Below are 54,295 nucleotides of genomic sequence, written 5' to 3'. Positions count from 1 at the left end.
GCGCCGCCGAAACGATGACTGCCCCGCTCATAGTGCCTCCTGACCTCGATTTGTGCGGCGGAAAGCTCGCAAGCGCATGCTCACGGCCTTGCCCGGCCCGCGAAGGATAAACAATCTCAAAGACTTACTGCTGCGAAAACTTGAGGTTAACGCGTATGCAAACCTTATTTTCATGGTATAGCAGGATTAGCAAGCGCACAAAATCATCGCGCTGCAGCGCCGCAACTCTTCGGCGGCGCCGCAAGGCATCGGGAGGGTTAGGGCTATGACAGAAAAAACCAAAGGTCGGGGCAGAACGGAAGGCGATGCGGTCGTCATCAAGAAATATGCGAACCGGCGTCTCTACAACACTGCGACCTCGTCTTATGTGACGCTCGATTTCCTCGCCGAGATGGTGAAGGAAGGCGAGGACTTTGTGGTTTTTGATGCGAAGTCCGGCGACGACATTACGCGCTCGGTGCTGACGCAAATTATCTTCGAGGAAGAAAGCAAGGGCCAGAACCTCTTGCCGATCCAGTTCCTGCGCCAGTTGATCAAATTCTATGGCGACAGCCTGCAAAGCTTCGTGCCGTCCTATCTGGAAATGAGCATGGACGCGTTTTCGCGCAATCAGGAAGAAATGCGCGGCCGCATGCGCGACGCCTTTGGCGGCGCCCCGGGCTATGCGATGTTTGAAGAAAGCGTCCGCAAGAATATGGAGCTTTACGAGCAGGCGATGAAAATGTTCTCGCCGCTTGGCCCATCCTATTCGCCGCAACGCACGACGCCCGCGCCCAAGCCGGGCGACGAAAATGAAGCCGATATCAATGCATTGAAATCGCAGGTCGAAGCCTTGCAGCGCAAGCTCGACAATCTCGAAGGCGGCGACGAATAACGCTTACGACTGGCGACGCTCGACCCGCTGCGGCGGATCATTCGGCGCGCCGTCCGGCAGCCAGTCCGGATTGGTTTCCGGCTTGCCGAGCAGGAAGCCCTGCAGATAATCGACGCCGAGCCCTTTGAGCAGCATGGCGTCCGCTTCATTGTCGACCCATTCCGCAACAGTCTGCATCCCGAAATTACGGGCCAGATCGAGCAGCGTGCGGACAAAGAGCTGGTTCTCGCGCGAGGAAGACACGCCGGTCACGAAGGAGCCGTCGATCTTCAAAATATCAATGTCCATCGCTTTCAGATTGCGGAAGGACGTGTAGCCGGCGCCGAAATCATCAATCCCGAACGAACAGCCGAGGCGCTTGATCTCGGAGACGAATTCAATCGATGCGTCGATGGCGTCGATCACCTGGGTTTCGGTCAGCTCGACGGTGATGCGCCGCGCAAGCTCCTGATTGGCGCGCAGCAGCGCGATATAACCCTCGGCCCAGACGAAATCCTTCACCGTCTCCATGGAGATGTTCACATTGAGATGGATATTCGGGCAGATGGCCAGCGTGTTGAGCGCCAGCTCCAGAACGCGCCGGTCGAGCAGATGCACCAGCCCGAGACGCTCCGCAGCCGGAATAAATTCCGGCGCGGGGATATTCTGTCCGTCATCGCCGCGCATGCGGATCAGGCATTCGAATTTCTTCGGCGCCTCATCGAGATCGGCGACGATCGGCTGAAAGGCGAGACGCACGCGGCGCTCGTTCAACGCGGTCAGAATGACGTCCGACATATGGGTGTTGCGCCGGCGCTGGGAAACGACGTCGGTCTTGTCGGAGAAAGCCGCCCAGCTTGATTTGCCGATGCGCTTGGCCGCGTCGAGCGCGGCTTCGGCGCGTGTCATCGCGACGTTGGACGCATCCGCCTGTTCCGGCAGGGCGACCGCGCCAAGACAGATCGACGCCGCAACCGCGCCGCCTTTGGTCTCGATAATGTTTTCACGCACCACATTGAGCAGCCGGACACAGGTCTGGCGCATATGGTCGGGATCGCTTTCAGCGAGGATGATGCCGAATTTGGTGCCGGCGACACGCCCGATTTGATCATTCGGCCCCAGCACGCCGCCAAGACGGATCGCCACTTCGGCGATCACCTTGTCCGCCGCTTCGAAACCGAAATCGGAATTCACGGCGCCGAGATCGTCAATGCCCACCATCAGATAGGCGCCTGACTGGCCGGACGCGGTCAGGCCGGCGATCTTTTCTTCAAGCGCCTTGCGCAAATGCGAGCGATTGAGATGACCGGTCAGCTCGTCATTGACCGCGAGCCAGGACAATTGCTCGTCATGGCGTTTGCGGCTTTCAATCGAGCGAATGACGCTGATCAGGCGGCGATTGGCGCCGGCCCCGATCCATCCGCCGCGCTCTTCCACCCAATGCCCCGCGCCGTCAGCGCGTTTCAATTGATATTCACAAGCATAGCTCGCGCGGGCGCCGGCAAAGGCTGCGGCGCGCGCTTCATCTTCCGCATCCTTGATGCAGGCCGAAAAGGCTTCGCTGGTGGTCGCCACCTGACCGCTTGCAACGCCGAAAATCCGCGCAGCCGCGTCTTCGTCGGACCATTTGAGGTCGCCGGCCTGTGGATCGAATTCAAACATGGTCTGCAGGCCGCGATCCGCGTTTTCAGCAGAATCGCTATCTGCCCCCGAAACGCTGCGCGCTGCAGGCGTCGCCGCGCCCTTTGGGGCGGCTTCGGTCTGTGCGGTTTCTTGCTGTTGTTTCAAGAGGAACGCCTTCGCGTTATCTGCCATTAAACCCACTCACATCATTAGGGCGCGACCTTACCCGCAAAGCCGTAAATAAAATTTGAAACGAGCGTGCGGCGACCGCCCGGAACTTTGGCGCAATTCTTGTGTTTCCATAAATGTGAAACGAGATCTTAACCTTCCGGTCCTGTGGAAAGCCGCCCCCGCGCGGTCGAAAGCGCCTGCGCCTGCCGCGCAACCCCGCGCCACGCTTAAGCTTGAGCCAATTCCAGCCCCCAGTCAGGCCAGCCTTAACGCCGCCATGGCCTATGCGCAGACGCAAACGCTTGCGTCCCATAATGGGCCACAAGCGCTCGATATTTATCTTTAAATTTTTTTCGTCCGACCGGTCAGACCACCGACATTCTGATCAGTCGAGGCGTGACATCAGCTAACTGGACAGGCCGCCGCCAACTGCGAGGTCGCGCCGCGCCGTCACCGTGGTGACGATGAAGCCTGCCATGAAGTCGAGAAACGTCATCGACATGAACAGGAAAAACACCGAATTGCCGAAGCCCTTAACGATGATGAACAGCAGCAGCGACACGACAAACACGACCACGGACAGCGCGTGGTTCATGATCGATTCCGATCCGGTTTTGGTCGAGCGCAAAAGTTCAATGAAGAGCAGCCCCATGCTCGCCAGCAGGAAAACATCGCCCCAGGTGACTTTCCACAGATCCGTCGACACCATCGGCAATTGCACGAAAGTGATTTCGTACCATTCCGCCCCCGCGGCCCCGGTCAGCGTCAGCACCGCAAAAACGACGAGGCTGATCGCCAATAATGGAAACATTTGATACATGGCTCGTATTTTCCTTCCTCACGCCGCTCCCCAGCGGCTGAACAGCCCGGCGGCCCCAATTCCGGTAAGCTTAACACGGGCGAGCCCGGGCGCCAAAACCGAAATCCCGCTTTTATTTCAGGCGCATCGATTACGCCTCTTCGTGAATTTCCCCGGGATGGCGCGCCCGCGCCTTTAACCAGATCACCCCCATCAAATCGCGAATTGCGACCAGCGCCCGCCCGATATTGGTGTATTTCGACACCCCATGCGCGCGGGCGCGGTGCGAGACCGGCGCAAACGCCACCTCATAGCCCTCGCGCGCAATCAGCGCCGGCAGATAGCGATGCATGTGGTCGAAATAGGGAAGCCGCAAAAACGCATCCCGGCGAAACACTTTGAGCCCGCAGCCGGTATCGGCGGCGCCGTCATTCAGCAATTTGCTCCGGATCGCATTGGCGGCCCGCGAGGCGGCCTTCTTGGCCGGACTGTCCTGACGGCCCTGACGTTCGCCGGCGACCATGGCGAAGCGTCCGCCTGACGCCGCCAATTGCTGATAGAGCGCCGGAATATCCGCCGGATCATTCTGCCCGTCGCCATCCAGCATGACGATGACCGGCGCCCGCGCCGCGAGGACGCCGGTGCGCAGGGCGCGGCTTTGCCCGGCGTTTTGCGCGTGACGAAGAAGGCGCAATTGCGGGATGTCCGCGCGCGCCGCTTTTAGCACTGACGCAGTGTCGTCGGTCGATGCGTCGTCGACAATGATGATTTCGTGATCGAACGCCGCCATCGCCGCGGCGATTTCCGCAACCAGCGCGACCGCCCCGCCCGCCTCATTATGCATGGGCGCGATGATGCTGATCATCGGAGAAATCATCGGCGATGGCGATGCGTCGGTCATGAGGCATGGTCATAAACGATCCGTTTGAATCGGTCACCTGCCTCTTGCGCCGCCTGATCGGCGCCCGCAACGGCGCTTGCCGTCATTGCCGGGCTCAATTACTCCAATCACATGCAAGGGCCGCGAATAAGATAAGGTCCGCGCCAGATGTTCATATGCGAGAGCAATGCAGCCTGACACCGACAACCAATCGACGACCCCGCTCTGGCGCAATTTCTGGGCGATCGCCGCGGCGCTGACGCTGGCGCGCATTGCAACATTGATCGCCACGCCGCTCGGGCTCGGGCCGGACGAAGCGCAATATTGGTTTTGGTCGCGCGATCTCGCTTTCGGATATTTCTCCAAGCCGCCGCTTATCGCCTGGGCGATCGCCGCGACCACCAGCCTGTTCGGCGATGGCGCCTGGGCAATCCGTCTGTCGGCGCCGTTGTTTCATCTGGGCGCGGCGGCGTTTTTATATGTCACCGCGAAATCGCTTTTCGGCGCGCGCGCTGCATTCTGGACCGGCCTTGGCTGGCTGGTGATGCCGGGCGTCATGCTGTCATCCTTCATCATGGCGACTGATGCGCCGCTCCTGTTTTTCTGGGCGGCGGCGATTTTCTTCCTGATGCGGATTATCCACGCAGACAAAACCGCGCCCGCATATTTCGCCGCACTTGGCGGCGCCATCGGCCTCGGTCTGATGGCGAAATATGCGATGATCTATTTCCCGGTCGCCATGGCGCTCATGATTGTCGCCGCGCCCGGCGCCCGGCGCGCCTTGTTTAAACCGGCGCTGCTGCTCACCGCCCTCATCGCGGTCGCCATCATGGCGCCCAATATGGCGTGGAATGCGGCGCATGATTTCCAGACCCTGTCGCACACCGCCGCCAACGCCCATTGGGGCGCCGGGCTGTTCAAGCCGTTGAACCTCCTTGTCTTCACTGCTGGTCAGTTCGCCGTGTTCGGCCTCATCCCGTTTGCGGCGCTGGTTTATATCTGCATGCGCTGGCGCCGCCTTCGCCTCAATGAAACACATCTGCTGTTGCTCATCCTCGCGCTGACGCCGCTGATTATCGTTGCGGGACAGGCGTTTCTTTCCCGCGCCCACGCCAACTGGGCGGCGGCGGCCTATCCCGCCTCAATGCTGCTCGTCACCGGATTTTTGCTCGAACGAAAACAGGCGCGATGGGTGAAAGCGAACGCCGCCTTGCACGGCGCCGCATTTTTTTGTTTCACTCTCGCCATGGTGCAACCGGGCCTTGCCGAGCGCGCCGGGCTTGCGGGCGCGGTGAAAGATCTGCGCGGCTGGCGGGAACAGACCAACGCCATCATGGCCTATGCGCCGGGTTATGACGCAGTGCTGATCGATGACCGTTATCTGATCGGCGAGATGTTCTATCACCAGCAAAACAGCCCGGTCGAAATCGCCGCCATCGACCCCAACGCCGCCATCGACAATCATTTTGAAGCCTTTCGCCATTTCGACCCAGCGCGCATGAAGCGCGTGCTGTTCGTCACCACCCGCGATGATGCGGCGCATGTGGATTATCGCTTTCACGACATCCGCCGCCTGGGCGTTGTCGAAGCAAGTCCCGGCGGCGAGACGCGCCGCTATGCGCTGTATGAATTATCCGGCTATTTCGGCCCGCCCGACGGGATCTATCACCGGCCGGACTGACGGCGCGCCAGCGCCAGCGCCCGCCGTGCGCCGCGAAGTCCGACCCGAAGGGAAAACCCCAGTAATCGCAAGGCCTTGGCGATGGCTCGCTTGACAAACAAGACGCCGAACATCGCCCAGAGCGCGCCATCCGCCAGCCACAAAAAGGGGCGCGGATAGGCGTCAGCGAAATGCGTGTGGAAATAGCGGATGACGCCCGCCGTTTTACGCGCCTCGATTTTCACCGGATTGGCGCGGCTTGAACTTTTGAAATGCGTCACCGCCACATGCGGATTGAACCAGACCTTGCCGCCCGCCTTGGCGAAACGCAGACAGAAATCCACATCCTCCACATGCATGAAATAGCGCTCATCCATGCCGCCGATTGCGTCATAGTCTTCGCGCGGCATGAACATCACCGCGCCGGAAATCGTCGGCGTTTCGGCGATCTGATCCGGACAGTCATCCGTATGCAGATTGAAGCGCCGGAAATAGGGATGCTGGGGCGCCAGCCGGTAGAGCTTGGTCGCCTCGACAAAGGCGCTCCATGGCGTCAGCACCCGCCGGCGCGAGCCTTGTTGTTCCGCGCCATCAGGGTCCACAAGCTTCGCGCCCATCAGCCAGGGCCGCGCAAGCTGCGCGCTGTCGGCGAGCATTCGCGCCAACCCGCCTGCAGGCATCAGCGCATCAGGATTGATGATCAGAATATACTCGCCCTGCGCCGATCGCGCGCCGAGATTGCATCCGGCGGCGAAACCGATATTGCCCTGGCCCGACAGGATGCGAACCGGCGCGCCCGCCTGATTGCCCGCTTGATCGCGTGCCGCCGCCTGCTCAATTTCGCCGGGGAAGTTGCCATTGTCGACCAGCACGATCTCGGCGATTTCCCGCTGCGCCCGCAGCGCCGCCAAGGCGCGCGACAATAACGGCCCGGTGTAATAGCTGACGACAATCGCCGAGACGCATGGCCGTGTTTCCGGCCCGCTCATCGTTTTTCCAGCGTGTGCGCCAGCGCAACGCCCGATGCGGCGAGCGCCATCGCCGCCAGGCGCCAGACCTGCCACAGGCTGCCCTCAACCAGAATGGAGACAATGACGGCGACAAAGGCGCCGGACGCCGCCGCGCTCACGGCGATGGAAAGGCGCGCCCGGAGCAGCGTGGTCAGACAGAAATACAGAAACAGCGCCGTCGCAATCACGCCGGGAAGTCCGAGTTCAAGCCAGATCTGCAAAAACACATTATGGGGATGCACCGGAATGACGGAAAGCGGCGCGACCACCCCCGGCACCGTCACCATCGGCGCCGCATCATTCCACATTCGCGCATAATCGGCGCCGCAGCCCGCCGGCAAACAGGCGAGCGCCTCATGCGCGGTCGCGCGCCAGATCGCCAGCCGGTGCAGCGACGATGACGCGGCCGCCAGCGTTTCCGGCGCCATGCCCGCCTCCGCCTGACGGTAAATCGCTTCAACCGGAATCAGCGCGGCGATGAACGGGGCGAGCAGCAGTAATGCAATCGCGGTCAATCCGGCGGTCCGCATGGTGGTGCGCGGCGCGATAAGCGCGGCGAGCACGGCGAGGAACCCCGCGCCAAGCGCCACCACATTGGCGAGCACGTCATTGCTCACCGCCGCCGCAACACCAAGGGCGATGACGCATAGTGCCGCGGTCCGCGACCATTGCCGCACAGCGATGGCGGCGGCGGGAAACAGGGCCGGCGCCAGCGCCGTAACGCCGCGCCCCAGCGCGATGATGTCCCGCGCGCCGGAACTTTCCTGCGGCGGCAACAAGCGGCGCAGGATGCCTTCGGTCACGCCTTCAAAAGCGAGAATGATCATGCCGCCGCATATGGCCAGCAGGAAGGCGCGGCCGAGCCGCCAGGCCCACAGGCGCGACACATTGAGCGAAAACCAGACGACGCTGCCGCCGACCAAAGCGGGCGCCAGCACATAAAGAAACAAATTATATTGATGCTTGGGCGACCAGAAGCCGGAGAGGAAAATCCACAGCGCCAGAAACAGGAGCGACACAAAACCGGCGAAGCGCGGATCGCGCAATGACGGATTGTCGAACAATTTGCCGAACGCCGCCTGCCAGAAATCGCCGCGCGCGAAAGCGGGAAGGCTCGCCAGCAACAGCCACGGGGCAACGCCGCGATGGCCGAACACTGCGGTCAGCGGCAGCAGAAAAAACAGCGCATAAAACCAGCGCCGGCTCGCCTTGTCCCGTTTTTCACGCCAGTGTGCCGCCATGAATGAGGCCTATGCGCGTTTCAGGTCCGGCGCCAGCGCTTCCTGCGCCAATGCCGCCGCCGCATCGGCGAGCGACATGGTTTCCTGATCCTTCGAACCCAGCCGGCGCAGCGACACCGCTTTTTCTTCAGCTTCCTTGGCGCCGACCACCGCGATCACCGGGATTTTCGCGTGGGAGTGCTCGCGCACCTTGTAGTTGATCTTCTCCGAACGAATGTCGAGATCAACACGCAAGCCCTTCGCGCGCAGCGCCTCAGACGTCTCGCGCGCATAATCATCCGCCGCCGAGGTGATCGTCGTCACCACGACCTGCACCGGCGCGAGCCAGAGCGGCAGGCGGCCCGCATATTGCTCGATCAGCAAGCCGATGAACCGCTCAAAGGTGCCGAACACCGCGCGATGCAACATCACCGGACGCTTGCGCCCGCCGCTTTCATCCACATAGCTCGCATCGAGCCGCTCGGGCAGCACATAATCGAGCTGATAAGTGCCCGCCTGCCAGGTCCGCCCGATGGCGTCGGTCAGGTGGAATTCAAGCTTCGGCCCGTAAAACGCGCCTTCGCCGACCGCATATTCAAATTCAAGCCCCGCAGCGGTAAGCGCATCCGCCAGCGCTTTTTCAGCGCGGTCCCAGGTCGCGTCGTCGCCCGCACGCTGCTCCGGCCTTGTCGCGAGCTTATATTTAATCTCGGTCATGCCCATATCTTCATAGACGCGGGCGAACAAAGCGAGAAAGCGGCGGGTTTCGTCCGTAATCTGATCTTCGCGACAGAAAATATGCGCGTCATCCTGGGTCATCTGACGCACCCGCATCAGCCCGTGCAGCGCGCCATGAGCTTCGTTGCGGTGACAGCAGCCAAACTCCGCCATGCGGATCGGCAGGTCGCGATAGGATTTGATCCCCTGCTTGAATATCTGCACATGCGCCGGGCAGTTCATCGGCTTCAAAGCCATCAAGTCGGCCTTGCCGGACAGCACCGGGCCTTCATCTTCCGTTGACGGAATTTCATCCGGCACGACAAACATGTTCTCGCGGAACTTGGCCCAATGGCCGGACTGCTCCCAGAACACCGAGTCCAGCAATTGCGGAGTTTTCACCTCCACATAACCATCCGCATCAAGCTGGCGGCGGATATAGGCCTCAAGCTGGCGCCAGATGAGATAACCTTTGGGGTGCCAGAAAACCGAGCCTTGCGCTTCCTGCTGGAAATGGAACAGGTCCATCTCCTTGCCGAGCTTGCGGTGATCGCGTTTTTCCGCCTCTTCAATGCGGTGCAGATAGGCCTTCAGCTCTTTTTCATGGGCCCAGGCGGTGCCGTAGATCCGCTGCAACACCGCATTGCGATGATCGCCGCGCCAATAGGCGCCCGCCAGCTTGGTCAGCTTGAAGGCCTTGCCGATATGCTTCGTAGACGGAAGATGCGGCCCCCGGCACAGATCATGCCAGTCGCCATGGAAGTAGACTTTAATGTCCTCGCCTTCCGGCAGGTCGGCGATGATCTCAGCTTTATAGTGTTCGCCGATTTCCTTGAAATGCTTGATCGCCGCATCGCGCGCCCAGACTTCCTTGCGGGTCGGGCGGTCTTCATCGACGATCTGCATCATCCGCCTTTCAATGGCGGCGAGGTCATCGCTTGAGAACGGCTCGTCGCGGGCGAAATCGTAAAAGAAGCCGTCTTCGATATTCGGGCCGATGGTGACCTGGGTGCCGGGAAACAGCTCCTGCACCGCCTGCGCCAGCAAATGCGCCGTGTCATGGCGGATAATGTCGAGCGCGTCTTCATGGTCGCGGGTGACGATCTCCACCTTCGCGTCATGCTCGATCGTCCCGAACAGATCGCTGACCTCGCCGTCGACTTTCACCGCCAGCGCCTTTTTGGCCAGCGATTTGGAGATATTCTCGGCGATCTCGGCTCCCGTCACGGCGCCGTCAAACTGGCGAACGGAACCGTCGGGAAGGGTAATGGCGACCATGGGGTGTAAACTTCGTTTCTGCTGACGTGACTAAAGGCGTTGAAGAAGGGCGTCCGCAAAGCGATCCGCCGAGCTTGGGGCATAGGTGAAAAACAGCTCAGGCTCAATGAGTTCGACTTCCATAAGCCGCATGCGCCCGTCAAGAAGCACCGCATCGACCCGGGCGTAGAGCGGATCGCCCCCGATCAGGGCGAGGATGCGCCGAGCCTCCTCCACCGCCCAGTCCGGCGGCGACGCCGCCTCGGAAAGACCGCCAAATTCCGCCTGACAGCGGATTTCCCCCGATTTCGGGCGTTTGGTCACCGCATGGGTGTAGCCGCCATCGATAAACATGAAGGAGGTCTCCCCGACGGTCGATATCTCCGGAACCAGCGCCTGAACCAGTCCCGGCATCCCCATGGCGGCGGCCGCCGCCGCGAGGCCTGTCCGCTCATCCCGGCGAACGCGCGACAGCCCGCTGGCCGTGGCGCCATATTCCGGCTTCACCACCGCTTCTGTGAGACCCAGCGCATCCATGGCGGCGGCGATGCTCGCCGCATCGGGCGCGGCAAGGCGGGTCGGCGGCAAGGGTGCGCCCCGCGCGGCGAGATCCAGCAAATAGCGTTTCGACATATTGGCGCGCATCAGCGCCGGATCGTTGAAGACGCGCCGCCCCTCCAGCGAGGCGAGCCATGCGTCAAACGCGCCGGGCATATCCTGATAGTCCCAGGTCGAACGGATGACGATCGCATCCGCATCGGCGAAAGAGTCTTGCGGGCCGTTCCACGCCGCCTCCCTCACCACGCAACCTCTCGCCTCAAAAGCGGCGACCAGCGGCGCATCGCCATGACCGGAGAACGGCTTGGCGGCGCAACTGGCGAACACAATATTTTTCATCGAACTCTGCCTTCGGGGATGACGCGGCGCGGTAGATGCAGCATTCTTACGGCGCTTCGACGGGGGAGAAACATCCATGACAAAACATCCTGGCGTGCTGGCGGCGGCGTTTGCCGCGCTCGCTTCTTTCGGCGCAGCGGCGCAAGACGCGCCAACGCTGGACGATCTCGCCTTTCTTGAAGGCGGATGGCGCGGCGGAAGCGAAGATTTCACCTTCGAAGAAACCTGGCTCCCTGCGGATGCGGGCGTGATGACAGCCATGGCCAGAGGCGTTTCCGGCGGCGAACTCGCGGTGCTTGAATATATCCTTGTCACGCAAGACGAAGACGCCGTCACCATGCGGTTCAAACATTACAATGCGGATTTTTCCACCTGGGAGAAAGACGGCCCGACCACGCTGACGCTCACAAGCGTCGCGGAAAACGATGTCACCTTCACCGCCGATCCGCCATCAGAAACAGTGAAGTCCATTCGTTACTGGATGCCCGAGGCGGATGTGATGCAGGCCGATATTGTTCTTGTCGAAGACGGCGAAGAGGGCGGTTTTTCACTGACCTTCAATCGCGCCAACAAGTAGTTACGCAAATCCCCCCTACATTCCTGCATTGACCTCTTCGCCAGTTTTACTATCGTTTCCCCCATAAAGATGGGGCTAGTAAAATGTGGATTTTGAAATACGCCGCCTTGGCGGCTGTTTTTGTTTTCGCCAGCTTTGGCGGCGCTTCAGCCGCCGCCGCACCCAGGGCGATCGATTATCTCGGTCATCCGCGCGTCCCGATGGCCGCGCTGTCGCCAAGCGGGCGCTATATCGCCGTCATTCGATATGCGGCTTCGCAAAAGGAAGACCATGTCATCCTCATTATTGACCTTGAAGACCGCAAAAATTCCAAGGTCATCCCGCTGCCCCAACGCGTCCGAGCGGTCGGACTGACCTGGGCCAATGACCAGCGCTTCATTCTGGCGGCGCGGGCGCCGGTCAAGGGCCGCGGTTTCGGATGGAGCGCGGAATTCCAGAAAGTGAATGTGTTCTCCTTCGACCGCGACGCCACAGACATGGTGCGCCTCTTTGATGACGATGATCGCAGCCTCCTATTCACGCCCAGCATCCTGCAAATAGACGGGTCAGACGAAGACAATGTGATCATGACCGGACCGGGCGGCGGCGCCTCCGGCCTCAGCGTCTACAAAGTCAATGTGACGACAGGCGCGACCGACCGTCTCGCGGTCGGCGAAAGCGACACGCTTGACTGGCGCCTGGACGGCGCCGGAAAGCCGGTTTTCAAAATACGGACAAACCGGAGAGGAACGATCCTTCGCACGTTTCTCAGCACGGACGGCGGAAAGTCGTGGGACGAGATCTTCGAGCAGGCGATCAGCAGCCTCGCCAATGAGCCCGCAAAGTTCCAGCCGATCGCGCCCATCGCACCGGGCAAATACACTGTGATTGCACAAGCGCCCGGTGAAGACCGAATGGCTATTCACGAATACGACATCAACACGCGAACTTTCACGAACACACTCTTCGAGCACCCGGAGGTTGACGTCACCGATGCGCTCGTCAATCCTTATACCGGGCTTTATGAAGGCGCGCGCTTCGCCGTCGACAAGTTCGAAATCGCCTTTGTCGACGCGGAAGAACAAGCGATTGTCAGCGGCCTGCAGGACTATTTCGGCGCCGCCACGAGCCTTAATGTTCTCGACATCAGCAAAGACCGGCAGACTTGGTTGCTGCGCGCGGACGGCCCGCAACAACCAGGTGACTTTTACACCTTCAACCGCAAATCCATGTCAGTCGATTTCCAGTTTTCCGGACGCCCCGAACTCGTCGACCATCTGAGCCCGGCGGAAATCATCCGCACGCCAATGAGTGACGGCGTCGTCATCACGTCCTATGTCACGCACCCAAAAGGGGCGGAGAACGCACCGGCGCCGCTGATTGTCATGCCGCATGGAGGGCCGCAGGCCCGCGATTATTTCGCCTATGACCGGTTCGCACAGTTTTTCGCCAGCCGGGGCTACCGCGTCATCCAGACAAACTTTCGCGGCTCTGCGGGATATGGCGAGGACTTTGTCGAGTCAGGTCACCGCCAATGGGGCAAGCGCATGCAAAAAGACGTCATCGAAAGCGCCCAAACGCTGATTGACCGGGGGCTGGCGAAAAAGAAAAACATGTGCATTTACGGGTGGAGTTATGGCGGCTATGTCGCGATGACCGCATCTTTTCTCAATACAGACTATTTCTCAGCAGCAATCAGCACCGCAGGCGTCTCCGACCTTGAGCGCTCCGTGCGTGAAGAGCATCCGACACGCGGCGGTTCGCGCGCGGGCTATGAATATTGGGAAACCGGGATCGGCAACCCGTCAGATGATCGCGACGATCTGCGCGCTCATTCCGCTTTTTACAACACCGACAAAGTCGGCATGCCCGTTCTGCTCTTTCATGGCGCGGACGACTTCGTGGTGCCTGTCGAGCAATCACGGATATTCGCCAAGGCGCTGAAAAACGCCGGCAAGACCGTGGAGTATCACGAATACCGCGATACCGCGCACGGGATCGTCACCTGGTCCGACGAAGATCTGACAGAGATGTTCAACCGCACCGATAAATTTTGCCGCTCTAACCTGCAATAGGCGCGCACATAAATGACGGAGACAGGGCGGCTTTTTCGCCGCCCTGTTTTTATGTGACGGGCGTCACAGCGTTCGTCATATCTCCCCTTCGCCGCCGCATTTGCGTCACCTTTGACGCCGACCTTCTCCCTTGCAGACGGCGATTTGAGAGAGGTCGCTGTCACGATCAACAGGGGAGAAAACCATGATCAAGCAAGCACTCGCTGCGGGCGCCGCAGCCATTGTCACCATCACATCCGCCCATGCGGGCATGCCGTTGAACCAGTGGACCGGCGCCTGGACAAAAAACGCCGGCGAACTGGAAAGCCTTTCGATTTCGCAAAGCGGCGGCGCGCTCAACGTCGCGATTAAGGGCCAATGTTCGCCAAATCCGTGCGACTGGGGCGCCGCGCCGGCTATCGCTTATTCCGACTCCGCGGCGACCGACGCCGCGTCAAACACCGAAGCGATCATCGCCACCTTCAATCAGGGCTTCGCCACCAAAACCGTGGTGCTCGACGGGCGCGCCGGCAGCACCTTGCGCGCTCATGTCTATACGCATTTCACCGATTCCAGCGGCCGCGATGACTATGTCATGCACGCCTCGCTGAAAAAGGCGCCCCTGATCGCGCGGCCCCTGCCCGGCGGTCCGGTGATCGCGGGGCCGGTGATCGCAGGACCCGTCATCGCGAAACCGATCCTTCCGTTCAAGGAGGATTGCATCGGATTTAATCCGGACGCCGTATCCGTCTCGAAAAAGAACGGTAACTGGAAACTGGTGCAAGGCTCCATGTGGATGCTCGATGCGGGCGACAACAAATCTGAAATGGATCGCGCCAAAACCATCGTCCAGCATTACGGCATGAACAAGCAGTGCTTTGTCGGCCGCCCCGACGCCTCGCTTGAATATTGGCTGAGCGACAATAGCGCGCCGGCTGGCGCCCTGTCCGGCGAAGACTGTGTCGGGATTAATCCGAACGGGTTGTCGATCAAGAATTCAGGCAGTCATTTCACCATCGTCTCCGATGAAAGCCACTACGCCTTCAAGGCCCCGACACAGGCGGAAGCCCAGGAAGTGATCAACGTGATCAAACATTACGGCTTCACCAAGTCATGCTTTGTCGGGCGGCCCGGCCCGTCCATGAGCTATCTGCGGAAATAATGGCGTTGTTATTCCGCAGGCGGAGCGGCGTTCTCGCCGCTCCGTTTTTTTGGCGCGGCCCGTTTCTTTCCGTCCAGGCCCAATCCCCAAGCTTCCAGAATTTCCAGCCGACCTGCGGCGCATCCTCCGGCACCGGATCAAATCCGTGCGACCCGAAAGGATGACAGCGCAGCACGCGCGAAAGGCTGAGCCAGAAGGCGCGGCCCGCATGATGCGTGCGAAAGGCTTCGGCCGCATATTGCGAGCAACTCGGCTCATGCCGGCACCTGACGCCAAGCGCGTAGAAGAAGGGCGACAGACTGCGCCGATACAGCCAGATCGCGCCCAGCGCCGCCCGCCCCGCCAATCCTGATCTCGCGCCGCTCATGCCTGCTCCCTAGCCGGAACACCTCGTATAGCCCGCAAGCTTTTCCTTGCAATCCGCCGCCAGCGCGTTACGCAAGCGGCTTCGATTTCAACAGCCCGAACCCCGCGCAGGCGCCCCCTTCATGTCCCGTATCAAAGCCCGTTTCGACAAGCTCAAGGCCGAGAACCGCGCCGCCTTCATTCCGTTCATCATGGCGGGCGACCCGGACGGGGCGGCAAGCCTTGATCTGCTGAAAAAGCTGCCCGCCGCCGGCGCCGATCTGATTGAGCTGGGCGTCGCCTTCACCGACCCGATGGCCGACGGCCCGGCGATCGCCGCCGCCGGCCTCAGAGCCCTCAAAGCCGGACAGACTCTCGTTAAGACCCTTGAAATGGTTCGCTCATTTCGGACCGGGGACAATGACACCCCGATCATCCTGATGGGCTATTACAACCCGTTTTACGCCTATGGGCCGGAAAAATTCGTCGCCGACGCCAGAGAGGCCGGGGTCGACGGGCTGATTATTGTCGACCTGCCGCCGGAAGAAGACGCAGAGCTTTGCCTGCCCGCCCGCGCCGCCGGCCTTGATTTCATCCGCCTGGCGACCCCCACCACCGACGATGAGCGCCTGCCCGCCGTGGTCCGCAACACTTCGGGGTTTGTTTATTACGTCTCCGTCGCCGGGATCACCGGCAAGGCGGCTGGCCAGGGCGAAGCGGTAAAAGCCGCCCTCGACCGGATTCGCGATGCGTCCGGCTTGCCCGCTGCGGTTGGTTTCGGCATCAAAACGGGTGAAAAAGCGCGGGAATTCGCGGTCTTCGCCGATGCGGTGGTCGTAGGCTCCGCTCTTGTGGACGAATTTGCTAAAGCCCTTGAAGCCAGCCCCGGCGAGTCCGATAATGCCGTTAACGCGGTTTTGAGGCTGGCGCAGGATATTTCGGGGGCGATCCGCGCCGCACGCGCATAAAGCGCAGACGGTTTCACTACACGCAGACTGTAACAGGTAACCTAGAAAGCGCTGTCGGATATGAGCTGGCTCTCCAACATCCCTCCGGGCATCAAAAACATCTTCAAGCCCAAAGAAGACAATTCGGACACCTTGTGGTCGAAATGCCCCGGTTGCGGCGAGATGATTTTCCAGCGCGATCTCGACGCCGCGCATCAGGTCTGTCCGTCCTGCGATCACCATCTCGCTATTGGCCCGACGGAACGCCTGGCGCTGCTGTTCGACAACGGCGCCTATGAAGAGATCGCCGTGCCGGAGCCAATGACGGATCCGCTCAAATTCCGCGACGAAAAGAAATACACCGACCGGCTCAAAGAGAACCGCAAGAAAACCGGCCAGCAGGACGCCATGCGCGCCGCTTACGGAACGGTTGACGGCGTCGGCGTGGTCGCCGCCGTGCAGAATTTCAAATTTATGGGCGGCTCCATGGGCATGGCCCTTGGCGAGGCGATGCTGAAAGCCGCCGAGACCGCCGTCGAACGCCGCGCTCCCCTGATCGTCTTCGCCGCTTCAGGCGGCGCGCGCATGCAGGAAGGCATTCTTTCGCTGATGCAGATGCCGCGCACCACCATCGCCGTGCAAATGGTGAAGGAAGCGGGCCTTCCCTATATCGTCGTGCTGACCAACCCGACCACCGGCGGCGTCACCGCGTCTTACGCCATGCTGGGCGACGTCAATCTCGCCGAGCCGGGCGCCCTGATCTGTTTCGCCGGGCCGCGCGTCATTGAACAAACGATCCGCGAGAAACTGCCTGAGGGATTCCAGCGCGCCGAGTTCCTGGAAGAAAAAGGCATGGTCGACATGGTCGTGCGCCGCGCCGACATGAAGTCCACGCTGTCGAAACTGATCCGCGTGCTGGTCAAGGAGCGCCGGCAGGCGCCTGTCGCCGCCACGCCCCCCGCCCTTCAGACCGCAAGCCCCGGCGGCGCCAATGAAACAGCCGGCAAAACCGTCAAGCTGACCCTGGCGAAAAAACCGGCGCCGAAGCCCAAGCCCGCGCCGAAGCTCGACAAGGCTGCGGAATAGGCCCAACACTCCCGAAGTCTTTTGCAAAGGAAAACGCGCGTGAGCGACGTTGAAACCGTGCTCGCGGAAATCGCGAACCGCCGCCCTGTGGTTATTGACCTGTCGCTGGACCGCGTGAAATCCGCGCTGGCGCTGATGGGCGATCCGCAAAAGAAATTGCCGCCGTTTTTCCATGTCGCCGGCACCAATGGCAAAGGCTCCACTGTTGCGTTTATCCGCGCGATCCTGGAGGCCGCCGGACATTCGGTGCATGTCTACACCTCGCCGCATCTGGTGCGTTTCAATGAGCGCATCGTAGTCGCCGGCAAGGAAATCTCCGACGCCTCGCTGATCGATGTGCTGGGACGCGTCGACGCCATGGTCGGCGAAGACACGCTCACCTATTTCGAAATGACGACCTGCGCCGCCTTCCTCGCCTTTGCGGAAACCAAGGCGGATTATGCGGTGATCGAAGTCGGCCTTGGCGGGCGTCTTGACGCCACCAATGTCATGGACGACCCGCTCGCCGCCGTCGTCACGCCGGTCGATCTCGATCATCAGGCGTTTTTAGGCGATACCCTACTGCAAGTCGCCGGGGAAAAGGCCGGCGTTTTTCGCCGCCGCGCGCCCGCTGTGCTGTCGCGCCAGTCGCCCGAAGCCATGGCGGCGCTGCAGGACCATGCGACGCGCAAGGGCGCGCGCATTCACGCGTTTGGCGAGCAATGGACCGTTCAATCCGAGCACGGACGATTGATCTATCAGGACGATGACGGGCTGTGCGATCTTGATCTGCCGCGCCTTCCCGGCGCCCATCAACTCGAAAACGCCGGAACCGCCATCGCCGCGATCCGCGCCGCCGGGTTGAAGTTTGATGACGCCGTCCTGTCAAAAGGCCTGACCAATGCGAGCTGGCCCGCCCGCATGCAGCGCCTGACCAAAGGTCCATTGATCGACCTCGCCCGCGAGCGGCTCGGCGAGGAGCCTGAAATCTGGCTTGATGGCGGCCATAACCCGCATGCGGGGCGCGCCATCGCCGCTTTGATGGCCGATCTCGAAGCGCGCAGCCCGAAACCGCTGGTGATGATTTCCGGCATGCAGGCGAACAAGGACGCCAGCGGCTATTTCGCGCCCTTCGCCGGACTCGCCCGCAAGGTTTATTGCGTCGCCGCCCAACAGGATGGCGTGCTTGCGCCGGCGGAAGTCGCTGCGGCGGCGGCCAAAGGCGGACTGCAAACGCAAGTCTGCGCGTCTTTGGAAGAGGCGGTCAAAGCAGCGTGTGCGGACAAAAAAACGAGCCGCTGAGAATACTCATCAGCGGCTCGCTCTATCTGGCGGGTGACGTTCTCGCAGAGAACGCTTAAGCGGCGGCTTCCTTCAGCACATCCTCGACCCATTTGGCGAGCTGGCTCTTCGGCGCAGCGCCGACGCGGGTGGCGATATGTTCGCCGCCGGAAAAAATCATCAAGGTCGGAATGCCGCGCACGCCGTAACGGCCGGGCGTTTCCGGATTTTCATCGATGTTAACCTTGGCGACCGTGAGCTTGCCTTCATAATCCGCCGCGATCTCATCAAGCGCAGGCGCGATCTGCTTACAAGGTCCGCACCATTCCGCCCAGAAATCAATCAGCACGGTATCGCCGGATTCAAGCACATCGGCGGAGAAGGTTGCGTCGGTTACGGTTTTGGCGGCCATGAAGGATACTCCTGAATTCGAAAGCATGAAGATAGCGTTCCGGCGCGTCGTTTCAACCCGCGAAACGGATGCGCGCGAAGGCGTGATCGAGCATTTCGGACGGGATGTCCATGAGCTTTGCATCATAGGTCCACAACAAGGCGCAGACGATCTCATGGGCGGGATAGATTTCCTGCAATAACGCGCGATAGGCCGCGAGCTGAGCAATATAGGCCTCATCCGCATCCTCCGCCCGGGCCGGCGGCGGGCGGTTGGTTTTGTAGTCGACAACCAGAACGCGAGCTTCGCTGACCGCCAGCCGGTCAATCTGACCATTCAGGACAAAGCCGTCCGGCGCGCCTTTGGGCCGCCCGACAATCGGGGTCTCCGCCATGGAGCCGGGCGCGAAGACGTCAGCGAATTGCGGATCGGTCATGACGCGCAGCACTTCCTCGCGCCACGCCGCCCGCTCGTCTTCGGCCACATCCGGCGCCAGCCGCGCCAGCAACCGGTCCGCCGCCGATGCGCGCGCATCGGGCGCAACATCCGGCAACAACTCAAGCAACCGGTGCAATGTCCGTCCACGGAAATATTTGTCGCCGCCCGACGCCGGAGAATAGGCCGCGCCCGATGCGTCGCCGCGCCAGTCATTGTCTTCTTCGCCAGCAAGCTTGGACGGCGACAGGCGCAAAACCGGCGGCTCAGCGGGCGCAGGCGCGAACAACCAGGGCGGCGTCGCGATCGCGACTTGGGGCCCGGCGTCATCATCGGACTTGGCTTTTTCAGTTTGCGCGCTGGTCAGCCGCCATACCGGCGTCGCGCCGCCATTCCATAAGGGCTCATCGCCGCGCTCAACCCGCTCGCCCAGCCGGTCAAACGCATCAATGGCGAGCGAATGCCAGGACTTTTCGGCGATGGGTTTGCTTTGCGGGTCTTTGCGATTGCCCTGCTCTACGCCGCAAATATAGAGCCGGTCGCGGGCGCGGGTCGCGGCGACGTAAAACAGGCGGCGATATTCCTCATATTGCAGGCGAATCTGGTCTTCGCGCGCCGCCTCCGCCATCGCCGCATCACCGGCTTTCGACCAGGAGAGCAGCGAAACCCCCGCCGGCAAACCCGCATCGCGCGGCGGCGCCAGCAACGGCCCGACAGTCTTCACATCGACTTCGCGATGCGCATCGAGGAGAAACACGACATCCGCTTCCAGGCCCTTGGCGCCATGCACCGTCATCACACGGACGGAATCATTCTCGCGCTCCATTTCACGCTTGATGTCGCCCGACGCCATGTCGAACCAGGCGACAAACTCGCGCAGGCTGCGCGGATTGCCGTTTTCAAAATCAAGCGCCTGACGCAACAATTCCGAAATCGCATCGGAGGACGCTTCACCGAGCCGTGCGAAAAACCGCTTGCGCCCGGACGGGTCCCCGGTTTCGAGAATATGCGACAGGAAGGCGTAAGGCCCCTGCCCGCGCGCGACGATGCGCGCCGCCGCGATCTCTTCCGCCGCGCGTTTCCAATGGGGCTGTTCTTCCGCGCGCCGGCGCAAGGCGGACCACAAGGACACGTTCTTTTCGCGGCCATGAGCCAATGCGAATAAATCCGCATCATCATCAAAGCCGAAAAGCGGGCTTTTCAAAATCTCCGCCAGGGACAGATCATCATCCTGCGTCAGCGCAAAGCGCGCATAGGAAATGAGATCTTCCACCGCCGGGTCTTCCGCCAGCTTCAAACGGTCCGGCCCGGCGACCGGCACGCCCGCCGCCGACAGGCGCTGAATGACATCGCGGAACAGCGCGCCGCGGGTCTGCACCAAAATCATGATGTCGCCGGCGCGCAAGGGCCGCCCGCGCGATTCCAGAATCTCGCCCTTATCGAGCCAGCCCTTGATCTGCGCCGCAACCCGGTCGCACAAAACCCGCACCGGATGATCGGCTTCGGGCGCATCCACCGGCGCATCCCATCGATTGACCTCGAGTTTTTCCGGGCGCGGCGTCAGCGGCCACAATTCCACAAGGCCCGCCGCGCCTTCACGGCAAACCCCATGCGCCGGAATGGGATAGGCGCCCAGCCCTTCGGTCGCCGCACGATCATCAAACGCCGCATCAACGAAGGACAGCACCGGCTCCACCGTGCGGAACGACATGGAAAGCGGAATGTTTTTGTAATCCGTGACCGCGCCGAGCTGCTGCCCGAGATCATGCTCCTTTTCCGTGAACAGCCGCACATCGGCGCCCTGAAAAGAATAGATCGACTGCTTCAAATCACCGACCGCGAAGAAGCTGCGCAAGGCGTCCCGCGCGCCCGCGCCGGAAAAATAATCCGCAAACAGATTTTCAACCACTGTCCACTGACCCGGCGAAGTGTCCTGCGCCTCGTCAATCAATATGTGGTCAATGCCGGTGTCGAGCTTGTACATGATCCAGGCGGCTTCGGTGCGCTGGAACAGGCGCTGGGCGCGCTCAATGAGATCATCGAAATCAAGCTGCGCGCGCGCCGCCTTCGCCGCCGCGTAATTCGCGCGCAAGCCGCTCACCAGACGCAGCAAAGCTATCGTGTCCTGATAAATGTCGAGCGCTTTAAGCGCCTGGACTTCGGCGAAAAACACCTCCTTGAGGGTCTCCAGATAGGGCTTCACCCAAGGGTCGTGCTTGTCGGTGGCGGCGGTGGCGATGGCTTTTCGGGGCGTGCCGGTTCCCGTCAGCAGAAACGACGACAACGCCGCCCATTTCAAGGCCGTGTCCTTAGCCGTGAAAAAGGGCGACAACCGCCGCGCTGCATCTTGCGGGTTTTTGCCCTCGGCGGCGAGACCGTCATGCGCGCGGCGCAATTCTTCTGTTGAGAGCTCCGCGATAAACGCCGCCATCACCTGATCCGCGCTTAACACAGGATAAATGCCGAGCGCGCGCGCCAAAGCCGCCGCTGCGGCGTCCACATCTTCCGGACCCTTGCCGGCGCCGAGCAGCAAGGCGCGCAAATCGCGCTCGCTGCGCTTTAAAGAAAGCCGGTCGAAATCAGCGCGCAAGCCCGCATCGTTCAGCGCGACGGCGGCGAGCCGGTCCAGCGCCTCATTCAGCAAAGCGCCCGCTTGCGCATCTTCCGCCACGGTAAAGCCCGGCGGCGCGCCCGCCTCAATCGGGAACCGCCGCAACACGCTTTCACAGAAGGAATGGATAGTCTGGATCTTCAACCCGCCCGGCGTTTCAAGCGCGCGCGCAAATAGCCGCCGCGCATGGGCGAGATCTTTGGCGGATTTTTCCGGCGCGCCTTTGCCTTCCAGTTCCTTCAGCGCCTCGATCAGTTCTTCATCACTGGCGAGCGCCCATTTTCCGAGTACGGAGAATAGCCGCTCGGCCATTTCCGCCGCCGCGGCTTTGGTGAAGGTGATACAGAGAATTTTTTCCGGCGGCGCGCCGGCGAGCAACAGCCGCGCCACGCGGTTGGTCAACACGCGCGTCTTGCCGGAGCCCGCATTGGCCATGACGAAAACCGAGCGCTCAGGGTCGGCCGCCAGACGCTGGTTGTTGGTGGTTTCTTCAAGCGGGGTCATTCGCCGCCTCCGCTATCGCCATCGCCAGCCTCGCCGCCTTGCGCGCTGCGTTCGCGGCGCCGGGCGAGATGGTCAAAATCGCCATATTCATTGACGAATTGCGGGCGCGGCTGCGAGGGATAGGTCTGCGCCCCATCGGCGAAATGGGCGAACAGCTTGACCAGCCCGTCGCGCGCCTCGGCGATAAAGCCCGCCGCGTCGTCGCCCTCGGCGCCGGCGAATTTCTCCCCCGGCTTGCGGGAAATCACGCGCACATATTCAAACCCAGCGACCCGCGCGGCGCCCAACGCCTCGAACCCGCCTGCTTCGATAATCAGACCGGTGAGCGGCAATTGCGGAGAGAAGGCCTGCGCCTGTTCAAGGCTCGGCGGGGCGCCGGTCTTGTAATCGACAATGAACGCCGATCCGTCACTGAGCCGGTCGATACGGTCAGCGCGCGCGGTCAATTCATATTCTTCACCGGCGACATCGATTTGCGTTGCGCCCTTGCCTTCGGTGACGGCGGGAACGCCCGCCTGCCGCCGGGCCGCGTCCCAATCTGCAAGAAATTCAAACGCGGCCTCGGCGCGCGCGCGCCAGAACGCGTGATGGGACGCATCGAGACCATGCTCTTGCGCATCGGCTGCGAAGAGTTCTTCAAGCCTTGAAATCTGGGCTTCGCGCGTCTCCGGCGGCGGTTCCTTTGCGTAATCTTCAAGCACTTTGTGGAACAGATTGCCCAGATAGCGCGGGCTGAACTCTTCGCCCAAGGGATCGAGCTTTCGAAGCCCCAGAATTTTCTGCGCGTAAATCGAATAGGGATCACGCAGGAGCTTCTCGACCTGCGTCACCGAGAGCGACTTCGGCCGCGCCGCGACGGGCGGCGCCGGATGCGGCGGGCCGATGGGCGTGATGGCCTGCGGTTCATCGAGTTTATGCGCCAGCGCCGAGAACCCGGCGGACTGGTCAACACCGTCCAGCAAACCGGCGCCGCTCAAGATGTTCCTGAGACGGACGATCCAGCGCGAGGGTTTGGTCGGCTTGCCGGCGGCCCGGCCCGCGCGGGTCAGCACCACTTCCGGCGCGGCGGCGAGCTGCGCAAAATCATGTGCGGCGAGCCCGATGCGCCGTTCCGGCGAGGGCAGCGTCAGATCCTTGCGCATGGGCCGCGACAGGAACGGATCGATAGCAGCATCGCGCGGCCAGACGCCCTCATTCAGCCCGCCGAGAATAACCAGATCGGCGCTCTGCATGCGCGCTTCCAGCGGGCCGAGTATCGACAGGCGCGGATGGGCCGGAACGCGGCGGCGCACGGCGCCGCTGGCGATCAGGCGCGCAAAAATATCGGCATATTCCGACGGCGCATCATGCACGATCCAAGGCAGGCCGACGCGCAATTGCGCCAGCAGCAATGCCCCGGCTTCGCCATCATCGCCGCGCCATAACCGCTCAGCGCCCGCCTCTTCCGCGCTGGCGCTCAACAGTTCCGCCGCCGCCAGATGCGCTTCGAAACGGGCGAGAAAACCTGCATCCTCTGGCGGCCAGAGCGCGGCGGCCTGCGCCAGCAAATCGACAATCGCAATCACGTCTTCCGACAGCGCCTTTTCCGACAGCACATTCGCGGCGGTCAGCCGCGCGCGCACGCCCGCCACCCCGTCGCGCGGACGCAAGCCGCGCAAGCCATGATCGATCTTGCGCACCGCCAGATAGCGCTTCGCTTCTTCAAGCCCGCCGCCGAAACGCGGATGATCGATCATCGCCGCAAGCCGCACCGGGTCCGCCGGATCGCACAGCCACGCCGCAACGAGCCGCAGATAAACACCGCAAGGCGTATTGGCGAAAGGCGCACCGGCGGAGTCATCCACATTGACGCCCCAGCGGCGCATCTTCATGGACACACGGCGGGCGAGATCGCGGTCCGGCGTCACCAGCATGGCGCTGCGCCCCGGCGTCTCGATCGCCTCGCGAAATTTCAGCGCGATGATCCCGGCTTCTTCATCTTCGTCGCGCGCCTCGATCAAGGATAATCCGTGCAAGGCGGAGGTGATGTCGGGACCGGCGGCCTTCGCGGCTTCAGCCCATTCGCGCCAGTCATCAGACGCATCCGCCGGGCGCAAGGCTACGGTGATCAGTCCGGCGCGATGGTTTTGGGTCTCGCTGCCCGGCCACGGGTTCACCGCGTCGCGCGCAATCTCCAGCGCATCGAGCAGCGCTTTGAGCCCGCTTTGCGGATGCGGCTCGTCAACCGCATCCCAGACATGGGCGCTCGCGGCGAGATCGAGCCCCGGCAAGACAACGCAGCCAAAGGGAAAACCCGCAACAAGCTTCATCATGCGCGCCACCGCCGGGGTGGAGCCGGTGGTGCCGGCGATAATCACCGGTTTTGACGGCGGCGTCGCCGCCCAGCGCTTTGTCTGCGCATCAATCAGCGCAATGCGCCGCGCCGCCGGATCGGCAAGCCCCTCGCTTGCGAGATGGTCCGGCCAGAGCTTGGTGACGATTTCCAGAAATTCCAGCGAGTCCTGCCAGTGTTTGGCGAGATGGTCCGGCGTCAGCGCTTTCAATGCTTCCGGATCGACCTCTTCCGTATAAAGAGAATCGAGCAAGCGGCCGAGTTCGCCCGCTGCGGAGATAGCCCCCGCCCAATGGCGCTGACCGTCGAAATAATTTTTCTCTTTTTCCGCGATCAGGCGCGCCAGCAATAAAAGCCGCTCGGCGGAAGGCACGGCGGGCGCGAAGGCCAGTTCATCTTCAACCGTGCCGGACAACTCGTCGCCGATTGCGAATTCATCTTCATCGATGTCGCCCAGCGCCTTGATATGGGGCGTCAGGGCGGCGCTTGCGCCCGAGGCCTCAAGAAACGCCGCCGCCAGGGCCCGCGCCGCCCGCCGCGTCGGCAGGTAAATCGTCGCGTCGGGCAGTTCGAAACCGGCGCCCTTTATCGAGGCGGTCAATTCCCTCGCAAGATCGGTGAGGAACGGCCGCCCGGAAGCGATGGAGTAAAACCGGGGCGCCGGCGCGGTGAAGACGCCGCCCGCCATCAGCGTCGCCCGGCCATGTCGGACAAGCGCGCTTCCGCCGCGGCGAGGCCTTCCGCATCGCCCACATGCAGCCAGTCGCCGCTATAGATAGCGCCGTGAAGGCGCCCGCGCGCGGCGGCCTTGTCCCAGAGAATGCGCGTTGAAAACGGCCCGTCGGGGCCTTCCGCGATCAATGTCGAAGAAATGATCTGCAGGCCGGTGAAGACATGAGGCGCGCTTTCGCCGGGTCGCAGCTTGATTTGTCCGTCATCGGCATGATCGAAATCGCCGCGCCCGTCATAGCCGCTGGTGCGTTCAATCGGCACGAGCAACAACAGCGCATCCATCGCCGCCGCGTCCCATTGGGCGGCGAGCATCGCGCAGGCTTCTTCCCCGCCTTCCGCATCGATCATGATCGCATCCGTATTGGTGCAGAAAACCGGCTCGTCACCGAGCGCGGCATGGGCGTGTTTCAGGCCGCCGCCGGTTTCCAGCAACACATCGCGCTCATCGGAAATGATGATTTCCGGCGCGCCACGGCGGCGCACATGATCTTCAACCTGATCGGCGAGGTAATGCACATTCACCACCGCGCGCGCAACGCCCGCCGCAGCGAAACGGTCCAGCGCGTAATCCATCAACGCCTTGCCCGCCACCTTGATCAGCGGCTTCGGCATATGCTCCGTCAACGGACGCATGCGCGTGCCAAGGCCGGCGGCAAGCACCATTGCAGTATTGGGCATCGCGGTCATGACACAAGATCCGGCAAATGTTTCGAGAAGAAGCCGCGCATCGCCGCCATGTCTTCGCGCGCCAGATCGCGGGTGAAATGCGCCTCGACCCGCGGCAGCAAATCGAGATAGCGGGGCTTCTCATCGCGCTTGGCGAGACGCGCGAAAATGCCCAGAATCTTGGCGTTCCGCTGCGCGGCGAGGATCGCGTAATCCCTTAAAAAGGCGGCCTTTTCAGCGCCCGAGACCTGCAGATAATAAGCAATCATGGCGTCAGCCAGCGACGGGGCCACATCGCGGCGCGCATCTTCCAGCAAGGAGACCAGATCATAAGCGCCGTGGCCGTAAAGCGCATCCTGAAAGTCGATGATCCCGACTTTTTCAACGCCCGCCCGGTCCGGCATCCATAAGAGGTTCTCCGCATGATAATCGCGCAGCACAAAAGCATGGGGCGCCGACAGGCCCGCAAGGGTTTCCCGCCACAAGCCCAGATATTCCGTAAGCAGAGCTTCCGGCGCAGGCGCGCCTTTCTTCAGCGGCCAATACCATTCCATCAGCAGCGCCGTCTCGGCTTCCATCGCCAGCGGATCATAATCCAGCATGACATATCCGGCGCCGGCGGGCTTTGCCGGCGCGCGCTCATGCAGCACAGCCAGCGCATCGATCGCCGCGCGATAAAGCGTTTGCTCATCGACGCGGGCGACGACCCGCGCAAACAGATCGTCACCAAGATCTTCCAGCAGCGCAAAGCCCGCACCAGCATCCGACGCATAGACTTCCGGCGCCGAAAGGCCCGCTTCGCGCAGCGCCTGCGACAAGGCGACAAAGGCGTTGAGATTAGGTCCGGCGAGGCGGGCCATGGCGTTATAGCCAAGCGCCCGGCGCGCGCCCTCATCCGCGTCTGGGGGACAGGCCGGCGCCTCGGCGCCCGGGGGCGCGATCATCAGCACCGCCGGCCGGCCCGACAATTTCAGCCGCTGATAGCTGCGCGTTGAAGCATCGCCCGCCAGCGGCGCCGCTTCCGCCGCGTCCCAGCCAGCGGCCTTGAGGAAACCCATGCGGGCTTCGTTTCTGTCGTCATTGCTTGCCATAGATGTCATTCTTTACGCGATTCCCGCCGCTTCCAGGCGCTGGCGCCAGTCTTCATTTCCCGCAATCGCCGCACAGCGCGCCGCGCCCGCCATTTCCAGTTTCACGGTCAGCGCGCCGTCCGGCAACAATCCCGCCGCCTGTTGCGGCCATTCGATCAGCGACGCGCCGCCATCCAGCGCATCCTCAAGCCCCAGCTCCCACACATCTTCCGGCCGCTCCAGCCGGTAAAGGTCAAAATGCCAGAGCGGAAAATCCGGCCCTTCATAGGTCTCGACAAGGGTGAAAGTGGGGCTCGGCGCATTCGTCACGCCGGTCAGCGCGGCGATCAGCGCCCGGGCGATCGTCGATTTCCCGGCCCCGAGATCGCCTTCCAGCCGGATGAGGTCGCCAGCCTTCAACACCAGCGCAAGCGCCGTCCCCAGCGCCATTGTCGCCGTTTCATCGGGCAGATCTATTCTCTTCACCCACATTCCAGCCGGAGCCTTATCCTTCATTCTGGCAAAAAAGGCTTGCCCTCACGCCCTGATCGCTTACATCCACGGCTTCAATTTGCAATCCAGCCACTGTCGCGAGTCTCATGCCCAAAATTACTTTTGTCGAAAAGAACGGAACCGAACATGTCGTCGACGCCGAGACCGGGGTGTCGGTGATGGAGGCCGCTGTCAAGAACATGGTGCCCGGCATTGATGCGGATTGCGGCGGGGCCTGCGCCTGCGCCACCTGTCATGTCTATGTGGACGCGGCATGGGTGGAAAAGACCGGCAAAGCGGAATCCATGGAAGAGTCGATGCTCGACTTCGCCTATGAGCCGAAAGAAAACTCGCGCCTGTCCTGCCAGATCAAGGTCAGCGACGCGCTGGACGGTCTTGTGGTGCAATTGCCGGAATTCCAGGGCTAGATTTCCCGTTAACGCATTTGGCCTTGACGCTCGCCGCCTCGGCGCGCTTGAATGAACAAATGCAGAACACCTTTCCGCTTCCCGATCAAGTCCCCGACCAGCGGCATGACCAGCCCGCCGGACAGCACACAGGGCAGCCCACAGGACAGCCGGGCGAGCTTGCGCGTCCGGACCGCACCATCGCGCTGACCCGCGGCGTCTCGCGGCTTTTCATCGATCTCGGCCTGTCGCCCTTATGGGAATTTCGCCTTGCCAATGGCCGGCGCGCCGACATTGCCGGGCTCGACCGACGCGGCAAGCTGATCATTGCTGAGGTGAAATCCTGCCGGGCCGATTTCGATGTGGACCAGAAATGGCCGGACTATCTCGATTTTTGCGACCAGTTCTATTTCGCCGTCGACCAGGATTTTCCGCGCGAGCTGTTGCCCGGCACGGAAGGGCTGATCATCGCCGACGAGTTCGGCGCCGCCATTGCGCGCGCCTCGGAAGACCGCCCGTTAAACGCCGCAAGACGCAAGGCGGTGACCTTGCGCTTTGCGCGTCAGGCGGCGGCGCGGGCCATCGCCGCGCCGATTATTCCGTAGACGGTCGAACCGCCCTGCTTATTGCGGGGTGAGGCGCAACACCTTGCCCGCATTCGCATCTTCATGGCGCTCGGTTGCGACATAGATCGCGCCATCCGGCCCGACCCGCACATCGCGCACGCGCTCGCCGCGATCCAGCAGATAGCGTTCTTCGCCGGATGGTTTGTCGCCATCCATCACGACCCGATGCAAGGCGGCGCCGGACATGGCGCCCGCGAGCAGATCGCCGTCCCAGCCTGCAAACAGATCGCCGCGATAGACCGCCAGACCGGACGGTCCGATGGAGGGCGTCCAGTATTTCACCGGCTGCGTCGTGCCTTCATATTCCGTGAACGGCGTAATCCGCGCGCCATTATAATCAATGCCGTAAGACGCCAGCGGCCAGCCGTAATTATTGCCCGCTTCGATGATGTTGATTTCATCGCCGCCGCGCGGACCATGCTCTTGTTCCCATAAAATGCCGCGTTCTGCGTCATAGGCGAGGCCTTGCGGATTGCGGTGCCCCTTGGTGAACAGTTCCGGCCGCTCGCCATCGCCGAAGGTCGGATTGTCCTCCGGAATCGAGCCGTCTTCGTTAAGCCGCAGGACCGCGCCGAAACTGGTCGCCATGTCCTGCGCTTTTTCCTTGTATTTCGATCCTTCGCCGATGGTGACATAGAGCTTGCCGTCGCCGCCCCAGACCATGCGCGCGCCATAATGGTGACCGGTGTCCTTGGTCGGCTTGGCGTCATACAGCACTTCAAGATCGCTCAGCGACGCGCCGTCGAAAACCGCGCGCGCAACGCGGGTCGCATTTTCCTGCTGCGTGCCATGGGCGTAGCTCAGATAGAGGACGCCATTCTCGGCGAAATCGGGATGCAGCAAAATGTCGAACAGGCCCGCCTGATTCCAGACCAGCACTTCCGGCACGCCCGACACCGGCTCAGGAACCAGCACGCCGTCGCGAATGACGCGCAAGCGGCCTTCGCGCTCGCTCACCAGGATCGCGCCGTCGGGCAGGAATGCGATTGACCATGGATTGACCAGGCCGTCCGCCAGAATCTCGACATTGAGGGCGGTTTCGCCATCCGGCGCCGGATCGGCCAGCGTTTCCTGCAGCGCGGAATCGCCGCCGCCCTTGGGCGCAGCGCCAGCGGAAGAGGCGTCATTAGCGCCGGAACAGGCAGTCAGCAGCGCCGCGCAGCTGCAGATGGTCAGAAAACGGGACATTGTCGCCATGGTCACGCCCTTTCAATTGGAATATGACATCGACCCCATAGACAGGCGGGGGCCCCATGGGTAGGCGGGCCATGCCCGCGCCGTCAATATTGCGGGGGCAGGAATATCGGCGCCGCGACGGTGGGCGCCCTGCTAGTGGGAAGCCGGTTCTGGAGAGGTCAAATGAGAGTCGTCAATACAATCTTCGCCTATGTGCTCGCGGTCGCCGTGACCTTTTCCCTCTCCGTCGCCTTCTACACCCAGCAAGTGATCGCAAAGATGGAGGAGATCGGTGCGGTCTATTCCCGGCAGGACATGATCGACACCTTCACCGAGAATTTCATCGGGCTGGCGCAAAGAAATTATGATCAACCTTCCTTTCTGGAGGTTTTTGCAGCAGCGCTCGCCCTCGGTTTCGCCGTTGCATTCGTCGTGAAACGCATCTTGAAGCCGCTGGCGCCGGTCGCCTATCCGGTCGCGGGCGCGGCGGCGATTGTAACCCTCATTGTGTTGGTCGAAGGCTCCGCCGCAGGCGGCGGCGCCGGCGCGATCGGCGGCGCGCGCGATGCGATGGGCCTCGCCCTGCAAGGTCTGGCCGGATTTCTCGGCGGCGCGGCTTTCGCTTTCAAACGCCCGCGGTAAAACCTGTCCCAATGCAAGATGATCTCGCCAGCCTGATCCGAAACACCGCCGCGCGCGTGCGCGCCCGCGACTTCATGTGGGCGGCGGGCATCAGCGCCGGCGTCGGCGCAACGCTTGTCGCGGTCGGCATCTCGGACTGGCGCATTGCGCTGCTCGCCTGGATCGCCTTCATGGCGGCGCTCGCCGTGCGCTACCGATTTTCATCGGGCCGGGTCTGGGCCGCGCCGGTGCAACGCATCGTCGAAACCGAACTGAACGCGCAGGAAGCGGAGATGGCGCGGCTGCGCATGGCGCAAGGCGTCGCCCGCGCTTTGCCCGAACCGCTGTTTATTCTGGATGCGGAAGGCATTGTCGAACACGCCAACCCCGCCGCGCTTGAACTGGTCGGCTTGCCGGATGTCACCGGCCGCCATTTCGCCTCGGTGCTGCGCGCGCCGGATGTGTTTGAAGCAGCGGAAACCGTGCTGACGAACCACGAACCGGTCAGTGTTGAATTCACCACCACCAGCGGCGTTGAGCGCACCTGCCGGGCCCATATCACGCCGGTCGATATTGGCGCCGGCCTGGAATCCAGCCCGCGCGCGCTGGTGTTCATTCGCGATCTGACCAGCGAACGCCGCGTCGAACAAATGCGCGCCGACTTCATCGCCAGCGCCAGTCACGAATTGCGCACCCCGCTCGCCTCGATGCTCGGCTTCATTGAAACCCTGCGCGGACACGCCAAGAATGACCCGGAAGCGCGCGAGAAATTTCTCGGCACCATGCAGGCGCAAGCCGAACGCATGCAGCGCCTGGTCGCCGATCTGATGTCCTTGTCGCGCATCGAACTGAACGAACATGTGCCGCCGCGCCAGCGCGTCGATCTCGCTGAAATCGCCGAAGACGTGATTGACAGTCTCGCGCCGCTTTTCGATGCGGGCGGCGCCATTGTCGACTTTACGAAGGACACGGATGAAGAAGCGACCATCCGCGCCGAACGCGACGAGATCTTTCAGGCGATCCAAAATCTGATCGACAATGGCGTGAAATATGGCGGCGAACCGGCCATGGTGAAAATTCGCGTCGGCCGCGGCGCGGCGCCGACGCCGTTCACTGAAGGTCCGCCTGCGCATCGTTCCGGCGACAGCGCCGAACAGGTCGCCGCCCGGCTCGGCGTCGGCATTGACGATCTCGTCTATGTGCAGGTGCGCGATTTCGGCCCCGGCATTGAGCGCGCCGACCTGCCGCGCCTGACCGAACGCTTTTACCGGGTCAATATCGAGCGCAGCCGCAAAAGCGGCGGCACCGGCCTCGGGCTGGCCATCGTCAAGCACATCATGAACCGTCATAAGGGCGGTTTTCAGATTGAAAGCCGGCTCGCCGGCGGCGCTGCATTCACCTGCTATTTTCAACGCGCATCTTGACTTCCGCACCGGTGGAAAAATATTACTTGCCGCTTGGCGCAAATATTGCGCCTCAATTTTGTGCCTGACACGGTTTTGTCATAAAAAATGGGCATGTAAGCGGTCCCTCGATCCGCACAACTGGAGACTTTGCGCGTCATGGCGGCAGTAGCGCCACAATCGTCCTATCAAGCCCGGCTCGATCTCGAGACGGCGCTGTCGCGTATGGCCGGACAGGTGGAAAACCAGTTGGCCAATGCAGTGCTTGCATTTGAACGGCGCGATCTGGCCGCGGCGGAAAAGGTCATCGCCGGCGATGAGCGGATCGATACGCTGGACCACGAGATTGAAGGCAAGGTCATGGAGCTGCTGCTCAAGGGGCCATTGCCGGAAGACGCGCTGCGTGAAGTCATGACCGTTTCAAAGCTCGCCGGCGAATTAGAGCGTGTGGGCGATCTTGCAAAGAACGTTTCCAAACGCACGCTTGTGGTCAGCCGCGAGGCCCCGGCCCGGCCGACCTCGGGCGTGGCGCGCATGGGCCGGGCGAGCCTTCGCCAGTTTTCAGATATTCTGAACGCCTATTCCGCGCGCAATCTCACCGCCGCGCTCGCCGTCTGGGGCGGCGATGACGATCTCGATGAGCTTTACAATTCTGTCTTCGAAGAGATCCTGGTGGCGATGATGCGCGAGCCCGCCAGCGTCAACGCCTGCACCCATCTCGTCTTCACCGCCAAGAATTTCGAGCGCGTCGGCGACCACGCCACCAATATCGCCGAAGCGCTGCATTTTCTCATTACCGGCACGCGCATGATCGAGCGCCGTCCAAAGGGCGACAAGACCTCGACAACGGTGGTTTCGCCGCCTAAGCAGTCCGGGTCGGCGGCAAGCTGACAGCCACAAGCGGACGCCTGATCGAAAGACCGGGCGCGAACGCCAAAGCAAACGGACGAACAGTATGCCGGAAACCAAGGTTCTGATCGTTGAGGACGAAGACGCGCTGTCGACGATCCTTGAATACAACCTCGCCAAAGAGAAGTTCGAAGTCGCCATAGCCACCGATGGCGAGGAAGGGCTTTTGAAGGTCGAGGAATTCGCCCCGGACATCATCATCCTCGACTGGATGCTGCCGAAAGTCTCCGGCATTGAAGTCTGCCGGCGCATTCGCTCAAAGCCGGAAACCCGCAATATTCCGATCATCATGCTGACCGCGCGCTCGGAAGAGGCGGACCGCATTCGCGGGCTCGAGACCGGCGCCGATGATTACCTGACCAAGCCGTTTTCGACCGCAGAGCTGATCGCCCGCCTCAAGGCGATCCTGCGCCGCATCCGCCCCGGTCTCGCCGACGACATTGTCGAGCATGGCGACATCGCCATGGACCGCGTCTCCCACAAGGTGATGCGCGGCGGCAAGGAGATCCATCTCGGCCCGACGGAGTTCCGCCTGCTGGACCATCTTATGCAGCACCCCGGACGGGTGTTCTCGCGCGAGCAATTGCTCAACGCGGTTTGGGGCTCGGACGTCTTTGTCGAAGTGCGCACGGTCGACGTGCATATCGGACGGCTGCGCAAGGCGCTCAACAAATTCAAACAGGGCGACGCGATCCGCACGGTGCGATCCGCCGGCTACGCCCTCGACGTAAAATAGCAAAATTCCGCAATAAAAAAGCCCGCTGGACCAGCGGGCTTTTTTTGATTGATGTGCGTTCGCCTAGCTGGCGGCGCGGCGCTGCGCCAATTGCGCAGGCTGGCGGCGCGGCGGATTGCTCTCGCGGCGTTGCGGCGGCTGGAACGCCATGCGCGCGTGATAGGTGCAGTAGGATTTGCCGGCGCCGGCGGCCTGGCCGCAGAAATGGAAATCATCGCGCGCCGGATCGCCAATCGGCCATTTGCACATATTGTTCTTGATGGTCGCGACCGTGGTCATGTCGCCGCTATCGAGCACCAGCGCGGTGATCGACTCCGGCTCCGGGATCACTGATTTCACTTCCTGGCGAACGGGCTGTTTTGCAACCGGCGCCACTTCGCGCCGTTCTTGCGTCGGTCCGCATCCGCGCTGTGGTTTGGCTGGCGTCGCCCGGCCCGACAGGCCGAGACGATGGACCTTGCCGATCACCGCATTGCGGGTCACGCCGCCCATCTTATTGGCGATCTGCGCCGCCGACAGGCCTTCGGCCCACAAGGTTTTCAGAAGCTCTACCCGCTCATCTGTCCAGGCCATGTCGCTCGTCTCCTAGGTTTTTCCCGGGCTGCGCTCGCCCGCGCCGGTGAAAATCTCAATATTTGGTGTCTTGAATATGCGCCGTCCCATACGCGCCTAAATATAGTACCCCGTAGAAACGGAAACACAACATGGCGCCATGACAATTTTTTGCCCACCACATGTTGATATCTTTCGGGCGCACACTTTGTGTTGACTTGACGGGCGCCGGACTAGGCGCGAGACATCGACCGCAACGCAACATAGAAATCTTCTCATGACCCTTGCTGAAAGCTCCTCCGACGCCGCCCGCGCCCCCGCAGACAACGCCTACGCCTTTGGCGTCAGACGGTTTGGCGCGGTGAACTGGCTTGGTCTGTGGACGCTCTATGTCAAGGAAGTGCGCCGCTTCATGAAGGTCATGTTCCAGACCGTGGTCGCGCCGGTCATCTCTACACTGCTGTTTTTGATCGTCTTTACACAGGCTTTCGGGGGAGCCCGGCCGGCCGTCAACGGCGTCTCCTTTGTCGAATTTCTGGCCCCCGGCCTGACCATGATGGCGATCTTGACCAACGCCTTCACCAATTCATCCTCGTCCATCATTATTTCCAAGGTGCAAGGATCAATCGTCGATGTGCTGATGCCGCCTTTATCCGCAGGGGAACTAACCATCGGCTTCATCGCCGGGGCGGCGACCCGCGGCATACTGGTCGGGGCCGTGACGGCCGTGACCTGCGCGGTCTATATGGCGCTGTTCGGCGAGCCGATGTCGATTAAAGCCTTGTGGGCGGTGATTTATTTCGCCATGGCCGCGGCGGTGATTTTCGCCGCGATTGGCGCGATTGGCGGCATCTGGGCCGACAAATTCGACCAGATGGCGGCGATCACCAATTTCGTCATCACGCCGCTGACCTTTCTGTCCGGCACGTTTTATTCCGTCGCCAACCTGCCCGAGCCGTTCCGCACGATCAGCCACTTCAATCCGGTCTATTATCTGATCGACGGGTTCCGTTCAGGCTTCACCGGCGTCGCCGAAGCGCCATGGCACATCGCCGTCAGCGCGACCTTCGCCCTCTCCCTCGCCTTTTCCTTCGCCTGTTACCTGCTCATCCGTTCAGGCTATAAAATCAAGGATTAGGCGGCGCATAAGCGCCCGCAAGCTCAAGAAAGCCGACGCGTCATGGACGACATCATCGTTCCGTTCCAAATTGCCGACACTGCCGTGCGGGGGCGCATCGTGCGCCTCTCCGGCGCGATTGACGAAATATTGTCCGCACACAAATTCGCAGACCCGCTATCGGTTCTCCTCGGCGAGGCGATCTCCCTGACCGCCATGATGGGGGCCGCGCTGAAATTCGACGGCAAGCTGATTTTCCAGGCCCAGGGCGACGGCCCCGCCTCCATGGTGGTCGCCGATTATTCCGCCGGCGGCGCTTTGCGCGGCGCGGCGAAAGCGGCTGACATCGATCTGCCGCAGGGCATGAAAGCGCTGCTGGGCAAAGGCTCGATTGTGATGACCATCGACCAGGGTCCGGATATGGAGCGCTATCAGGGCGTCACGCCGATCGAGGGCGAAACCCTCGCCGATGCGGCGGTCGCCTATTTCATGCAGTCGGAACAGATCCCCACTATCGTCAAACTGGCGGTCGGGCGCATTCAGGCGCCGGGCGAGCCGCCGCGTTGGCGCGCCGGCGGGCTGATGGCCCAGTTCGTGCCCCATGAAGGAGGAACCCGCGAGCGCGGCGAAGAGGTTTTGTTCGACGCCGATGATCGCGAATGCTGGGAGCGCGCCCGCGCCTTTGTGGAAACCACGCAGGATGACGAATTGCTGGACCCGCTGATCAGCGCCGAGACGCTGCTCTACCGCCTGTTTCACGAGGACGGCGTCCGGGTGTTTGACCCGCAGCCCCTGCGCGCGGATTGTTCGTGCAATCGCGAGAAAATCGAAGCTGTGCTGGCGCGCTACAGCGAAGAGGATTTGCGCGATATGGTCGAAGACGGCGCCATCTCCGTCACCTGTGAATTCTGCCGCAAGGCCTATCGCTTTACGCCGGATGGCGCGCCGCAAGGAACCGACGCCTCATGAGAAACAAGCGCTACGAAAAAGAACTTGAAGAGCTGGAATTCGAACTGGCGAAGCTACAGGAAACTGTCGCGCGCACCGGCATGAAGATCGCGGTGATCTTTGAGGGCCGCGACGCGGCGGGCAAAGGCGGCGCCATCAAAACCATCATGCGGCGCATGAACGCCCGCATCTGGCGCATCGCCGCCCTGCCCAAGCCGTCGGACCGCGAACGCACGCAATGGTATTTCGAGCGCTATGTGGCGCATCTGCCGTCTGGCGGCGAGATCGTGTTGTTCGACCGCTCCTGGTATAACCGCGCCGTTATCGAGCCGGTGATGGGCTTTTGCAGCGATGAAGAACACGAAACCTTCATGCGCGAAGTCCCGCAATTTGAACATATGCTGATCAATAGCGGGCTCATCCTGATCAAGTTCTGGATCCATGTTTCTCCGGAAGAGCAGGAGCAGCGGTTTCAGGATCGCGCTTGTGATCCGCGCAAACGCTGGAAGCTTTCCCCGATCGATCTGAAGGGCCGCCAGCTGTGGATTGAATCCACCAAATATCGCGACAAGATGTTCGCCCTGACCCATACGGATGAAGCCCCGTGGCTGGTTGTCGACGGCAATGACAAGAAAAAAGCCCGGCTCAACATCATCCGCGCCATCCTTGATCGCGTGCCTTATGAGTTCAACAAAGAGGCGTTTGATCCGATCGACCTGCCGCCGCGCCCGGCGATCGAAGCGGATGACTATGACGAGCCCGATCTCGCAGAGCTCAATATGGTCAAGGATTACTACCCGGCCTAGCGGATCAGACCTTGCCGGCGAACATGATCGGCGCCGCCGTCGCCGCCAGCAACACGCCCGCAACAATATTGAACACGCGCAATCTGAGCGGACTCGACAGGAAGCGGCGCAATTGCGCGCCCGCCGTCATCCACAAGGTGATGGTCGGCAGATTGACCGCGCCGAACACCAGCGCGACGAACGCAACGCTGAGCAACAGCTTTTCCGGCTGCGTGTAAGCGCCGATGGCGGTGATCGCCATCGCCCAGGCTTTTGGATTGACCCATTGAAACGCCGCCGCCTGCCAGAAATTGAGCGGTTGCGCCTGTGTCGCCTCCCCTTCGCCGGCGCTGGCGCCATTATGGGCGGAGGACGGCGCCGCCGTCGCCACCCGCCAGGCGAGATAAAGCAGATAGGCGACGCTGGCGAATTTGAGTATGACAAGACTTGCTGGAAACGCCTCGAACAGGCGCGTGAAGCCGAGCCCGATCAAGGCGATCATCAAGGTGAACCCGCCCGACACGCCAAGCAGATGGGGCAGCGTCCGCAAGACGCCGAAATTCGCGCCCGAAGCCATCAGCATCAGGTTGTTCGGCCCCGGCGTAACAGAGGCGACAAAAGCGAAAGCAATGAATGCGGCGAATAGCTCAGTTGTCATGTAAACAACCATAGAGCGTTAGGTGAAAAATTAGCTTGCAATCTTTGCTGATTATTTCGTATTTTCACATCAAATGACGAAAATAGATAAAATTAATGCGCAAATATTGCATGAGCTCCAGCGTGATGGCCGGATCTCCAATACAGACCTTGCTGAAAAGGTGGGCCTGTCTCCTTCGGCTTGTCTTCGCCGGGTGCAGGAGCTGGAGCGCAGCGGCGTCATTCAGGGCTACAAGGCGGTCCTGAACCGCAAGGCCGTTGGCGGCGGCTTCACCGCTTATGTCACGGTCGGCCTGTCGGAGCACACAAAAAAAGCGCAGGACGCGTTTGAAAAAGCCATGGCCCGCGCGCCGGAAGTGCGCGAGTGCCACAATGTCACCGGCGTGGTCGAATATATCCTGCGCATCGAAGCGCCCGATCTTGAAGCCTATAAACATTTCCACACGGAAGTGCTGGGCCAGGCGCCGAGCGTCACCGCGATTACTTCCTACATTGTCATGGACTCGACCAAGGACGAGCGGGCCTAGCCGCACCGTCCCGGCCGGAACCTTAGCGCCGTCATGTTGTTTGCTTCATACGTTTCAAGGAGAGCGTCATGAAAACATACGGCATAGCAGCGCTTGCCGCGCTGACCCTCGCCGGTTGCGCAACCGGTTCTTACGGACCGGTCTATGAACCGGCCCAGTCGCAATATGACAGCGGCTACACCGACACCAAAATCGATGACAACAGATTTCGCGTGCAATACCGCATCGACAATGGCGACACCGAACTGGCGCAGGATTGGGCGCTTCGCCGCGCGGCGGAACTGACGCTTGATCAGCGCTATGACTGGTTTCAGGTTGTAAGCCGCAATCGCATGTTCCGCGATGATGATTTCGAGCGCTATGAGCGCCTGCGCAGTCATAATGGCGACTATTACGACCGCCCGCGCTATGACGATCGCTATGATGATGATGCGATTGTCTCCATCGAAGTGCTGATGGGCAACAACCCGCCGCCGCGCAGCGCCAGCGTCTATGATGCGCGCGACGTGATCAGCTATACGCGGCGCGGCCGCTAGGGCCTGTCGTCTTTGACGGATGCGGGAGCCGCGCCCCGGGCGCGCTCCCACATTTTCACATCGCGCAGCCATCGTCCGTAGCCGGACATCACCGCCAGCGCCAACCCATAGACGCCGCCGCGAAAATATTGCTGCAGGATATATTTCTTCGCCACATAAAACGGCATGCCGAAAATAATGCGCAGCGCCAGATAAGGCGTTGACTTGAGCGGCAGCGCCTCGGCGCGCACGCCGGAATTGTGATTGAGCTTGTCCATGAATTGCGCGGCGCCGGTAAAGGCGTGATGCAGGATTGGCTCGTGCAAACGCCCGACTTCAATCCCCGGCGGCATCTCGAACTGGTCCCAGGCTTTATGCGCCGGCGCCCGCACCGCCCGCCGGTCATAAAGCTTGTGGCGGACCTGCAGGCCGAAATCGCGCCAGGGCGCGCCCACAGGCGGGACCAGCGCCAGCATGGTGCGGTAGATTTTCAAAGGCGGTTCGCCCGCAGCGAAAAGCGCCCGGATTTCCGCCGCCAGCGCGTCGCTGATAATCTCATCCGCATCGAGATCGAGCAGCCAGCCATGAGAACAGGCGTCTTCCGCAGCGCGCTTTTGAAAGCCGTTGCCGAGCCAGTCCTGCGCGATGACCCGCGCACCCGCGGCCCGCGCAATATCCTGCGTGCCGTCCGACGAGCCGGAGTCAATCACGACAACCTCGTCAGCGACAAGCCGCGCCGCGCGCACCACATCGGCGATCATCCGCGCTTCGTTCAGCGTGCGGATATAGGCGGATAGGGGAAGGCGCGAATCGGCGTTGCTCATGGGCCCAGCCATAGAAGAAAATCCCCCGCGCGCAAAGGCGCAGACGCCTTAGCCCGCCATTTTCTCCGCGATCCAGGCGTCGACATTTTCTTCCAAAATCGCCAGCGGCACCGCCCCGTCGCGCAGCACCACGTCATGGAACTCGCGAATGTCGAAGCGGTCACCCAGAACGCTTTCAGCCCGGCGGCGCAATTCCAGAATCTTCAGCATGCCGACTTTATAGGCCGTCGCCTGACCAGGCATGACGATATAACGCTCGGTCGATTTGGTGATGTCGCCTTCCGGGTTCGGCGTATTGGCGAGCAGATAGTCGATCACCTCCTCGCGGCTCCAGCGCTTGTCGTGAATGCCGGTATCGACCACCAGGCGCGCGGCGCGCCACAGCTCCATGGCGAGCCGCCCGAAATCGGAATAGGGATCGGCGTAAAGCCCCATCTCTTTCGGGATGTATTCAGAATATAGCCCCCAGCCTTCGGAATAGGCGGTGTAGCCCCCAAGGCGGCGGAAGCTCGGCGTGTTCTCAAGCTCCTGCGCGATGGCGATCTGCATGTGATGGCCGGGAATGCCCTCGTGATAGGCAAGCGCCTCCATCTGGTAGGTCGGCATATTCTCCATATTGGCGAGGTTGGCGTAATAGATGCCGGGGCGCGATCCGTCCGGCGCCGGGCGCTGGTAAAACGCCTTGCCCGCCGCGTTTTCACGGAACGGCTCCACCCGCTTCACAAGCAGCTCCGCCTTCGGCTTGCGCAAGAACAATTCATCCAGCCGGGCGCGCATGGCATCGATGATCGCCGTCGCCTCTGCGAGATATTGCGCCCGGCCTTCATCATTATTCGAATAGGTGAAGCGTTCATCGGGGTCTTCGCGCATATAGGCGAAAAACTCCTGCAGGCTGCCTTCAAAGCCGACCGCATCCTTGATCGCATTCATCTCGCCGTGAATGCGCTCGACTTCGGCGAGGCCGAGATTGTGTATTTCATCGGCGGTCATGTCCGTTGTGGTCATGCGCGCGAGCTGGTTTGCGTAATAGGCCGCGCCGTCAGGCAGCTTCCAGGCGCCGTCATCATCGCCCGCCTCAGCCATCTGCGCTTCGAACATCGCAATCAGCGATTGATAGGCCGGCGCTACGGAAGTCTGTAGCGCTTCAATTGCGCGGGCGCGCAGATCCGCTTTCACCTCGTCGCTAACCTCAAGCGCATTCACCTTGCGGTTGATATCGGCGAGCATGGCGGAAGGCTCGTCGCTATCGTCGAAAGGCGCGCCGGATATGATGTTTTGCGACGTGGCGATCATCTGCGCGTAGGACCATTTCGGCGGAAAGACGCCGCTTGCAAACTGGTCTTCAGCGACCTTTTGATGCTGGCCGAGATAGGCCTTAACGCCCGCTAGCCGCGCAATATACGCTTCGGCGTCTTCGATGCTGTCGACGCGATGACGGTTCGCCAGAAATGTCGGCACGGAACTATGCGGTCCGGTGAAATGGCTGAACTGATACCAGTGATTGCGCCAGGGGAAATTTTGCGCCGCCTGTTCGCCCTGATATTCATAAAGCCGGTAGGAAAGCTTCGCCGAGGGATCGAGCTTGTCGGCGTCAAAACCCGCGCGCAATTCCGCCAGCGAGGCCATGTGCAGCTCATAGGATTCGCGCGCGAATTCGTCGCTCGCATTATCCCATTTATCGTAATCGGTTTTGCGCCCCAGCGACGTCTGCATCATTGGCGAACGGGCGACGCCGGCCTCGAACTTTTCTTCAAACCAGGCATTGAGCCGCTCGGACTCGGTTTGCGCCGGCGCTTCTGCGGCAGGCGTTTCCGCCGCAGATTGCGGGGCTTTCTGACCACAGGCGGCGGCGAGCGCGCCAAGCGCAACAGCAGCGAACAGGGACTTATGGGACACCATCTTACAACGCTCCGGAATCAGGGCCGGACGCGCCGGCAGGTTGCGCGAAGGCTAGGCGATGCCGCAAGGGCGGGCAAGGCGCGGCGTCAGTCGCCGCGTTGCAGATAGTCGGCGCGGGCTTTCACAGCGGTGTCGGAGAAGTCGGTGAACACGCCGTCGACGCCCTCGCGCATGAAGAACTCGATTTCGGCAATGAGTTTCCCTTCTTCGAATGACGGTGCTTCCTCGCCCTCTCTAATAGTCTGCGTCTGTCCGCCTTTGGGACTCTCAAAAACGACCGCCATGACCGCGCCGACATTGTCGTTCGGCTGATCGGCGCGGAAAGTCCATGGATGCACCATCAAACCCAGCGCGTGAGCCTCAGCGACAAATGATGTCGGCTTGCCGCGTTCCGGCAGGATAATGTTTTTCGCCGGCCCGACGCCATCCGCATAGGCCGCAATATCCGTAAGCGGAATATTGGACCCGGCGCCGGGGGCTTCTTCAAAAACAAGCTGGATGAGTTTCGCGTCTGCCTTGCCTTTCAGGCGCCTCAGGATGTCCGGCTCGAAGGACTGAATGAACACCGGTCCCGCATCGAAGCCCTCAAGCGCGGCAAGCAAGGGCTGTTCGAAATCCAGCCCGATATTTTCAAAATATCCCGGATGTTTGGTTTCCGGATAAACCCCGACAGGCCGGCCCAGATCCGCCGCGCGCCGCGAGGCAAGCGCCAGTATCTCAGCGAAAGTCGGGACTTCATAAAGCCCGTCATATTCCTTTGAACGGCCAGCAAAGGGCTGCACCGCACGCAGGGTTTTGATCTCCGCCAGGGTGAAATCCTCCACCCACCAGTCTTCGCGCGGCGCATCATTGGCGTCGGCATTGGTTTTTTTACGGTCGGCGAATTCAGGATGGATTGCCACATCGGTCGTCGTTGAAAGATAACGATCATGGCGCGCGACCAGCACGCCATCCTTGGTGAAGACAAGATCGGGCTCGATCACATCGGCGCCCTGTTCAATCGCGAGGGCGTAAGCTTCAAGCGTATGTTCAGGCCGATAACCGCTGGCGCCGCGATGGGCGATAATGATCGGCGGTTCGCCGGTTAGCGTTGGCCATGCGCTTTGCTGCATTTCGGGCTCCGTTGCGGCACAGCCGACTATAGCGAGCATTGGCGCCAGCATTGCGGCCAGCCACGCTGTTTTCTTCATCACCCATACCCTTCGCATATTTCTTTGCGAGGGTGCATGGGGCCGCAACTGCTTTCAAGCGCGCATTTATTGCGGCCTGCGTCTGCGCCCGCCCTCTGGCGGGCCCTGCCGCTCGTCGCTCGCCTGCCCCCGTTGATTTTCATCGCCGCGCGCCGTCGGCACAAACTCGCTCATGGAGATTTTCACATAAGCGCTCGCTTCGCGCTGGGCCGCTGCAAGCGCCTGCGGTGAAATCGACGCGGAGAGATGATCGCGCACCAAAGGCGGCAAGTCGCGCAAGCCATATACATCGCGCACGCCATTCGCCGCATAGACGATGGACCACATCATCGCCTCTTGCGCATCCGCCGGAACAAACGTCACCCCATAGGCCGGGGCGCCGCTCAACAGTTCCGCCAGCTTGCCTTGCGCACGCGGATTGCCGGCCCATGCGGCGCGCTCCAGCCAGAACAGCGCCTCCTGACGGAACAGCGCCGTTTCCGCATCGCTGGCGCCGGTCATTTCCAACAGGCAGGCGCCCAATTCATATTGCGCCACCTCATGGCCCTCGCCATGGCTCGACACGATGCGATAAACGGGGGCCGCCCTGGCGCATCCTTCACGGGCATTCATGTCGCGCGCCTGCGCCAGCAGCGCCGAGGGCTGATTGACGCCGATCGGACCGCTTGGAAAACCGCCGCCGCGCGAGGGCTTGCCCGGCGCGCAGGCGGAAAGGCTGGCGGCAAGACATAGAAAAAGAACCGGGAAACGCATCTGTCAGAGATCCTCACCTTGGGCGCATAAGCGCGCTGGGGTTAAACGTAGCATGGGCGCGCCTCCGTCGAAAAAATTTACAGCGCCGAAATGACCCCAGCCGCGACGGAAACATTGCGCTACGCCGTTTTATGGATGTCTGCGGCGGCGTCCATCGCATGCGCCCAACATCCCTGAGCGCTGCTGCAGACATCCTCCTTGCGCTTCCGCCGCGAGACGCCGTTCCCCTGGCGCTGCGGTCCAGTTGACTGGCCCTCCCATCGGCGCTCTGTCGGCTCTCCTGGCGGAGGCGCAACCATCCCCTTCAAACAGAAAAGCCCGGACACGCCTGCTGCGCGTCCGGGCCTCTTCGCGGTCTATCACCGCCGTCATTCAAGGTGCGACAGGCCTAATGGCGACCCGCATGGGCGCGCTCTTCCTCGTCCATAAAGGCGTCGAGTTCGGCTTCGACTTCCGCAACGACTTTCTTGTCCGCCGGCGGCGCGGCGGCGATCGTCTGCATCATCGCTTGCGCCTGCGCCAATTGCTGCTTCATTTCAGGCGGCATCATTTCAAGCATGGAAGCATCCATCGAATGCATCTGCGCCATCGCACCCGGATTCTCCTTCTCCATCTTGCGCGCCATATAAGCGAGCATCACCCGGTCTCCGGTGACGCCCCATTCTTCAGCGCCGAAGCCGTGCGACTTCACCGCTTTTTGCAATTGTGCGTAGTCGGACGGATATTTCGCCTTCATCGCCATCACCGATTTCGAGTAAGGCCGAAACTCTTCTCCCGGCTTTGGCTGCACATCGAATTGCATTTGTTCGGTCTTGCCCGACGCCTCAAGCTGCTCGCCAAGCGCCTTCACGGCGTCAAGGCTCTCGACAAAGCGTTTCGCCGCATCAACGGTCAATGGCGCGTCGGCGGCGAGCGCATTTGAAATAATCAGAAAAAATGAACCCGCTATAATCGCGGTTTTCTTGAACATGTGATTTTCTCCCGCATCGTTTTCACATGCGGAGAGCCTATCACGAATCGAGCGGCGCGCCACGGCGTTCCGGGTCGGCGCGCCAGGCGAAATAGGAAACCACCACGCCGGCCAGTCCCGCGGTCAGCGCACCGGCGACAAGCACCGCGATCCCGGCGCGATCCGAATGCGCAAAGGTCGCCGCAATCGAGCCGAGACCCGTCAAAACAAACAGCCAGCCGGTGGTCCGGTTGGCGATTTTCCACGCATGCTCGCTCGACAGGGTCCATGGCGTCCTGACGCCGCCGAGCCAGTTGGAGCGGGTTTTCGACATGAAATTCCCCACCGCAATTATTAAAAGCGCGACAGGAACAGTGATAAAATTCAAGGATGGCGATGCGCCCGTCATGGCGGCGCGAATGATCATCAGTTCCGCCGCAGCCAATATAAACAGCACGCCGACCCATGCAGTCAGATAAAACGCCGCGCTTTTGTAAAGGTTATCCCGGCGCGGCGTAATCTGCGGCAGCAGCGCGAACATCGCGGTCAGGGCGACGGCAAGCCCCGGAAAGAACAAGAGCAAAGGCTCTTTGCGCATATGCCGGTCAGCGACGCCATGAATATTGAAATGCGAGGGGAGAAGCGCGCCCGGCTCAATCATCATCCATCCGTATACGGTAATCGCGATGATCGCCGCCAATACCGGAAGGCTGTAAGTCAGTCCTTTGCGTATCATCGCGCGGTCTCCGTTTTCACCATGGCGCGCGGCGCCTCATCGCCAATGCGCAACAGCTCCATCAATCCCGACAGCGCTTCTTCAGCGACAGACAGGTTGATGCGATAGATGATCGTCGTGCCGTCGCGATCGGAATCCACCAGCCCCGCCTCGCGCAGCACCGCGAAATGTCCCGACAAGGTCGGCTTTGCAAGGTCGAACGCATCCGCCAGTTCGCCGGCGCTATGGGCGCGCTCGCGCAGCAATTCGAGAATTTTGCGGCGCACCGGATGAGCTAGGGCCTTATAGACATCATTCATATTTCGTTATTTAGGAAATAACCGAAATAATGTCAATCCTCAATCAAACCGGGCTTTTTCCGCCCCGCGACGATTTTCGCGCGGCGGCGCTTATCTTCCACGCGCTTGCGCTTCTGGTTCGCGGTGACCCGCGTCTTGATGCGTTTCTTGGGCGGCGTCGCGGCGCGCTCGATCATGGCGGCGAGCCGCGCGCGCGCATCCTCGCGATTGCGCTCCTGGGAGCGGAAGCGCTGCGCCTCGATGATGATCTCGCCGGCGGCGGTCATGCGCCGTCCCGCAATCGCTTTGAGGCGCGCCTTCACCGCATCCGGGAGCGACGGCGAGTTTCTGGCGTTGAAGCGCAGCTGTACCGCGCTCGCGACCTTGTTGACATTCTGCCCGCCGGGCCCGGAGGCGCGAACGAAGGTCTCAACAAGCTCCCAGTCTTTAATCTCTATATCGCCAATTGAAATCGCCATAAGGCTCAATACACTGAGAGCGTGATGCGAAAAAGTGGTTGCCGGATTTTCGCGACAATCATGCGACCAATTCAAAAACCGCCATATCACGAAAACTGATTTTGAGGATAAACGCCATGACCGAGATTTCTCCCGAGCTTCGCGACAGGCTGGACGCCGCCGCGTTTCGGCGTCTGGTCTCTCACCTGCAAAACCGCACCGACGTGCAGAATATCGATCTGATGATACTCGCCGATTTCTGCCGCAATTGTCTTGGCGACTGGTGGCGCGAGGCGGCGGAGGCGGAAGGCGTCACGCTCACCAAGGATGAAGCCCGCGCGCGCGTCTACGGCATGCCCTATTCAGAGTGGAAAGAAAAACACCAGAAAAAGGCGACGCCGGAACAGATGGCGGCGTTTGAAAAAAGGCGGAAAAATAAGGCCTGATCGATTGCCGCCGGGCGACCGGGCGGCGCCTAGACCGCGCCCTCGCCGTTCTTTTCGAGCAGCTCTCGCACCTGTTTCTTCGCGCCGACTTTCGACATCACCGCGAGAATATGCGGCACAAGATCAGCGCGATAGGACGCGGTCCATTCCAGCAATTCCTGATGGCGGGATTTAAAGGCGCTGACCGGAATGGTGACCTTTTTCGCCATCGACAGCATGGATGTTTTTTTGGCTTTGGCGAAGATGGATTTGCTGTAGTTCACCGTCAGAATTTCAAACCCGTCAATATCCTGCCAGGCGAGATGGCTTTCGCCAAACAGCGTTCCCTGGGTCAGGCCGTTTGCATCGATCTTCAATTTCATTTTGCCGCATAGCCCGGCGCACACCAGAAACGCGCAGCCCAGAAAGCAAAGGGCGAATATGCCGGATATGAACATCGCCTTTCCGGTCATGGCGGCGCCGCTCATCGCCGGTTCAAGAAAATACCAGCAGACCGCCATGCCTGCGGCGCCGATCACCGCTTCCAGCAGGGTGTATTTCATGACGAACTCTTCGCCATAGGCGCCTTTGCCGCGACTCGCGCTGCCAGTCGCGCTGCGCCCAAATCCGGCCAGCGCCATGCCGTGTTTGTCTTGCTTTACGCCGCGTCGTCCAAAAGACATGCCCGCCCCTCTCTCCCGTATCGGCCATGTTCATAGCAGAAGGATGCTTATGCGAACTTCTTTAGGACGCCCAAATTGCCGGGCCGGATTTGGCATAGCTTTAACCAAATGCGCGCGGACACGGCGATTATGCGCAATCAGTTCGCATGCCTGCGATTTGCCTACGGAGCAATGGGAGATTCTTAAAATTCTAACGGCCATTTCCGGCAAGAATTAGGGGGTTTGTTTCACCCTTGATCGCTTGCGATTGGGAGAAGAAAATGTTCGTCAAGCAGATTGCAGTGGCCGGCGTTGCGCTCACCGGCATTACCGGCCTGATGTTTTCGCAGGCGCAGGATTTTGAAAAGAACTACGTGCAGACAAGCGCCAGGATCAAGACGGTCACGTTTGATTGCTACATCAAGACCAGCCGCGGCGAGATCGTGGAAAAAGACACCAATGATCTTGCCTATATGGATTGCGCCCTGGCGCCGCTGGTCGCGCAGAAACACGGATACCGGCCGAAGGACGTTCATAAGCGCGCGCAGATCGAATATGTCTATCTGTCGCCCGTCGATGACAATTATTATAGCGGCGCCTTCACCCGCAAAGACGACATTGACGAATATACGCCCGGCGCCGAGATAACGGTCTTCACCCACAAAACCGAACCGGACAAATCAAAGACGCCCGGCGGCAATCCGTTTCTCGGCGATAAAAACGTCTGATCTTCAGGCGACGTGCGGCGCGCCTGTGTTAGCTGGAAAAGAACATTCCAGAAGACGGTGTCGCATAAGAAAATGGCGAGCTTTTAAAAGATGAGGGTACGATTCTAAAAGCTAGCCTAGCCCATCTTCGATCGCATTTTCTATGTCTTCATAACTTAGAAATACTGGCCTCGTTGCTTCAATATTTTTCCCCGCATCTAGCTGATAGATTGTCAAATTATCGCACAGATCATTTCTGTCGTTTTCCTCCCACCACCTTACTAAAACTCGCTTGTGTTTTTGAGCCCACTGCTGAACGGCATGCTCAGCATCTTCAGCAAGTAGCGTAGCATCAAGAATGATTTGCCTACGCCCGGTGGGTACATCGCCACTTTTCTTGATAAGGACGTCACGATCAAAGCGCTCAATTTCTGCCGACACATGAAACTCTGGCCAATTCGCATTAGTTTCATCTTCTTTGCGAGAATTCTTTGGGCTTACTTTCTTCTTCTTTTTTGCCTTGGCCTGACGCAGCGGAATTAGCTCCAAGTCAACATAGTATTTCTTTAAAAAAAGTCCCTCTCTTCGGATTTCTTTTATGAGCACTGAAACTTCTGAGCCTTCATCCAAGGCGTCTGCAACCCAACGATGCTTCCGAGGAAGATAGCCGAGTTTATATTCCGGATCACGCAAATGTATTGCCACCGCCTTATCATCATAAGGATTATTCGGCTCTCTTCGAACCAGTACTATTTCTGAGTTATATTTGGTTTTGCTTATTTCATTGCGCAGAATATGAAGCAATTTATGGACCGTCGATTTATGAGGTCCTTTGTTTTGCCCGACTAAGTATGAGGGATATTTTTTCATAGCACCCCACGCCACCACCTCACTTCAAAGCAATCAGCAACTCATCTTCCACTAAACCGAAAGCATCCGCTCCCGCCTTATCTCACTCGCGCGCTTTTTCACGCTCTCGGACTTCAATTGTCCGCAGGCGGCGAAAATATCGCGCCCGCGCGGGGTTCTGATCGGCGAGGCGTAGCCGGCGCGGGAGACAATCTCGGCGAAGGCTTCGATGCGCTCCCAGCTTGAACATTCATAAGGCGCGCCGGGCCATGGATTGAACGGGATCAGATTGATCTTGGCGGGAACGCCCTTGAGCAACCGCACCAGCGCGCGCGCTTCTGCGTCTGAATCATTGACGCCTTTCAGCATCACATATTCAAAAGTGATGCGCCGCGCATTCGACGCGCCCGGATAGGTGCGGCACGCCTCCATCAATTCCTTGATCGGATATTTCCGGTTGATCGGCACCAGCACGTCGCGCAGCGCGTCATTCGTCGCATGCAGCGAGATCGCCAGCATCGCCGATGTTTCTTCGCCAAGGCGCATGAATTCCGGCACGACGCCGGAGGTCGAGACGGTGATGCGGCGGCGCGAAATCGAAATCCCGTCGCCATCGGAAATCACATCGATGGCGCTTGAAACATTGTCGAGATTATAGAGCGGCTCGCCCATGCCCATGAAGACGATATTGGACAGCTTGCGCTCATCGCCGCCCGACGGCCATTCGGCCAGATCGTCCTTGACCACCATCACCTGATTGACGATTTCAGCAGCCGTCAGATTACGGACGAGTTTCTGCGTGCCCGTATGGCAGAAGGTGCAGGCGAGCGTGCAGCCGACCTGTGACGAGACGCACAGCGCCCCGGCGCGGCCCACATCGGGGATGTAGACGCATTCGACTTCGATGCCCGGCCCGAGACGGATGAGATATTTGCGCGTGCCGTCAGTGGAGACGAGCCGCTCGGTGATTTCCGGACGCGCCACCACAAAGCGCGTCGCAAGCTCGGCGCGCATGTCCTTGGAAATATCGGTCATGCCGTCAAAGCCGGTGTGACCGGCCACATAGATCCAGCGCCAAAGCTGGTTGGCGCGCATCCGCGCCTTTTTCTGGTCGAGCCCGAAGGCCGCGCCCATGACTTCCGCCATCTCGGCGCGGGTCATCCCCGCGAGATTAACCAAGCCCGCATTTTCGGGCCGTTTTGATAGATCGAGTTCCGCCATAAGCGCCGGGATATAGGCGCTCGGGCGTCCGGCGTCTACGCCCCTTCCGGAACACCCTGTTCCGCCCGGTTTTTGACGATTTCCAGGACATTCCGCTGAATATCGCCAAGCATCAGCTCCGCCCAGGCGGCCCCGTACAGATTGACCGGCGTCGCGATGCGATACCGTGTTTCCAACACGAGACGAGTCTTGCCAGCCGCAATCTCTTCAAGCTCGTAACCGCCGCGCTCAATCTGCAAGTGATGGCCATCCGGCGCGATATGACGGTCAGTATGCTCCCTCACGGATTCATTTGGAAAGTGAAAGACCCAGTGAAGTTGCTGCGCTTCTTCCCATTTGAAAATTCGCTCTTCAAATGAAACCGCGTCACCCCAGCGCGCATCGCGCACCGCCGATGCGCCTGTCCCTTTAACGACGGCAGATGTTGGCCTCGGCACGACAAGCAGGTCTTGCGTGATGTTCCAGCGTCCTTCCTCCTCACTGATCGCTTCCATTTTCAACAAATGCGGCCACACCTGTTCAGGCGATGCATTGATGACAATGGCCCGTGAAACGACAAATTGCTGAGGAGATGGTGGAAAGGCTGGCTCAACCATCAGCGCCAGCATCGGCGCAAAAACGAGCACGCTGCAATTCACAACCGAGTTTTGTCTGAAGCGTCGATGAAAATGCTTCACTGTTAGCGAGCCAAGCAAGGCGCTGAACCACCAGGGCGCAGCGAGCATGACTATGCAGATGACGCCCTCTCGCAAAAGGATGCCGCCGACCACCAGAACGATTGTGATGAGCGCCAGCGGAACCGCAAAATAGTGACCGTGTGATCGCTTGCCGGCTGGATCCGTCAGAAATGCTCCGAGCATCCCGATACAATAGGGAAGCACAAACAAGATCGCCGCGCTGATTGTGACAGGGCCAAGTGTTTTGTTGATTGAAGTATCGAGCGCGTAGACGCCAAAGCCGATGACGAGCAACAGGCTGATTATTGCTGCAAGCCTTAACCCAACCCAAAGCCAAGCGGGCTTGCCTGTGTCAATCGCCATTGCGCCTCTTCTCCCCTAAGCTCTAATGCGCTGGCGATTAAGGGCCAGTTTCACGCCTTTGTCGCACAACATACTGTCCGCCCGAATTGGCGGTGTCAGCCCGCTTTGGCCGCATGGCTTTGTTTGGCGAGTTTCAGCCGCTCTTTCGCGTCTTCCGGCCAATAATCGCTCATTTTGTAATAGGCTTTGACCACCGGAACATCGTGAGAAAGCGTCACCCAGGGCTGCTTGGACTCCGTATAGATATGAATATCCGGCGGCGCCGCATCGGGATCGTCCAGCGTGCCGACGCGCATGAACGCGATCGCCTCGCCGGCGCCGCCATAATGGCTCCACAGCGCCACCTGGCATTTCGGGCAGCGATGGATTTTCTGGCCGCGCCCGCTTTCCGACGGGGTTTCGACGCGCACCGTCTCCTCGCCCAACATGTCGACGCAATCCATTTCAATCATCGCATTGAGCGCGAAAGCGGCGCCGGTCTCGCGCTGGCACCAGCGGCAATGGCAGCAATGCACGAAGAGCGGCGGCGCGGTCAGCCGGTAGCGCACGCTCCCACAGGAGCATCCGCCTTCAAGAGAAAAAGACTCTGACATCAGCGCCTCATTCGTGACTGGAAACACTTTATCGGGAGTATGGCGAACAGGGAACAGGAAAGGCGCCATTCGTGATTGCCAATTGCGCCGCGCCATGGTGAGAGTGCCCGCATCACCGGAGCCCCCGACCTGATGGAAACCCACGCGCCTTCTCCCGCGCCGGAACCGACTGCGCGCGCCGTCACCAGCCCGCTGCAGCGGCGGATCGCGATCATGCTGCTGCTGGTCGGCGCAGTATGCGCCGGCATGGGCCAGACCATCGTGTTTTCGGTCCTGCCGCCGCTCGCCCGCGAGATCGGCCTGTCGAATTTCCAGGTCGGCGCGATCTTCATGATTTCCGCCACGGCCTGGGTGTTTTGCGGGCCGCGCTGGGGGCGCCAGAGCGACCGCAAGGGCCGCAAGCCGTTTATCCTGATCGGCATGGCTGGTTTTTCGGTGTCGACCGCTTTATTCGGCGCATCGATCGAACTTGGCCTTGCGGGAATTTTGTCCGGCATGCCGCTTTACATCCTGATGATCGCCATGCGCTCGGTCTATGGGCTGGTCGGTTCGGCGAGCCCGCCGGCGGCGCAAGCCTATATCGCCGACCGCACCTCAAAGCGCGACCGCACCGCAGGCATCGCCAGCTTTTCCGCCGCCTTCGGTTTCGGCGCCATGCTCGGCCCCGGCTTCGGCGCCGCGACCTCGTTGATCAACCCGGCGGCGCCGTTTTCGCCGCCGCCCTGATCGGCGCGGCGATGACTGTCGCGGTGTATTTCTTCCTGCCGGAACGGACCGGCCCGGCGCAGCGCGCGCAAGCGGCGAAAGTCAAACTCAGCGATCATCGCCTCGTGCCGTTTTTCGCTTTTGCGCTGTGCTTCGGCGTCATCAACGCCATCCCGATCCAGACCATCGCCTTTTATTTTATCGACCGGCTCGGCTATTCGACGGAACAGGCGCCCGCTTATGTAAGTATCGGCCTGACCGCCGGCGCCATGGCGTCGCTATTCGCGCAGCTTGTGGTGGTGCAGCGTTTTCGCCTGCCGCCCGCCACCTTGATGCGAATTGCGCCGGCGCTGATCATCATTGGCCATGTCACGATCTTTATGTCCGATCATTTATGGCCGGTGGTCGCCGGCATGATCGCCGCCGGTTTCGGCTCCGGCCTTGCTGTGCCCGCCGCAACGGCGGCCGCATCGCTGGCCGTTGAACCGGATGAACAGGGCGGCGCCATCGGGCTCGCCAGCTCCATGGGGGCGGCGGGATTTATTGTCTCCCCGGCGCTTGGCTTTTCACTTTACGCCCTCGCCCCGGCGGCGCCCTTCATGTTCACCGCGGGCGCGGCCTTGCTGCTTTTGATGTTTGCATGGTGGAGCCGGCATGTGGGCGCGGCGGTTCCGCCGGATGCGGAGGATGTGCCGGAAGAAGCGGTCAGCGAAACAGCCGCGGCGCCTTATCAATAGGCGCTCGCGCTAGTCGCCCGACATCTTGCCGTCATCTTCGAAGAAAAGAATGTCGCCGGGCTGACAGCCCAGCTCCTTGCAAATCGCCTCAAGCGTAGAAAAGCGGATGGCTTTCGCCTTGCCGGTTTTCAGGATCGAGAGATTGGCGATGGTCACCCCGACGCGCTCGGACAGTTCCGTCAGCGACATGCCGCGGTCGAGCAATACACGATCGAGTTTGACCGAAATTGACATTATACGGTGAGGTCCTGTTCTTCTTTCATGCGCGCGCCTTCACGGAAAACCTCCGCCAGCACGAACACGGTGATGACCGCGAGCCAAGACAGAAATGTCATATTGATGTCGATATCCGCGTCGTTGATGAGCGACAAAAAGCCGAATGCGAATTTGGCGCCCTCGCCCATCAGCAAGGCGTATCCAATGCCGCGAAACCGGTCGGCGTTTTCTCTGACAAAAGGCGAACCGAAGCGCAGCGCCTTCAAAATCTCAAGCAGCCGGTTCACCACAAACAACATGACCACGGTGGTCACAAATCCGTATGCGACCTTTATGAAATCGCCTGACCCCGTGACGCCGTCGATTTCCACTTCGGCGCGGTGCGAGAATAAATCCGCGATCCCCGGCGCGAATGGCAAGGCGATCATCGCCAACGACACCAGCACGAGCATGATCCACAAGATCACCCGCGTGATATGCAGCCCGACTGACAAAATTGATGCGAGCGAACCTTTGCCTATCGCTTTCATAAGGACGGTCTCCGTAAATGCGCGCAAGAAATCAGGGCCCGGCGCGATGCCGGGTGCTGGCGCGCAGATAAGTTTTTGAAAAACGCCACCCTTAAAAGAACGCGACCAGACAGAAAGTCTTTTCGCAGTTTTGGCGGGCGCCGTCAGCCTTTTCGCCTGCGGCGCCTTCGCCAGGCGCCGCGATGGCGAGGGAGTACAGGCACGCCGCCGCCACCGCCGCGAAAATGCCTGCTGACGCCGTTTGAACCAATCTCGACATTACGCCACCCCGGCAAAGGAGCCGATTGCGGAAACATAACCGGCGGCGATGACTCCGATCACGGCCAGAACAGCCAGTCCATTGACAAGACCAGCGAATTTATCGAAACTTGAGGTTGAGTTAGCAAAGCGCATGGGTTTCTCCTTTTCTTTCCTGTGTTAGCGGCTCGTTTTGATCTCTTGAGCGGTCAGGTTCGTCCTGCCGCTCTTTTTTTGTTTTGGCCTTTCGCCCTTGAATTGCCGGGCGGGGCGGCCTTGCCCCGGGTTTCTCCGTTTTTCGGGCTCTTTTCGCCGGATGCTCCGGTCTTTTCGGCCCTTTTTCTTTTGCCCGTTCGGCTGCTATTGAGCTTTCCGGGTTCCTGCTGCGGCGTTGTTTTCGCCGTCTTGTTGATTATCGATATACACTTATCGAAAAACGATGCAAGGGGTTTTTGCCGAAAAACGATAATTTTTTCTCGATAAGGGATAAATAGATGGGCGAAAAAGTGCGGAAATTGGGGCCAGGACGCCTCATTATCGCCTCTCACAACGACGGAAAAGTGAGAGAAATCAATGA

59 protein-coding genes (2 of these 59 running past the window's edge) are annotated in these 54,295 nt (G+C 60.8%); 24 read left to right on the top strand and 35 right to left on the bottom strand.

From position 1 onward, the window contains the following. Positions 1–31, bottom strand: the start of a protein-coding gene (locus AC0L8G_RS03725; protein ID WP_473386908.1) for an acetyl-CoA C-acetyltransferase. The gene continues 1,145 nt to the left of window position 1, outside the view; the window shows 31 of its 1,176 coding nt (coding positions 1–31); it begins with the start codon at positions 29–31; its stop codon lies off the left edge, out of view. Between the two features lie 234 nt (positions 32–265). On the opposite strand from AC0L8G_RS03725, the gene phaR reads away from it, so the two are divergent. Further along, positions 266–874, top strand: coding sequence for a polyhydroxyalkanoate synthesis repressor PhaR (gene phaR / locus AC0L8G_RS03720; protein ID WP_473386907.1), 609 nt, complete (start codon positions 266–268; stop codon positions 872–874). Positions 875–877: 3 nt separating this feature from the next. Here the strand turns inward: phaR and AC0L8G_RS03715 are convergent, their stop codons facing one another. The 3 genes from AC0L8G_RS03715 to AC0L8G_RS03705 form a co-directional block, all read right to left on the bottom strand. Beyond that, the gene (locus tag AC0L8G_RS03715) at positions 878–2,641 is read right to left on the bottom strand and encodes an EAL domain-containing protein (RefSeq protein WP_473386906.1); all 1,764 of its coding nucleotides are present in this window, start codon (positions 2,639–2,641) and stop codon (positions 878–880) included. A gap of 412 nt (positions 2,642–3,053) precedes the next feature. Next, positions 3,054–3,467 (bottom strand): hypothetical protein, encoded by a 414-nt coding sequence (locus tag AC0L8G_RS03710; RefSeq protein ID WP_473386904.1) that lies wholly within the window; start codon positions 3,465–3,467, stop codon positions 3,054–3,056. Positions 3,468–3,597: 130 nt separating this feature from the next. Next, positions 3,598–4,347, bottom strand: coding sequence for a glycosyltransferase family 2 protein (locus AC0L8G_RS03705; RefSeq protein WP_473386903.1), 750 nt, complete (start codon positions 4,345–4,347; stop codon positions 3,598–3,600). Between the two features lie 166 nt (positions 4,348–4,513). On the opposite strand from AC0L8G_RS03705, the gene AC0L8G_RS03700 reads away from it, so the two are divergent. Further along, entirely contained in the window at positions 4,514–6,007 is a 1,494-nt protein-coding gene (locus tag AC0L8G_RS03700; RefSeq protein WP_473386901.1) for an ArnT family glycosyltransferase, read from the top strand. On the opposite strand, the gene AC0L8G_RS03695 is transcribed toward AC0L8G_RS03700, so the two are convergent. Genes AC0L8G_RS03695 through AC0L8G_RS03680 form a run of 4 tightly spaced genes read right to left on the bottom strand, consistent with a single transcriptional unit; the run spans position 5,992 to position 11,087 of the window. Continuing rightward, complete coding sequence (locus AC0L8G_RS03695; protein WP_473386899.1) at positions 5,992–6,975, bottom strand: glycosyltransferase family 2 protein; 984 nt, start codon at positions 6,973–6,975, stop codon at positions 5,992–5,994. The two genes, AC0L8G_RS03700 and AC0L8G_RS03695, sit on opposite strands and share 16 nt — an antisense overlap. Then, positions 6,972–8,237 (bottom strand): O-antigen ligase family protein, encoded by a 1,266-nt coding sequence (locus AC0L8G_RS03690; protein WP_473386897.1) that lies wholly within the window; start codon positions 8,235–8,237, stop codon positions 6,972–6,974. Before AC0L8G_RS03690 ends, AC0L8G_RS03695 begins: the two co-directional genes overlap by 4 nt. A gap of 9 nt (positions 8,238–8,246) precedes the next feature. Next, positions 8,247–10,211: a threonine--tRNA ligase gene (gene thrS / locus AC0L8G_RS03685; protein ID WP_473386895.1), complete on the bottom strand. Its 1,965-nt coding sequence runs from the start codon at positions 10,209–10,211 to the stop codon at positions 8,247–8,249. 30 nt (positions 10,212–10,241) lie between these two features. Beyond that, a complete protein-coding gene (locus AC0L8G_RS03680; protein ID WP_473386893.1) occupies positions 10,242–11,087 on the bottom strand; it encodes an ATP-grasp domain-containing protein in 846 nt (281 codons plus the stop codon). Between the two features lie 76 nt (positions 11,088–11,163). On the opposite strand from AC0L8G_RS03680, the gene AC0L8G_RS03675 reads away from it, so the two are divergent. The 3 genes from AC0L8G_RS03675 to AC0L8G_RS03665 all read left to right on the top strand — a co-directional run bounded on the left by AC0L8G_RS03675 (position 11,164) and on the right by AC0L8G_RS03665 (position 14,859). Beyond that, positions 11,164–11,664 (top strand): DUF6265 family protein, encoded by a 501-nt coding sequence (locus AC0L8G_RS03675; protein WP_473386891.1) that lies wholly within the window; start codon positions 11,164–11,166, stop codon positions 11,662–11,664. Between the two features lie 83 nt (positions 11,665–11,747). Further along, on the top strand, positions 11,748–13,718 hold the full coding sequence (locus tag AC0L8G_RS03670) for an alpha/beta hydrolase family protein (protein WP_473386889.1): 1,971 nt from the start codon (positions 11,748–11,750) through the stop codon (positions 13,716–13,718). A gap of 184 nt (positions 13,719–13,902) precedes the next feature. Continuing rightward, positions 13,903–14,859: a PH domain-containing protein gene (locus tag AC0L8G_RS03665; RefSeq protein WP_473386888.1), complete on the top strand. Its 957-nt coding sequence runs from the start codon at positions 13,903–13,905 to the stop codon at positions 14,857–14,859. Here the strand turns inward: AC0L8G_RS03665 and yidD are convergent. Further along, on the bottom strand, positions 14,801–15,226 hold the full coding sequence (gene yidD, locus AC0L8G_RS03660) for a membrane protein insertion efficiency factor YidD (RefSeq protein ID WP_473386887.1): 426 nt from the start codon (positions 15,224–15,226) through the stop codon (positions 14,801–14,803). The genes AC0L8G_RS03665 and yidD overlap by 59 nt on opposite strands. A 121-nt stretch (positions 15,227–15,347) precedes the next feature. Between yidD and trpA the strand changes: the two genes are divergently transcribed. From trpA to AC0L8G_RS03645, 3 genes are read left to right on the top strand one after another with little or no spacing between them, the layout of a single operon-like run. Further along, positions 15,348–16,172: a tryptophan synthase subunit alpha gene (gene trpA / locus AC0L8G_RS03655; RefSeq protein ID WP_473386884.1), complete on the top strand. Its 825-nt coding sequence runs from the start codon at positions 15,348–15,350 to the stop codon at positions 16,170–16,172. Between the two features lie 60 nt (positions 16,173–16,232). Further along, positions 16,233–17,237 carry an acetyl-CoA carboxylase, carboxyltransferase subunit beta gene (accD, locus tag AC0L8G_RS03650; RefSeq protein ID WP_473386882.1) on the top strand — a complete coding sequence of 335 codons (1,005 nt, stop codon included), beginning with the start codon at positions 16,233–16,235 and terminating at the stop codon, positions 17,235–17,237. A gap of 39 nt (positions 17,238–17,276) precedes the next feature. Beyond that, a complete protein-coding gene (locus tag AC0L8G_RS03645; RefSeq protein WP_473386880.1) occupies positions 17,277–18,518 on the top strand; it encodes a bifunctional folylpolyglutamate synthase/dihydrofolate synthase in 1,242 nt (413 codons plus the stop codon). A 55-nt stretch (positions 18,519–18,573) separates the two neighbouring features. Here AC0L8G_RS03645 and trxA read toward each other — a convergent pair whose 3' ends face one another. Genes trxA through tsaE form a run of 6 tightly spaced genes read right to left on the bottom strand, consistent with a single transcriptional unit; the run spans position 18,574 to position 27,730 of the window. Continuing rightward, entirely contained in the window at positions 18,574–18,909 is a 336-nt protein-coding gene (gene trxA, locus AC0L8G_RS03640) for a thioredoxin (RefSeq protein WP_473386878.1), read from the bottom strand. Between the two features lie 52 nt (positions 18,910–18,961). After that, positions 18,962–22,438, bottom strand: a complete 3,477-nt coding sequence (gene addA, locus AC0L8G_RS03635) for a double-strand break repair helicase AddA (RefSeq protein ID WP_473386877.1) — start codon at positions 22,436–22,438, stop codon at positions 18,962–18,964. Beyond that, the gene (addB, locus tag AC0L8G_RS03630; RefSeq protein ID WP_473386874.1) at positions 22,435–25,458 is read right to left on the bottom strand and encodes a double-strand break repair protein AddB; all 3,024 of its coding nucleotides are present in this window, start codon (positions 25,456–25,458) and stop codon (positions 22,435–22,437) included. Before addB ends, addA begins: the two co-directional genes overlap by 4 nt. Beyond that, positions 25,458–26,189, bottom strand: a complete 732-nt coding sequence (locus AC0L8G_RS03625) for a nucleotidyltransferase family protein (protein ID WP_473386873.1) — start codon at positions 26,187–26,189, stop codon at positions 25,458–25,460. Before AC0L8G_RS03625 ends, addB begins: the two co-directional genes overlap by 1 nt. Next, positions 26,186–27,268, bottom strand: a complete 1,083-nt coding sequence (locus AC0L8G_RS03620) for an aminoglycoside phosphotransferase family protein (RefSeq protein WP_473386871.1) — start codon at positions 27,266–27,268, stop codon at positions 26,186–26,188. The genes AC0L8G_RS03625 and AC0L8G_RS03620 overlap by 4 nt, the downstream gene beginning before the upstream one ends. A gap of 3 nt (positions 27,269–27,271) precedes the next feature. Further along, a complete protein-coding gene (gene tsaE / locus AC0L8G_RS03615; protein ID WP_473386870.1) occupies positions 27,272–27,730 on the bottom strand; it encodes a tRNA (adenosine(37)-N6)-threonylcarbamoyltransferase complex ATPase subunit type 1 TsaE in 459 nt (152 codons plus the stop codon). 107 nt (positions 27,731–27,837) lie between these two features. On the opposite strand from tsaE, the gene AC0L8G_RS03610 reads away from it, so the two are divergent. Both AC0L8G_RS03610 and AC0L8G_RS03605 read left to right on the top strand, forming a co-directional pair. Next, complete coding sequence (locus AC0L8G_RS03610; RefSeq protein WP_473386867.1) at positions 27,838–28,158, top strand: 2Fe-2S iron-sulfur cluster-binding protein; 321 nt, start codon at positions 27,838–27,840, stop codon at positions 28,156–28,158. A gap of 59 nt (positions 28,159–28,217) precedes the next feature. Continuing rightward, on the top strand, positions 28,218–28,742 hold the full coding sequence (locus tag AC0L8G_RS03605) for an MmcB family DNA repair protein (protein WP_473386865.1): 525 nt from the start codon (positions 28,218–28,220) through the stop codon (positions 28,740–28,742). A gap of 18 nt (positions 28,743–28,760) precedes the next feature. Here AC0L8G_RS03605 and AC0L8G_RS03600 read toward each other — a convergent pair whose 3' ends face one another. Beyond that, complete coding sequence (locus AC0L8G_RS03600; protein ID WP_473386863.1) at positions 28,761–29,960, bottom strand: PQQ-dependent sugar dehydrogenase; 1,200 nt, start codon at positions 29,958–29,960, stop codon at positions 28,761–28,763. A 162-nt stretch (positions 29,961–30,122) separates the two neighbouring features. On the opposite strand from AC0L8G_RS03600, the gene AC0L8G_RS03595 reads away from it, so the two are divergent. From AC0L8G_RS03595 to phoB, 4 genes are all read left to right on the top strand, one after another. Beyond that, on the top strand, positions 30,123–30,581 hold the full coding sequence (locus tag AC0L8G_RS03595; RefSeq protein ID WP_473386861.1) for a hypothetical protein: 459 nt from the start codon (positions 30,123–30,125) through the stop codon (positions 30,579–30,581). A gap of 11 nt (positions 30,582–30,592) precedes the next feature. After that, entirely contained in the window at positions 30,593–31,984 is a 1,392-nt protein-coding gene (locus AC0L8G_RS03590) for an ATP-binding protein (protein WP_473386860.1), read from the top strand. Between the two features lie 138 nt (positions 31,985–32,122). Further along, on the top strand, positions 32,123–32,854 hold the full coding sequence (gene phoU / locus AC0L8G_RS03585) for a phosphate signaling complex protein PhoU (protein ID WP_473386858.1): 732 nt from the start codon (positions 32,123–32,125) through the stop codon (positions 32,852–32,854). Positions 32,855–32,918: 64 nt separating this feature from the next. Further along, positions 32,919–33,608, top strand: coding sequence for a phosphate regulon transcriptional regulator PhoB (gene phoB / locus AC0L8G_RS03580; protein WP_473386857.1), 690 nt, complete (start codon positions 32,919–32,921; stop codon positions 33,606–33,608). A gap of 63 nt (positions 33,609–33,671) precedes the next feature. Here phoB and AC0L8G_RS03575 read toward each other — a convergent pair whose 3' ends face one another. Beyond that, a complete protein-coding gene (locus AC0L8G_RS03575; RefSeq protein ID WP_473386855.1) occupies positions 33,672–34,181 on the bottom strand; it encodes a GcrA family cell cycle regulator in 510 nt (169 codons plus the stop codon). A gap of 256 nt (positions 34,182–34,437) precedes the next feature. On the opposite strand from AC0L8G_RS03575, the gene AC0L8G_RS03570 reads away from it, so the two are divergent. From AC0L8G_RS03570 to ppk2, 3 genes are read left to right on the top strand one after another with little or no spacing between them, the layout of a single operon-like run. Then, positions 34,438–35,298: an ABC transporter permease gene (locus AC0L8G_RS03570; RefSeq protein WP_473386853.1), complete on the top strand. Its 861-nt coding sequence runs from the start codon at positions 34,438–34,440 to the stop codon at positions 35,296–35,298. Positions 35,299–35,340: 42 nt separating this feature from the next. Then, positions 35,341–36,246 (top strand): Hsp33 family molecular chaperone, encoded by a 906-nt coding sequence (locus AC0L8G_RS03565; protein ID WP_473386850.1) that lies wholly within the window; start codon positions 35,341–35,343, stop codon positions 36,244–36,246. After that, positions 36,243–37,031: a polyphosphate kinase 2 gene (gene ppk2, locus AC0L8G_RS03560; RefSeq protein WP_473386848.1), complete on the top strand. Its 789-nt coding sequence runs from the start codon at positions 36,243–36,245 to the stop codon at positions 37,029–37,031. The genes AC0L8G_RS03565 and ppk2 overlap by 4 nt, the downstream gene beginning before the upstream one ends. Positions 37,032–37,035: 4 nt before the next feature. Here ppk2 and AC0L8G_RS03555 read toward each other — a convergent pair whose 3' ends face one another. Then, a complete protein-coding gene (locus AC0L8G_RS03555; RefSeq protein ID WP_473386847.1) occupies positions 37,036–37,668 on the bottom strand; it encodes a LysE family translocator in 633 nt (210 codons plus the stop codon). Positions 37,669–37,741: 73 nt separating this feature from the next. Between AC0L8G_RS03555 and AC0L8G_RS03550 the strand changes: the two genes are divergently transcribed. Beyond that, entirely contained in the window at positions 37,742–38,194 is a 453-nt protein-coding gene (locus tag AC0L8G_RS03550; protein WP_473386845.1) for an Lrp/AsnC family transcriptional regulator, read from the top strand. Positions 38,195–38,262: 68 nt separating this feature from the next. Then, positions 38,263–38,730 carry a CC0125/CC1285 family lipoprotein gene (locus AC0L8G_RS03545; RefSeq protein ID WP_473386844.1) on the top strand — a complete coding sequence of 156 codons (468 nt, stop codon included), beginning with the start codon at positions 38,263–38,265 and terminating at the stop codon, positions 38,728–38,730. On the opposite strand, the gene AC0L8G_RS03540 is transcribed toward AC0L8G_RS03545, so the two are convergent. The 8 genes from AC0L8G_RS03540 to arfB all read right to left on the bottom strand — a co-directional run bounded on the left by AC0L8G_RS03540 (position 38,727) and on the right by arfB (position 45,817). Further along, a complete protein-coding gene (locus AC0L8G_RS03540) occupies positions 38,727–39,533 on the bottom strand; it encodes a glycosyltransferase family 2 protein (RefSeq protein WP_473386843.1) in 807 nt (268 codons plus the stop codon). The two genes, AC0L8G_RS03545 and AC0L8G_RS03540, sit on opposite strands and share 4 nt — an antisense overlap. Before the next feature lie 48 nt (positions 39,534–39,581). After that, positions 39,582–41,432 (bottom strand): DUF885 domain-containing protein, encoded by a 1,851-nt coding sequence (locus AC0L8G_RS03535; protein WP_473386842.1) that lies wholly within the window; start codon positions 41,430–41,432, stop codon positions 39,582–39,584. Between the two features lie 86 nt (positions 41,433–41,518). Continuing rightward, a complete protein-coding gene (locus tag AC0L8G_RS03530) occupies positions 41,519–42,622 on the bottom strand; it encodes a glycerophosphodiester phosphodiesterase family protein (protein WP_473386840.1) in 1,104 nt (367 codons plus the stop codon). A 66-nt stretch (positions 42,623–42,688) separates the two neighbouring features. Next, positions 42,689–43,375 (bottom strand): hypothetical protein, encoded by a 687-nt coding sequence (locus tag AC0L8G_RS03525; protein ID WP_473386838.1) that lies wholly within the window; start codon positions 43,373–43,375, stop codon positions 42,689–42,691. 388 nt (positions 43,376–43,763) lie between these two features. Beyond that, positions 43,764–44,345, bottom strand: a complete 582-nt coding sequence (locus tag AC0L8G_RS03520; protein WP_473386836.1) for a hypothetical protein — start codon at positions 44,343–44,345, stop codon at positions 43,764–43,766. A gap of 40 nt (positions 44,346–44,385) precedes the next feature. After that, complete coding sequence (locus tag AC0L8G_RS03515) at positions 44,386–45,060, bottom strand: SdpI family protein (protein ID WP_473386835.1); 675 nt, start codon at positions 45,058–45,060, stop codon at positions 44,386–44,388. Continuing rightward, on the bottom strand, positions 45,057–45,359 hold the full coding sequence (locus AC0L8G_RS03510; protein WP_473386834.1) for a metalloregulator ArsR/SmtB family transcription factor: 303 nt from the start codon (positions 45,357–45,359) through the stop codon (positions 45,057–45,059). Before AC0L8G_RS03510 ends, AC0L8G_RS03515 begins: the two co-directional genes overlap by 4 nt. A 32-nt stretch (positions 45,360–45,391) precedes the next feature. Then, positions 45,392–45,817: an alternative ribosome rescue aminoacyl-tRNA hydrolase ArfB gene (gene arfB / locus AC0L8G_RS03505; RefSeq protein ID WP_473386832.1), complete on the bottom strand. Its 426-nt coding sequence runs from the start codon at positions 45,815–45,817 to the stop codon at positions 45,392–45,394. 116 nt (positions 45,818–45,933) lie between these two features. Between arfB and AC0L8G_RS03500 the strand changes: the two genes are divergently transcribed. After that, complete coding sequence (locus tag AC0L8G_RS03500) at positions 45,934–46,242, top strand: DUF1244 domain-containing protein (protein ID WP_473386830.1); 309 nt, start codon at positions 45,934–45,936, stop codon at positions 46,240–46,242. A gap of 29 nt (positions 46,243–46,271) precedes the next feature. Here AC0L8G_RS03500 and AC0L8G_RS03495 read toward each other — a convergent pair whose 3' ends face one another. Continuing rightward, the gene (locus AC0L8G_RS03495; RefSeq protein ID WP_473386828.1) at positions 46,272–46,904 is read right to left on the bottom strand and encodes a hypothetical protein; all 633 of its coding nucleotides are present in this window, start codon (positions 46,902–46,904) and stop codon (positions 46,272–46,274) included. A gap of 260 nt (positions 46,905–47,164) precedes the next feature. On the opposite strand from AC0L8G_RS03495, the gene AC0L8G_RS03490 reads away from it, so the two are divergent. After that, the gene (locus AC0L8G_RS03490) at positions 47,165–47,611 is read left to right on the top strand and encodes a hypothetical protein (protein ID WP_473386827.1); all 447 of its coding nucleotides are present in this window, start codon (positions 47,165–47,167) and stop codon (positions 47,609–47,611) included. A 111-nt stretch (positions 47,612–47,722) separates the two neighbouring features. Here AC0L8G_RS03490 and AC0L8G_RS03485 read toward each other — a convergent pair whose 3' ends face one another. The 4 genes from AC0L8G_RS03485 to AC0L8G_RS03470 form a co-directional block, all read right to left on the bottom strand. Next, on the bottom strand, positions 47,723–48,460 hold the full coding sequence (locus AC0L8G_RS03485; RefSeq protein WP_473386826.1) for an HIRAN domain-containing protein: 738 nt from the start codon (positions 48,458–48,460) through the stop codon (positions 47,723–47,725). 51 nt (positions 48,461–48,511) lie between these two features. Beyond that, a complete protein-coding gene (gene rlmN, locus AC0L8G_RS03480; protein WP_473386824.1) occupies positions 48,512–49,660 on the bottom strand; it encodes a dual-specificity RNA methyltransferase RlmN in 1,149 nt (382 codons plus the stop codon). Positions 49,661–49,695: 35 nt separating this feature from the next. Then, complete coding sequence (locus AC0L8G_RS03475) at positions 49,696–50,700, bottom strand: SRPBCC family protein (protein WP_473386823.1); 1,005 nt, start codon at positions 50,698–50,700, stop codon at positions 49,696–49,698. Positions 50,701–50,795: 95 nt separating this feature from the next. Continuing rightward, complete coding sequence (locus AC0L8G_RS03470) at positions 50,796–51,293, bottom strand: GFA family protein (protein WP_473386821.1); 498 nt, start codon at positions 51,291–51,293, stop codon at positions 50,796–50,798. Between the two features lie 132 nt (positions 51,294–51,425). Between AC0L8G_RS03470 and AC0L8G_RS03465 the strand changes: the two genes are divergently transcribed. Both AC0L8G_RS03465 and AC0L8G_RS03460 read left to right on the top strand, forming a co-directional pair. Continuing rightward, positions 51,426–52,019: an MFS transporter gene (locus AC0L8G_RS03465; protein WP_473386820.1), complete on the top strand. Its 594-nt coding sequence runs from the start codon at positions 51,426–51,428 to the stop codon at positions 52,017–52,019. 11 nt (positions 52,020–52,030) lie between these two features. Next, complete coding sequence (locus tag AC0L8G_RS03460) at positions 52,031–52,735, top strand: MFS transporter (protein ID WP_473386817.1); 705 nt, start codon at positions 52,031–52,033, stop codon at positions 52,733–52,735. Between the two features lie 9 nt (positions 52,736–52,744). On the opposite strand, the gene AC0L8G_RS03455 is transcribed toward AC0L8G_RS03460, so the two are convergent. From AC0L8G_RS03455 to AC0L8G_RS03440, 4 genes are all read right to left on the bottom strand, one after another. Next, on the bottom strand, positions 52,745–52,969 hold the full coding sequence (locus AC0L8G_RS03455) for a helix-turn-helix domain-containing protein (protein WP_473386815.1): 225 nt from the start codon (positions 52,967–52,969) through the stop codon (positions 52,745–52,747). Further along, positions 52,969–53,481: a DUF2975 domain-containing protein gene (locus AC0L8G_RS03450; RefSeq protein WP_473386813.1), complete on the bottom strand. Its 513-nt coding sequence runs from the start codon at positions 53,479–53,481 to the stop codon at positions 52,969–52,971. Before AC0L8G_RS03450 ends, AC0L8G_RS03455 begins: the two co-directional genes overlap by 1 nt. 91 nt (positions 53,482–53,572) lie before the next feature. Next, on the bottom strand, positions 53,573–53,740 hold the full coding sequence (locus tag AC0L8G_RS03445; protein WP_473386811.1) for a hypothetical protein: 168 nt from the start codon (positions 53,738–53,740) through the stop codon (positions 53,573–53,575). Continuing rightward, positions 53,740–53,874: a hypothetical protein gene (locus AC0L8G_RS03440; protein WP_473386809.1), complete on the bottom strand. Its 135-nt coding sequence runs from the start codon at positions 53,872–53,874 to the stop codon at positions 53,740–53,742. The genes AC0L8G_RS03445 and AC0L8G_RS03440 overlap by 1 nt, the downstream gene beginning before the upstream one ends. A gap of 338 nt (positions 53,875–54,212) precedes the next feature. Here AC0L8G_RS03440 and rdgB point away from each other — a divergent pair, with 338 nt between their 5' ends. After that, positions 54,213–54,295, top strand: the 5' portion of a protein-coding gene (rdgB, locus tag AC0L8G_RS03435) for an RdgB/HAM1 family non-canonical purine NTP pyrophosphatase (protein WP_473386807.1). The gene runs 526 nt beyond the window's last position; the window shows 83 of its 609 coding nt (coding positions 1–83); its start codon is at positions 54,213–54,215; the stop codon falls past the right edge of the window.

This window comes from Hyphococcus sp. D3-15 (assembly GCF_055809375.1).
The sequence above is the reverse complement of the archived record's forward strand: the minus strand, read 5'-3'. Positions and strand labels throughout refer to the sequence as shown.

Excerpts from the sequence above, each read along its gene's own strand:
- phaR (WP_473386907.1), top strand. The coding sequence starts at position 266 with ATGACAGAAAAAACCAAAGGTCGGGGCAGAACGGAAGGCGATGCGGTC.
- AC0L8G_RS03710 (WP_473386904.1), bottom strand. The coding sequence starts at position 3,467 with ATGTATCAAATGTTTCCATTATTGGCGATCAGCCTCGTCGTTTTTGCG.
- AC0L8G_RS03705 (WP_473386903.1), bottom strand. The coding sequence starts at position 4,347 with ATGACCGACGCATCGCCATCGCCGATGATTTCTCCGATGATCAGCATC.
- AC0L8G_RS03700 (WP_473386901.1), top strand. The coding sequence starts at position 4,514 with ATGCAGCCTGACACCGACAACCAATCGACGACCCCGCTCTGGCGCAAT.
- AC0L8G_RS03695 (WP_473386899.1), bottom strand. The coding sequence starts at position 6,975 with ATGAGCGGGCCGGAAACACGGCCATGCGTCTCGGCGATTGTCGTCAGC.
- AC0L8G_RS03690 (WP_473386897.1), bottom strand. The coding sequence starts at position 8,237 with ATGGCGGCACACTGGCGTGAAAAACGGGACAAGGCGAGCCGGCGCTGG.
- thrS (WP_473386895.1), bottom strand. The coding sequence starts at position 10,211 with ATGGTCGCCATTACCCTTCCCGACGGTTCCGTTCGCCAGTTTGACGGC.
- AC0L8G_RS03680 (WP_473386893.1), bottom strand. The coding sequence starts at position 11,087 with ATGAAAAATATTGTGTTCGCCAGTTGCGCCGCCAAGCCGTTCTCCGGT.
- AC0L8G_RS03675 (WP_473386891.1), top strand. The coding sequence starts at position 11,164 with ATGACAAAACATCCTGGCGTGCTGGCGGCGGCGTTTGCCGCGCTCGCT.
- AC0L8G_RS03670 (WP_473386889.1), top strand. The coding sequence starts at position 11,748 with ATGTGGATTTTGAAATACGCCGCCTTGGCGGCTGTTTTTGTTTTCGCC.
- AC0L8G_RS03665 (WP_473386888.1), top strand. The coding sequence starts at position 13,903 with ATGATCAAGCAAGCACTCGCTGCGGGCGCCGCAGCCATTGTCACCATC.
- yidD (WP_473386887.1), bottom strand. The coding sequence starts at position 15,226 with ATGAGCGGCGCGAGATCAGGATTGGCGGGGCGGGCGGCGCTGGGCGCG.
- trpA (WP_473386884.1), top strand. The coding sequence starts at position 15,348 with ATGTCCCGTATCAAAGCCCGTTTCGACAAGCTCAAGGCCGAGAACCGC.
- accD (WP_473386882.1), top strand. The coding sequence starts at position 16,233 with ATGAGCTGGCTCTCCAACATCCCTCCGGGCATCAAAAACATCTTCAAG.
- trxA (WP_473386878.1), bottom strand. The coding sequence starts at position 18,909 with ATGGCCGCCAAAACCGTAACCGACGCAACCTTCTCCGCCGATGTGCTT.
- addA (WP_473386877.1), bottom strand. The coding sequence starts at position 22,438 with ATGACCCCGCTTGAAGAAACCACCAACAACCAGCGTCTGGCGGCCGAC.
- addB (WP_473386874.1), bottom strand. The coding sequence starts at position 25,458 with ATGGCGGGCGGCGTCTTCACCGCGCCGGCGCCCCGGTTTTACTCCATC.
- AC0L8G_RS03625 (WP_473386873.1), bottom strand. The coding sequence starts at position 26,189 with ATGACCGCGATGCCCAATACTGCAATGGTGCTTGCCGCCGGCCTTGGC.
- AC0L8G_RS03620 (WP_473386871.1), bottom strand. The coding sequence starts at position 27,268 with ATGACATCTATGGCAAGCAATGACGACAGAAACGAAGCCCGCATGGGT.
- tsaE (WP_473386870.1), bottom strand. The coding sequence starts at position 27,730 with ATGTGGGTGAAGAGAATAGATCTGCCCGATGAAACGGCGACAATGGCG.
- AC0L8G_RS03610 (WP_473386867.1), top strand. The coding sequence starts at position 27,838 with ATGCCCAAAATTACTTTTGTCGAAAAGAACGGAACCGAACATGTCGTC.
- AC0L8G_RS03605 (WP_473386865.1), top strand. The coding sequence starts at position 28,218 with ATGCAGAACACCTTTCCGCTTCCCGATCAAGTCCCCGACCAGCGGCAT.
- AC0L8G_RS03600 (WP_473386863.1), bottom strand. The coding sequence starts at position 29,960 with ATGGCGACAATGTCCCGTTTTCTGACCATCTGCAGCTGCGCGGCGCTG.
- AC0L8G_RS03595 (WP_473386861.1), top strand. The coding sequence starts at position 30,123 with ATGAGAGTCGTCAATACAATCTTCGCCTATGTGCTCGCGGTCGCCGTG.
- AC0L8G_RS03590 (WP_473386860.1), top strand. The coding sequence starts at position 30,593 with ATGCAAGATGATCTCGCCAGCCTGATCCGAAACACCGCCGCGCGCGTG.
- phoU (WP_473386858.1), top strand. The coding sequence starts at position 32,123 with ATGGCGGCAGTAGCGCCACAATCGTCCTATCAAGCCCGGCTCGATCTC.
- phoB (WP_473386857.1), top strand. The coding sequence starts at position 32,919 with ATGCCGGAAACCAAGGTTCTGATCGTTGAGGACGAAGACGCGCTGTCG.
- AC0L8G_RS03575 (WP_473386855.1), bottom strand. The coding sequence starts at position 34,181 with ATGGCCTGGACAGATGAGCGGGTAGAGCTTCTGAAAACCTTGTGGGCC.
- AC0L8G_RS03570 (WP_473386853.1), top strand. The coding sequence starts at position 34,438 with ATGACCCTTGCTGAAAGCTCCTCCGACGCCGCCCGCGCCCCCGCAGAC.
- AC0L8G_RS03565 (WP_473386850.1), top strand. The coding sequence starts at position 35,341 with ATGGACGACATCATCGTTCCGTTCCAAATTGCCGACACTGCCGTGCGG.
- ppk2 (WP_473386848.1), top strand. The coding sequence starts at position 36,243 with ATGAGAAACAAGCGCTACGAAAAAGAACTTGAAGAGCTGGAATTCGAA.
- AC0L8G_RS03555 (WP_473386847.1), bottom strand. The coding sequence starts at position 37,668 with ATGACAACTGAGCTATTCGCCGCATTCATTGCTTTCGCTTTTGTCGCC.
- AC0L8G_RS03550 (WP_473386845.1), top strand. The coding sequence starts at position 37,742 with ATGACGAAAATAGATAAAATTAATGCGCAAATATTGCATGAGCTCCAG.
- AC0L8G_RS03545 (WP_473386844.1), top strand. The coding sequence starts at position 38,263 with ATGAAAACATACGGCATAGCAGCGCTTGCCGCGCTGACCCTCGCCGGT.
- AC0L8G_RS03540 (WP_473386843.1), bottom strand. The coding sequence starts at position 39,533 with ATGAGCAACGCCGATTCGCGCCTTCCCCTATCCGCCTATATCCGCACG.
- AC0L8G_RS03535 (WP_473386842.1), bottom strand. The coding sequence starts at position 41,432 with ATGGTGTCCCATAAGTCCCTGTTCGCTGCTGTTGCGCTTGGCGCGCTC.
- AC0L8G_RS03530 (WP_473386840.1), bottom strand. The coding sequence starts at position 42,622 with ATGAAGAAAACAGCGTGGCTGGCCGCAATGCTGGCGCCAATGCTCGCT.
- AC0L8G_RS03525 (WP_473386838.1), bottom strand. The coding sequence starts at position 43,375 with ATGCGTTTCCCGGTTCTTTTTCTATGTCTTGCCGCCAGCCTTTCCGCC.
- AC0L8G_RS03520 (WP_473386836.1), bottom strand. The coding sequence starts at position 44,345 with ATGTTCAAGAAAACCGCGATTATAGCGGGTTCATTTTTTCTGATTATT.
- AC0L8G_RS03515 (WP_473386835.1), bottom strand. The coding sequence starts at position 45,060 with ATGATACGCAAAGGACTGACTTACAGCCTTCCGGTATTGGCGGCGATC.
- AC0L8G_RS03510 (WP_473386834.1), bottom strand. The coding sequence starts at position 45,359 with ATGAATGATGTCTATAAGGCCCTAGCTCATCCGGTGCGCCGCAAAATT.
- arfB (WP_473386832.1), bottom strand. The coding sequence starts at position 45,817 with ATGGCGATTTCAATTGGCGATATAGAGATTAAAGACTGGGAGCTTGTT.
- AC0L8G_RS03500 (WP_473386830.1), top strand. The coding sequence starts at position 45,934 with ATGACCGAGATTTCTCCCGAGCTTCGCGACAGGCTGGACGCCGCCGCG.
- AC0L8G_RS03495 (WP_473386828.1), bottom strand. The coding sequence starts at position 46,904 with ATGTCTTTTGGACGACGCGGCGTAAAGCAAGACAAACACGGCATGGCG.
- AC0L8G_RS03490 (WP_473386827.1), top strand. The coding sequence starts at position 47,165 with ATGTTCGTCAAGCAGATTGCAGTGGCCGGCGTTGCGCTCACCGGCATT.
- AC0L8G_RS03485 (WP_473386826.1), bottom strand. The coding sequence starts at position 48,460 with ATGAAAAAATATCCCTCATACTTAGTCGGGCAAAACAAAGGACCTCAT.
- rlmN (WP_473386824.1), bottom strand. The coding sequence starts at position 49,660 with ATGGCGGAACTCGATCTATCAAAACGGCCCGAAAATGCGGGCTTGGTT.
- AC0L8G_RS03475 (WP_473386823.1), bottom strand. The coding sequence starts at position 50,700 with ATGGCGATTGACACAGGCAAGCCCGCTTGGCTTTGGGTTGGGTTAAGG.
- AC0L8G_RS03470 (WP_473386821.1), bottom strand. The coding sequence starts at position 51,293 with ATGTCAGAGTCTTTTTCTCTTGAAGGCGGATGCTCCTGTGGGAGCGTG.
- AC0L8G_RS03465 (WP_473386820.1), top strand. The coding sequence starts at position 51,426 with ATGGAAACCCACGCGCCTTCTCCCGCGCCGGAACCGACTGCGCGCGCC.
- AC0L8G_RS03460 (WP_473386817.1), top strand. The coding sequence starts at position 52,031 with ATGACTGTCGCGGTGTATTTCTTCCTGCCGGAACGGACCGGCCCGGCG.
- AC0L8G_RS03455 (WP_473386815.1), bottom strand. The coding sequence starts at position 52,969 with ATGTCAATTTCGGTCAAACTCGATCGTGTATTGCTCGACCGCGGCATG.
- AC0L8G_RS03450 (WP_473386813.1), bottom strand. The coding sequence starts at position 53,481 with ATGAAAGCGATAGGCAAAGGTTCGCTCGCATCAATTTTGTCAGTCGGG.
- AC0L8G_RS03445 (WP_473386811.1), bottom strand. The coding sequence starts at position 53,740 with ATGTCGAGATTGGTTCAAACGGCGTCAGCAGGCATTTTCGCGGCGGTG.
- AC0L8G_RS03440 (WP_473386809.1), bottom strand. The coding sequence starts at position 53,874 with ATGCGCTTTGCTAACTCAACCTCAAGTTTCGATAAATTCGCTGGTCTT.